Source organism: Epibacterium sp. MM17-32, from assembly GCF_022348205.1.
Classification (GTDB): Bacteria; Pseudomonadota; Alphaproteobacteria; order Rhodobacterales; family Rhodobacteraceae; genus Epibacterium.
On record NZ_JAKRFC010000002.1, the window covers coordinates 339825 to 394456 of the forward strand.

At 64.9% G+C, this 54632-nt stretch carries 58 protein-coding genes and 1 pseudogene (2 of these 59 cut by a window edge); 20 read left to right on the plus strand and 39 right to left on the minus strand.

The window, feature by feature from the left end; translation table 11 throughout:
- From MHM88_RS04610 to MHM88_RS04640, 7 genes are all read left to right on the plus strand, one after another.
- On the plus strand, positions 1-556 hold the 3' portion of the coding sequence (locus tag MHM88_RS04610; RefSeq protein ID WP_239360555.1) for an aspartate carbamoyltransferase catalytic subunit. It extends 404 nt beyond the left edge of the window; only the last 556 of its 960 coding nucleotides appear in the window; the start codon falls outside the window, past its left edge; its stop codon occupies positions 554-556.
- 5 nt (positions 557-561) lie between these two features.
- Positions 562-1095, plus strand: coding sequence for a hypothetical protein (locus tag MHM88_RS04615; protein WP_239360557.1), 534 nt, complete (start codon positions 562-564; stop codon positions 1093-1095).
- Positions 1092-1268, plus strand: coding sequence for a hypothetical protein (locus MHM88_RS04620; protein ID WP_239360559.1), 177 nt, complete (start codon positions 1092-1094; stop codon positions 1266-1268). The genes MHM88_RS04615 and MHM88_RS04620 overlap by 4 nt, the downstream gene beginning before the upstream one ends.
- Entirely contained in the window at positions 1268-1816 is a 549-nt protein-coding gene (locus tag MHM88_RS04625) for an aspartate carbamoyltransferase catalytic subunit (RefSeq protein ID WP_239360561.1), read from the plus strand. Before MHM88_RS04620 ends, MHM88_RS04625 begins: the two co-directional genes overlap by 1 nt.
- Positions 1813-3123, plus strand: coding sequence for a dihydroorotase (gene pyrC, locus MHM88_RS04630; protein WP_239360563.1), 1311 nt, complete (start codon positions 1813-1815; stop codon positions 3121-3123). The genes MHM88_RS04625 and pyrC overlap by 4 nt, the downstream gene beginning before the upstream one ends.
- Entirely contained in the window at positions 3123-3731 is a 609-nt protein-coding gene (plsY, locus tag MHM88_RS04635) for a glycerol-3-phosphate 1-O-acyltransferase PlsY (protein ID WP_239360565.1), read from the plus strand. The genes pyrC and plsY overlap by 1 nt, the downstream gene beginning before the upstream one ends.
- 280 nt (positions 3732-4011) lie before the next feature.
- A complete protein-coding gene (locus MHM88_RS04640) occupies positions 4012-4497 on the plus strand; it encodes a YHS domain-containing (seleno)protein (protein ID WP_239360567.1) in 486 nt (161 codons plus the stop codon).
- A gap of 115 nt (positions 4498-4612) precedes the next feature.
- On the opposite strand, the gene MHM88_RS04645 is transcribed toward MHM88_RS04640, so the two are convergent.
- The 5 genes from MHM88_RS04645 to MHM88_RS04665 form a co-directional block, all read right to left on the minus strand.
- On the minus strand, positions 4613-4867 hold the full coding sequence (locus tag MHM88_RS04645; protein WP_239360569.1) for a hypothetical protein: 255 nt from the start codon (positions 4865-4867) through the stop codon (positions 4613-4615).
- A gap of 210 nt (positions 4868-5077) precedes the next feature.
- On the minus strand, positions 5078-6448 hold the full coding sequence (locus MHM88_RS04650; protein ID WP_239360571.1) for a glutamate--cysteine ligase: 1371 nt from the start codon (positions 6446-6448) through the stop codon (positions 5078-5080).
- 102 nt (positions 6449-6550) lie between these two features.
- Entirely contained in the window at positions 6551-7078 is a 528-nt protein-coding gene (locus tag MHM88_RS04655) for a hypothetical protein (RefSeq protein WP_239318671.1), read from the minus strand.
- Positions 7075-7944 (minus strand): GNAT family N-acetyltransferase, encoded by an 870-nt coding sequence (locus tag MHM88_RS04660; protein WP_239360575.1) that lies wholly within the window; start codon positions 7942-7944, stop codon positions 7075-7077. Before MHM88_RS04660 ends, MHM88_RS04655 begins: the two co-directional genes overlap by 4 nt.
- Complete coding sequence (locus MHM88_RS04665; protein WP_239360578.1) at positions 7944-8675, minus strand: 16S rRNA (uracil(1498)-N(3))-methyltransferase; 732 nt, start codon at positions 8673-8675, stop codon at positions 7944-7946. The genes MHM88_RS04660 and MHM88_RS04665 overlap by 1 nt, the downstream gene beginning before the upstream one ends.
- 12 nt (positions 8676-8687) lie before the next feature.
- Here MHM88_RS04665 and ubiA point away from each other — a divergent pair, with 12 nt between their 5' ends.
- The 4 genes from ubiA to MHM88_RS04685 all read left to right on the plus strand — a co-directional run bounded on the left by ubiA (position 8688) and on the right by MHM88_RS04685 (position 12418).
- Positions 8688-9650 (plus strand): 4-hydroxybenzoate octaprenyltransferase, encoded by a 963-nt coding sequence (gene ubiA, locus MHM88_RS04670; protein ID WP_239360581.1) that lies wholly within the window; start codon positions 8688-8690, stop codon positions 9648-9650.
- Between the two features lie 81 nt (positions 9651-9731).
- Positions 9732-11702: an OmpA family protein gene (locus MHM88_RS04675; RefSeq protein ID WP_239361161.1), complete on the plus strand. Its 1971-nt coding sequence runs from the start codon at positions 9732-9734 to the stop codon at positions 11700-11702.
- Positions 11699-12019 (plus strand): hypothetical protein, encoded by a 321-nt coding sequence (locus MHM88_RS04680; RefSeq protein ID WP_239318664.1) that lies wholly within the window; start codon positions 11699-11701, stop codon positions 12017-12019. The genes MHM88_RS04675 and MHM88_RS04680 overlap by 4 nt, the downstream gene beginning before the upstream one ends.
- The gene (locus tag MHM88_RS04685) at positions 12020-12418 is read left to right on the plus strand and encodes a nuclear transport factor 2 family protein (RefSeq protein WP_239360584.1); all 399 of its coding nucleotides are present in this window, start codon (positions 12020-12022) and stop codon (positions 12416-12418) included. It begins immediately after the preceding gene.
- A gap of 42 nt (positions 12419-12460) precedes the next feature.
- On the opposite strand, the gene fdhA is transcribed toward MHM88_RS04685, so the two are convergent.
- The 11 genes and pseudogenes from fdhA to MHM88_RS04740 all read right to left on the minus strand — a co-directional run bounded on the left by fdhA (position 12461) and on the right by MHM88_RS04740 (position 23064).
- Positions 12461-13645, minus strand: a complete 1185-nt coding sequence (fdhA, locus tag MHM88_RS04690) for a formaldehyde dehydrogenase, glutathione-independent (protein ID WP_239360587.1) — start codon at positions 13643-13645, stop codon at positions 12461-12463.
- 191 nt (positions 13646-13836) lie between these two features.
- Entirely contained in the window at positions 13837-14283 is a 447-nt protein-coding gene (locus tag MHM88_RS04695) for a molybdenum cofactor biosynthesis protein MoaE (protein ID WP_239360589.1), read from the minus strand.
- A 4-nt stretch (positions 14284-14287) separates the two neighbouring features.
- On the minus strand, positions 14288-14533 hold the full coding sequence (gene moaD, locus MHM88_RS04700; protein WP_239318656.1) for a molybdopterin converting factor subunit 1: 246 nt from the start codon (positions 14531-14533) through the stop codon (positions 14288-14290).
- On the minus strand, positions 14533-15204 hold the full coding sequence (gene pgsA / locus MHM88_RS04705) for a CDP-diacylglycerol--glycerol-3-phosphate 3-phosphatidyltransferase (protein ID WP_239318655.1): 672 nt from the start codon (positions 15202-15204) through the stop codon (positions 14533-14535). Before pgsA ends, moaD begins: the two co-directional genes overlap by 1 nt.
- Before the next feature lie 134 nt (positions 15205-15338).
- Positions 15339-17219 carry an excinuclease ABC subunit UvrC gene (uvrC, locus tag MHM88_RS04710; protein ID WP_370687458.1) on the minus strand — a complete coding sequence of 627 codons (1881 nt, stop codon included), beginning with the start codon at positions 17217-17219 and terminating at the stop codon, positions 15339-15341.
- A gap of 334 nt (positions 17220-17553) precedes the next feature.
- A pseudogene (locus tag MHM88_RS04715) lies at positions 17554-18339 on the minus strand (SDR family oxidoreductase); the annotation flags it as partial.
- A 28-nt stretch (positions 18340-18367) separates the two neighbouring features.
- Entirely contained in the window at positions 18368-19312 is a 945-nt protein-coding gene (locus tag MHM88_RS04720; RefSeq protein WP_239360595.1) for a calcium/sodium antiporter, read from the minus strand.
- Positions 19313-19483: 171 nt separating this feature from the next.
- Entirely contained in the window at positions 19484-20281 is a 798-nt protein-coding gene (locus tag MHM88_RS04725; protein WP_239360597.1) for a S49 family peptidase, read from the minus strand.
- A gap of 276 nt (positions 20282-20557) precedes the next feature.
- Positions 20558-21319: an ABC transporter permease gene (locus tag MHM88_RS04730; protein WP_239318650.1), complete on the minus strand. Its 762-nt coding sequence runs from the start codon at positions 21317-21319 to the stop codon at positions 20558-20560.
- Entirely contained in the window at positions 21316-22245 is a 930-nt protein-coding gene (locus tag MHM88_RS04735; RefSeq protein WP_239360599.1) for an ABC transporter ATP-binding protein, read from the minus strand. The genes MHM88_RS04730 and MHM88_RS04735 overlap by 4 nt, the downstream gene beginning before the upstream one ends.
- Before the next feature lie 273 nt (positions 22246-22518).
- Positions 22519-23064, minus strand: a complete 546-nt coding sequence (locus MHM88_RS04740) for a CoxG family protein (protein WP_239360601.1) — start codon at positions 23062-23064, stop codon at positions 22519-22521.
- A 216-nt stretch (positions 23065-23280) separates the two neighbouring features.
- On the opposite strand from MHM88_RS04740, the gene MHM88_RS04745 reads away from it, so the two are divergent.
- Positions 23281-24393, plus strand: coding sequence for a CaiB/BaiF CoA-transferase family protein (locus tag MHM88_RS04745; RefSeq protein ID WP_239360602.1), 1113 nt, complete (start codon positions 23281-23283; stop codon positions 24391-24393).
- A 39-nt stretch (positions 24394-24432) separates the two neighbouring features.
- Here MHM88_RS04745 and hemE read toward each other — a convergent pair whose 3' ends face one another.
- Positions 24433-25476 (minus strand): uroporphyrinogen decarboxylase, encoded by a 1044-nt coding sequence (gene hemE, locus MHM88_RS04750; protein WP_239360603.1) that lies wholly within the window; start codon positions 25474-25476, stop codon positions 24433-24435.
- A gap of 121 nt (positions 25477-25597) precedes the next feature.
- Here hemE and hemC point away from each other — a divergent pair, with 121 nt between their 5' ends.
- Positions 25598-26554: a hydroxymethylbilane synthase gene (hemC, locus tag MHM88_RS04755; protein ID WP_239360606.1), complete on the plus strand. Its 957-nt coding sequence runs from the start codon at positions 25598-25600 to the stop codon at positions 26552-26554.
- Positions 26555-26689: 135 nt separating this feature from the next.
- Positions 26690-27640, plus strand: a complete 951-nt coding sequence (locus MHM88_RS04760; protein ID WP_239360608.1) for a fatty acid desaturase family protein — start codon at positions 26690-26692, stop codon at positions 27638-27640.
- 171 nt (positions 27641-27811) lie between these two features.
- Here MHM88_RS04760 and MHM88_RS04765 read toward each other — a convergent pair whose 3' ends face one another.
- The 5 genes from MHM88_RS04765 to clpS form a co-directional block, all read right to left on the minus strand.
- On the minus strand, positions 27812-28690 hold the full coding sequence (locus MHM88_RS04765; RefSeq protein WP_239360610.1) for a glycoside hydrolase family 25 protein: 879 nt from the start codon (positions 28688-28690) through the stop codon (positions 27812-27814).
- A gap of 122 nt (positions 28691-28812) precedes the next feature.
- Positions 28813-29715: an oxygen-dependent coproporphyrinogen oxidase gene (gene hemF / locus MHM88_RS04770; protein WP_239360612.1), complete on the minus strand. Its 903-nt coding sequence runs from the start codon at positions 29713-29715 to the stop codon at positions 28813-28815.
- Between the two features lie 40 nt (positions 29716-29755).
- Complete coding sequence (locus MHM88_RS04775) at positions 29756-30559, minus strand: SDR family NAD(P)-dependent oxidoreductase (RefSeq protein ID WP_239318637.1); 804 nt, start codon at positions 30557-30559, stop codon at positions 29756-29758.
- Positions 30560-30711: 152 nt separating this feature from the next.
- Positions 30712-31698 (minus strand): class I SAM-dependent methyltransferase, encoded by a 987-nt coding sequence (locus MHM88_RS04780; protein ID WP_239360614.1) that lies wholly within the window; start codon positions 31696-31698, stop codon positions 30712-30714.
- 39 nt (positions 31699-31737) lie between these two features.
- Entirely contained in the window at positions 31738-32079 is a 342-nt protein-coding gene (gene clpS / locus MHM88_RS04785) for an ATP-dependent Clp protease adapter ClpS (protein ID WP_239360616.1), read from the minus strand.
- Between the two features lie 90 nt (positions 32080-32169).
- Here clpS and MHM88_RS04790 point away from each other — a divergent pair, with 90 nt between their 5' ends.
- Together MHM88_RS04790 and MHM88_RS04795 are read left to right on the plus strand one after the other, a co-directional pair.
- Entirely contained in the window at positions 32170-32883 is a 714-nt protein-coding gene (locus tag MHM88_RS04790) for an HAD family hydrolase (protein WP_239360628.1), read from the plus strand.
- A gap of 406 nt (positions 32884-33289) precedes the next feature.
- The gene (locus MHM88_RS04795) at positions 33290-34888 is read left to right on the plus strand and encodes a D-alanyl-D-alanine carboxypeptidase family protein (RefSeq protein ID WP_370687461.1); all 1599 of its coding nucleotides are present in this window, start codon (positions 33290-33292) and stop codon (positions 34886-34888) included.
- A 209-nt stretch (positions 34889-35097) separates the two neighbouring features.
- On the opposite strand, the gene ccoS is transcribed toward MHM88_RS04795, so the two are convergent.
- The 5 genes from ccoS to MHM88_RS04820 all read right to left on the minus strand — a co-directional run bounded on the left by ccoS (position 35098) and on the right by MHM88_RS04820 (position 40528).
- Positions 35098-35256: a cbb3-type cytochrome oxidase assembly protein CcoS gene (ccoS, locus tag MHM88_RS04800; RefSeq protein ID WP_239318628.1), complete on the minus strand. Its 159-nt coding sequence runs from the start codon at positions 35254-35256 to the stop codon at positions 35098-35100.
- Positions 35257-35276: 20 nt separating this feature from the next.
- Entirely contained in the window at positions 35277-37460 is a 2184-nt protein-coding gene (locus MHM88_RS04805; RefSeq protein WP_239360632.1) for a heavy metal translocating P-type ATPase, read from the minus strand.
- Between the two features lie 126 nt (positions 37461-37586).
- Entirely contained in the window at positions 37587-38063 is a 477-nt protein-coding gene (locus MHM88_RS04810; RefSeq protein WP_239360635.1) for a FixH family protein, read from the minus strand.
- 3 nt (positions 38064-38066) lie between these two features.
- On the minus strand, positions 38067-39497 hold the full coding sequence (ccoG, locus tag MHM88_RS04815) for a cytochrome c oxidase accessory protein CcoG (RefSeq protein ID WP_239360638.1): 1431 nt from the start codon (positions 39495-39497) through the stop codon (positions 38067-38069).
- A 146-nt stretch (positions 39498-39643) separates the two neighbouring features.
- On the minus strand, positions 39644-40528 hold the full coding sequence (locus tag MHM88_RS04820; RefSeq protein ID WP_239360641.1) for a LysR substrate-binding domain-containing protein: 885 nt from the start codon (positions 40526-40528) through the stop codon (positions 39644-39646).
- A gap of 110 nt (positions 40529-40638) precedes the next feature.
- On the opposite strand from MHM88_RS04820, the gene MHM88_RS04825 reads away from it, so the two are divergent.
- Positions 40639-40842, plus strand: coding sequence for a hypothetical protein (locus tag MHM88_RS04825; protein WP_239360643.1), 204 nt, complete (start codon positions 40639-40641; stop codon positions 40840-40842).
- A 590-nt stretch (positions 40843-41432) separates the two neighbouring features.
- On the opposite strand, the gene ccoP is transcribed toward MHM88_RS04825, so the two are convergent.
- Genes ccoP through ccoN form a run of 4 tightly spaced genes read right to left on the minus strand, consistent with a single transcriptional unit; the run spans position 41433 to position 44876 of the window.
- Complete coding sequence (ccoP, locus tag MHM88_RS04830) at positions 41433-42317, minus strand: cytochrome-c oxidase, cbb3-type subunit III (RefSeq protein WP_239360645.1); 885 nt, start codon at positions 42315-42317, stop codon at positions 41433-41435.
- The gene (locus tag MHM88_RS04835; RefSeq protein WP_239318619.1) at positions 42314-42511 is read right to left on the minus strand and encodes a cbb3-type cytochrome c oxidase subunit 3; all 198 of its coding nucleotides are present in this window, start codon (positions 42509-42511) and stop codon (positions 42314-42316) included. The genes ccoP and MHM88_RS04835 overlap by 4 nt, the downstream gene beginning before the upstream one ends.
- A gap of 14 nt (positions 42512-42525) precedes the next feature.
- Positions 42526-43257 carry a cytochrome-c oxidase, cbb3-type subunit II gene (ccoO, locus tag MHM88_RS04840; RefSeq protein WP_239318617.1) on the minus strand — a complete coding sequence of 244 codons (732 nt, stop codon included), beginning with the start codon at positions 43255-43257 and terminating at the stop codon, positions 42526-42528.
- 14 nt (positions 43258-43271) lie between these two features.
- Positions 43272-44876 carry a cytochrome-c oxidase, cbb3-type subunit I gene (ccoN, locus tag MHM88_RS04845; protein ID WP_239318616.1) on the minus strand — a complete coding sequence of 535 codons (1605 nt, stop codon included), beginning with the start codon at positions 44874-44876 and terminating at the stop codon, positions 43272-43274.
- Between the two features lie 225 nt (positions 44877-45101).
- Between ccoN and MHM88_RS04850 the strand changes: the two genes are divergently transcribed.
- A complete protein-coding gene (locus MHM88_RS04850) occupies positions 45102-45941 on the plus strand; it encodes a universal stress protein (RefSeq protein ID WP_239318615.1) in 840 nt (279 codons plus the stop codon).
- Positions 45942-46363: 422 nt separating this feature from the next.
- On the opposite strand, the gene fnrL is transcribed toward MHM88_RS04850, so the two are convergent.
- A complete protein-coding gene (gene fnrL, locus MHM88_RS04855) occupies positions 46364-47104 on the minus strand; it encodes a transcriptional regulator FnrL (RefSeq protein WP_239318610.1) in 741 nt (246 codons plus the stop codon).
- A 60-nt stretch (positions 47105-47164) separates the two neighbouring features.
- Here fnrL and hemN point away from each other — a divergent pair, with 60 nt between their 5' ends.
- A complete protein-coding gene (hemN, locus tag MHM88_RS04860; protein ID WP_239360654.1) occupies positions 47165-48520 on the plus strand; it encodes an oxygen-independent coproporphyrinogen III oxidase in 1356 nt (451 codons plus the stop codon).
- 116 nt (positions 48521-48636) lie between these two features.
- Here the strand turns inward: hemN and MHM88_RS04865 are convergent, their stop codons facing one another.
- From MHM88_RS04865 to napF, 6 genes are all read right to left on the minus strand, one after another.
- Positions 48637-48909, minus strand: coding sequence for a hypothetical protein (locus tag MHM88_RS04865; protein WP_239360657.1), 273 nt, complete (start codon positions 48907-48909; stop codon positions 48637-48639).
- Positions 48910-48945: 36 nt separating this feature from the next.
- Positions 48946-49653, minus strand: coding sequence for a NapC/NirT family cytochrome c (locus MHM88_RS04870; protein WP_239360670.1), 708 nt, complete (start codon positions 49651-49653; stop codon positions 48946-48948).
- A gap of 23 nt (positions 49654-49676) precedes the next feature.
- On the minus strand, positions 49677-50117 hold the full coding sequence (locus tag MHM88_RS04875) for a nitrate reductase cytochrome c-type subunit (RefSeq protein ID WP_239360672.1): 441 nt from the start codon (positions 50115-50117) through the stop codon (positions 49677-49679).
- A 76-nt stretch (positions 50118-50193) separates the two neighbouring features.
- Positions 50194-52689 (minus strand): nitrate reductase catalytic subunit NapA, encoded by a 2496-nt coding sequence (napA, locus tag MHM88_RS04880; RefSeq protein WP_239360673.1) that lies wholly within the window; start codon positions 52687-52689, stop codon positions 50194-50196.
- A 3-nt stretch (positions 52690-52692) separates the two neighbouring features.
- A complete protein-coding gene (locus tag MHM88_RS04885) occupies positions 52693-52965 on the minus strand; it encodes a chaperone NapD (protein ID WP_239318604.1) in 273 nt (90 codons plus the stop codon).
- Positions 52962-53468, minus strand: coding sequence for a ferredoxin-type protein NapF (gene napF / locus MHM88_RS04890; RefSeq protein ID WP_239360675.1), 507 nt, complete (start codon positions 53466-53468; stop codon positions 52962-52964). The genes MHM88_RS04885 and napF overlap by 4 nt, the downstream gene beginning before the upstream one ends.
- 409 nt (positions 53469-53877) lie before the next feature.
- Between napF and MHM88_RS04895 the strand changes: the two genes are divergently transcribed.
- Positions 53878-54114, plus strand: coding sequence for a hypothetical protein (locus tag MHM88_RS04895; protein ID WP_239360678.1), 237 nt, complete (start codon positions 53878-53880; stop codon positions 54112-54114).
- 175 nt (positions 54115-54289) lie between these two features.
- Here the strand turns inward: MHM88_RS04895 and MHM88_RS04900 are convergent, their stop codons facing one another.
- Positions 54290-54632: the final stretch of an acetyl-CoA carboxylase carboxyltransferase subunit alpha gene (locus MHM88_RS04900; RefSeq protein WP_239360681.1), read on the minus strand. It continues 620 nt past the right edge of the window; only the last 343 of its 963 coding nucleotides appear in the window; the start codon falls outside the window, past its right edge; the stop codon is at positions 54290-54292.

Here is a 54632-nt window from a genome sequence, read left to right on the forward strand (position 1 = left end):
CCGCCACGAGCACCCGACCCAGGCCCTGCTGGACGCGCTGACGATCCGGCGCGCCAAAGGGCGGCTGCACCGGCTCAACATCGCCATCTGCGGCGACATCGCGCACAGCCGCGTGGCCCGGTCGAACCTGATCCTGCTGGGCAAGATGGAGAACCGCATCCGCCTGATCGGCCCGCCCACATTGGTGCCGCAGCAATTCGCGGAGTTTGGCGCCGAAATCTATGACGACATGCGCGAAGGGCTGAAGGACGTCGATGTGGTCATGATGCTGCGCCTGCAAAAGGAGCGTATGGACGGCGGTTTCATCCCCTCGGAACGCGAATATTTCTACCGCTACGGGCTGGATGCCGAAAAGCTGGCGCTGGCCAAGCCCGACGCCATCGTCATGCACCCCGGCCCGATGAATCGCGGTGTGGAGATCGACGGCACCATCGCCGATGACATCAAACGCTCCGTCATTCAGGAGCAGGTGGAGATGGGTGTGGCCGTGCGCATGGCTGCGATGGATCTGCTGGCGCGCAACCTGCGCAGCGCCCGGCAGGCCGAGGCATCCTGAGCGCGATGAGTGATGTGATCGAAATCCCCAAGGGTGCCCGCGATCAGGTGCTGGTCTTTGCCCTCGACATGCCGGTGGAGCAGGCAAAATTCCTGCGCGATGAGGATGGCGCGCTGGCGCAAGTGTTGGGACTGCCCGCACTGGACATGACGCAAGCGGAGATCTTCCCCGTCGAGGACCTCGAAGGTCTGGGGCTGCTGGGATATCTGCGCGAAGGCATGGGGGTCTCCGAGGCCGATCTTTCCCAGCACGGCATGGCGCTGGATGGCCTCGACGGCTGGGTCCTGGTGCTGCGCGCCCGCGCTTTTGATGGGGCGGAGACCCGGCTGACCCCGGCCAGCAGCCTCCTGTTGGTGGCGCGTCTCGGCGAGGTCAAAACCGACTGGTCCGCCCCCGGCGCGATCCGCAGCGACGCGGCCCAGCCGTCCCTGCGCACATCGCCCCGCGACGCCCGCAACCGCGCCCGACGCATCGGGGCGAGCTTGTTTGCGGTGGTGATGCTGCTCATCGGCCTGCTGATCTGGGGTCTTGCCACATGAACGCACCCTGCCGCTCTGACATGTGCAACAGCCCCGGCCTGCTGACGACGCTTTTCCGCAACGCCCGCCTTATCGCCCCCGCAGCGGGCCGTGGTTTTGCCGGCAACACGCAGCTGACCGGACAGCAGGCCGATCCGGGCCACACCCTCGCCACCGTCAGGGGCGCACTGTGATGACGGATGCGCGCGGCTGGGAGGGTCTTCTGGATGCGGAGGAGCACGTCCTGTGGCAGGGGCGCCCCGATCCCGGCTTCGTGGTGAGCGGGAGCATGATTCCCTTTACCATTTTCGGGCTGATCGTCACCTGCTTCGGAGCCTTCTGGACAGTGGGCGCGATGTCCTTTGGGGTGTTGCTGGGGATCACCGGCCTGTTCCCGCTTGGGGTCGGTTTGTACCTGCTTGGCGCCGGCCTGTTCTGGCCGTCCTTTTCGCGGCGGCGCACCTGGTACAGCCTGACCAACCGCCGCGCATTTATTGCCACGGACCTGCCTTTTGTCGGTCGGAGCTTGCGCTTCTGGGACATCGACAGCGATACCGTGATCGAGTTCGAGGAAGGCAGATACTCTACAATATGGTTCCACGAGGAAACAATTGGTGAGGGCGCAAATGCATATCCCAAACGAACGGGCTTTGAACGGATCAGCAACGGGCGCGAGGTGCTCCGCCTGATGCGACAGGTCCAGGCCGGAGCGGACAGCACCATGGAGACACCGGAAACATGACCACTCTTTTCATCAACGCCCGCCTGATCGATCCCGAGGCCGGAAGCGATGCGCCCGGCAGCCTTCTGGTGCACCGCGGCACGATCCTCGCCCGCTCCGATCAGAGCGACACGGCCGCGCTTCTTGCGGATCACAATCTGCGCGCCGACGACGTGCAGGTGATCGACTGCGGCGGCAAATGCCTTGCGCCGGGGATCGTCGACATTGGCGTCAAGGTCTGCGAGCCGGGCGAGCGTCACAAGGAAAGCTATAAATCCGCAGGGCTTGCGGCGGCGGCAGGCGGCGTGACCACCATCGTGACCCGCCCGGACACCTCGCCCTGTATCGACAATCCGGAGACGCTGGAATTCGTCACCCGCCGTGCACAGGCCGACGCCCCCGTCAACGTGTTGCCCATGGCCGCGCTCACCAAGGGGCGCGAGGGGCGCGAGATGACCGAGATCGGCTTTTTGCTGGACGCAGGCGCCGTGGCCTTTACCGACTGCGACCATGTGGTCACCAGCACCAAGGTGCTGTCACGCGCGCTGACCTACGCCAGGAGTTGCGGCGCGCTGGTGATCGCCCACCCGCAAGAGCCGGGCCTGTCGGCGGGCGCGGCTGCAACCTCTGGCAAATTCGCAGCGCTCCGCGGGCTGCCGTCGGTCTCTCCCATGGCGGAGCGGATGGGCCTCGACCGCGACATTGCGCTGCTGGAAATGACCGGTGCCAAATACCACGCGGATCAGATCACCACGGCGCGCGCGCTGCCTGCGCTGGAGCGCGCCAAGGCCAACGGGATCGACATCACGGCGGGCACCTCGATCCACCACCTGACGCTGAATGAGCTGGACGTGGCCGATTATCGCACCTTCTTCAAGGTGAAGCCGCCGCTGCGCTCCGAAGAGGATCGCCTCGCCGTGGTCGAGGCCGTGCGCACGGGTCTGATTGACGTGATCTCGTCGATGCACACGCCGCAGGACGAAGAGAGCAAGCGCCTGCCGTTTGAAGAGGCCGCCGCCGGGGCGGTGGCGCTGGAAACACTGCTGCCGGCGGCGATGCGCCTCTATCATGCGGAGCTTTTGGACCTGCCGACGCTGTTTCGGGCGATGTCGCTGAACCCCGCAACACGGCTTGGCCTTGCGTCTGGCCGCCTGAGCGCAGGCGCGCCAGCGGATCTGGTGCTGTTCGACCCGGACGCACCGTTGGTTTTGGACCGTTTCAAACTACAGTCCAAATCCAAGAACACGCCGTTTGACACCCAGCAGATGCAGGGCCGCGTATTGGCCACTTATGTGGCGGGTGACCCCGTCTATCGGAAGGAAGCCTGATGTTGCCTGCGTTTGAGACTGCCGTGCCGATGCTCCTGATGTGGGGATTGATCGGCTATCTTCTGGGCTCGATTCCCTTTGGCATGGTGATCACGCGGGCCTTTGGTCTGGGGAACCTGCGCGAAATCGGATCTGGCAATATCGGCACCACCAATGTGCTGCGCACCGGGAGCAAAGCCGCCGCGGCAGCGACGCTCCTGCTGGATGGCGGCAAGGGCGCGGCGGCGGTGCTGCTGGCGCGAGCTCTGGCGGGCGAGGATGCGGCGCAGCTGGCGGGGCTGTTGGCCTTTGTCGGGCATTGCTTCCCGGTCTGGCTGGGGTTCAAGGGCGGCAAGGGTGTTGCAACGTTCCTCGGCCTCCTGCTGGCGATCGCCTGGCCGGTGGGCATCGCCTGTTGCCTGACATGGCTTGCACTGGCGCTGCTGCGGCGGATTTCGTCGCTGGCGGCGCTCTGTGCGGCGGTAGCGGCCCCGATCTGGTGTCTGGTCCTGGGCTACCCGTCGACCGTTGCGCTCTCGATCATCCTCACCCTGGTGATCCTGTGGCGGCACAAGGACAACATCGCGCGACTGCTGGCGGGGACCGAGCCAAAGATCGGTCAGAAGTAACCACGCCCTGCATATACACCGATGATTTCCAAAGCCCCGCCCTCATCGGCGGGGCTTTTCACATTGCACTCACGGGATTGTATTGCCGCGGATGCGCAGGCTCTGTTTGCGCCTGTGCACACACAAATTGAGTTGTTTTGCATGTGATCAGACCGCTCCCCAGATCGTCGGTGTGGCGGCACTGACCCGTCCAACTCACGCAGGATTTCGAGCACCTGTCACATTCACCCCCTCCCCCCGGGCGCAGCGTGGCCCCGGACAGATCAAAAGGTTCAAACCGATGACCAAGACACCATCCCTGACCAAATCCCTCTTCGGCGGTCTCGCCTTCTCCGTGGCGCTGGCAACCTCCGCCTTTGCGGCGGGCGTCGATGTAAACGCCTCCTCCACCGGCCTTGCGATGCAGGGTTTCGACCCGGTTGCCTATTTCACCGAAGGTGAGGCCAACAAGGGCAGCTACAAGCTGACCGCGACGCATGACGAAGCGACCTACTGGTTCGCATCCGAGGAAAACAAAGCCCTGTTCGAAGCCAATCCGGAGGCCTATGTGCCGGCCTATGGCGGCTACTGCGCGTTCGGCGCGGCGATGGGCTTCAAATTCGATGGCGACCCGCATCAGTGGAAGATCGTTGACGACGTGCTGTACCTGAACCTCTCCAAGGACATTCAGGAACGCTGGGCCACCGACATCCCGGGCTACATCGAAAAAGCGGACGTGAACTGGGAAGATATCGAAGACGCGGATCCGGCGGAGCTGCTTCAGTAAGGCTGCCCGCGCCACACACGGCACCATCACAACGGACAACGCAAAACGGGCGGCAGGTGTATCCTGCCGCCCGTTCTTTGCACGCTGACACCGGAGGGAACGGTGAACAGGGTGCTTATTTCGCGACGAGGCGCTCCACCGCTTCGGCGGTGCGCTTGGTGTTGTTGTAGATCCCCAGCGCCAGATAGAGCGAGCCGCCGATCAGGATCACGTAGAGCGAGCCGCCAATCAGCACCAGAAGCGCCGGCAGAAGACCGCCACCCATCGGTTCCACCAACGCAAAGACCGCGCCGATGGCCACGCCGATCAGCAGCAGCACCACAACGACGCCAACAAGTTTTTCGAATGCAGAGATAAAGAAATTGCCCATATGAACACCTTTTGGGAACGAGAGATCGAGCGCTCTCTTAAGGGGCTGCCTTGCGTCTCACAAGAAGCGGGTTAGGGGGAAAAACACCCCCGACACCTCACCACGCAAACCGAGGTCTCGGCGCGCCGCCAGACCACCATGGGCACAAAAAAGGGGCGTCTCGGCGGCGCCCCTTCCTTGCGTTCTTCAACCTGTGCGCAGTGCCGGGTCTCAGTAGCTGTAGTCGGCGTAGATCTGTGTCAGATCGCCATTCCAGTCGCCATTGTAGCGCTCCAGCAGTTCGTCGGCAGGCACCTTGCCGCTCTCGACGCTTTCCTTCAGCGCGTTGAGGAAATGGGTCTCGTCCGGCACCAGCCCGCCCGCGCCTTGCCGCCCGCGCGCCTGCAATCCGGCCTCGGCAATGCGCAGCACCTCCCGGGCGAGGTCATGCATCTTGATGGAGCCCACCTCGGCCTGCAATCCCTTGACCGCGGCCTCAACCCGCAGGCTCTCGCGGGTTTCCGCATCCCAGCCCTTGACCAGATCCCAAGCCGCGTCCAAGGCGGTCTGGTCATACATCAGCCCGACCCAGATCGCCGGCAAGGCGCACAGACGCCGCCACGGACCACCGTCGGCACCGCGCATTTCCATGTATTTCTTGATCCGCGCCTCTGGGAATGCGGTCGTCAGGTGATCCGCCCAGTCGCTCAGCGTCGGTGTCTCGCCCGGCAGCGCCGGCAGCTCGCCCTTGAGGAAATCACGGAAGGACTGGCCCAAAGCGTCGATATATTTGCCATCGCGGTAGACAAAATACATCGGCACATCGAGCGCATAATCCGCGTAACGCTCAAACCCCATGCCATCCTCAAACACGAAAGGCAGCATGCCGGTGCGGGCATCATCCAGGTGCCGCCAGATGTGGCTGCGCCAGGATTTCAGCCCATTGGGCTTGCCCTCAAAGAAGGGAGAGTTGGCAAAGAGCGCGGTGGCCACCGGCTGCAAGGCCAGAGCCACGCGCAGCTTCTGCACCATGTCGGCTTCGGAGGCGAAATCGAGGTTCACCTGCACGGTACAGGTGCGCCGCATCATCGCCCGCCCCATGGTGCCAACGCGCTCCATGTAGTCGTTCATCAGCGTGTAACGCCCCTTGGGCATCAGGGGCATCTCGTCATGCTGCCAGATCGGCGCCGCGCCAAGACCGATAAAGCCAACCCCGATCTCGTCGGCGATGTCTTTCACTTCGCGCAGGTGGGTGTTCACCTCGTCGCAGGTCTCGTGGATGGTCTCCAGCGGCGCCCCCGACAGCTCCAGCGCGCCGCCGGGCTCCAGGCTGACGTTCGCCATATCCTTGGTGAGGCCGATCAGCTTGCCCCCCTCGGTGACCGGGTCCCAGCCGTGGCGATCCCGCAACCCTTCAAGCACGGCCCGAATCGAGCGCGTTCCCTCATAGGGCAGCGGCTTCAGCGTATCCTTGCAGTAGCCGAACTTTTCATGCTCGGTGCCGATGCGCCAATCGTCGCGCGGCTTGCAGCCCGCCTCCATATAGGCAGCCAGCTGCGCATGGCTTTCAATCGGTCCGCCACCGGACTGGGGAATGGACATGGGTAGGCCCCCTTCGTAGGTCGCCGCCAAGGGCAGGCGTGGCATTTCTGACAAAGGGCACGGGGCCCGGGGTTAAAGTGGTGATGCGAAATCGCGCCAGTGTCAATGCAGCCGATGCAGGCTGCGCGGCTCTGGTGATCGCTGCCATATCACGACTTGATGAGGACCTTTGTGATGCAGTTCACTCAGCATGCGTTCTGTCTTCAACCCCGGCAGGCTGGCAAAGACATCAAACAGGGCCTCTGCCCCGGCGGCGGTCACCGGGATGGCCAGCGGCGGCTGGCCCGGCTGCTCCAGCACCCAATGCGAGGGCCGCGCCGTATGGTCGAGCCGCACCGTCTCGATCTCGGAACGCGCCACGGCACCGCCGGTGAGCGGCCCGAAATAGCTGATCTGGCCTTCGGTCACCTGCACCACCCCCGGCCCGTCAGAGCCACGGCGGAACCGCATTCGCTGTGCCCCGACAACCCCGAGCACCACCGCCAGTGTGACGCAGGCCCAGCCGGTGATCTGGGTGACGCCGACACCCACCAGCGCCCAGCGCAGCCCCAGCGCCAGCAACAGCAAGGCGCCCAGGATTTCGCGCCAGCGCCACAGCACGGCGCGGGCTTCGGGTCGAATAAAGCTCATTCCGTCACCTCCCTCGGCACCCCGCCGATACGCGCAGGTTGCGCAAAAAGAACCAGGGCAAACGTCCCGGCGGGACGAAAACCGATGGCGCGATAGGCCCGCGCCGCATCCGCGCTGGCGGCAAAGAGCACCGCCCGCCGCGCGCCGCGGGCGCGACATTCGGCCATGTGCCGACCGACGACGCGGCGCGCGTAGCCCCGCCCGCGCAGGTCCGGCGGCGTATAGACCCCGCCCACCTGGACCGTATCTTCATATGTGGTGTTGTAACCGCTCATCGCCACCGGAACGCCATCGACCAGAAGCACCCGGTGACTGTCGCGGGCGATGAACTGATCAATATCCTGCGGCCCCTTGATGCGCGCCGCCTCGGGCGGGGCCTGCACGGCTTCGATCTCATAGGCGATACGCCAGGCGTCCATCAGCGCACGCGGCGCATCGCGCACGGACATCAGCTCTTCCCCCGGGCGCAGCTCCACCGTCAGATCGTCAAGATCGAGCAGGAACCCCGGATCATCGCTGTCCAGCTGGCACGGATGTGCGCCAAGATCATTGGCCGCAACAAAGCCGCGCACCTGCGGTGCATCGCCGAGCACGCCGTGGATCTCGCGACCGGAAAGCAGCTCTCCCGCGGCGCGCCAATCCGCAGCGCGCGCCGCGGGCATCTGCATCAGAACGGTGCCACGATTGGTGATGCCAAAGACCCCGTTGCCCCGCGCCTGCACCCAGAGGGTCAGCCCGTTGGGGTGATCCGAACCCAGCCCATGCAGGCTGAGGTTTTCCAACAGGAACATCGAGCTCTGGATATGGGCATCCAGAAACGGCAGGACGCGCGCCACATCCGCGTCGGTTGCCGCACGCCAGACCATCACCAGTCGCCTAAGGTATGTTGCCAGAGGGTCATGGCCGCCACCGCCGCCGTATCGGCGCGCAGGATGCGCGGGCCGAGGCTCACGACATGGGCCTGCGGCATCACGTGCAGGCGTTTGCGTTCCGCATCGGAAAACCCGCCCTCCGGACCGATGAGGATCGCCCAGGGACCCGCCGCCGCGTCGCCCGCGGCGCTGTCCAGGAACAGCTGCTGTCCCACCTTGGCCTCGTCACAGAACATCAGCTTCCGCTCGGCGGGCCACTGATCCAGCAGGGCGGAGAGCTTTTGCAACTCCGTCACCTCGGGCACATAGGTGCCGCCGCATTGCTCGGCCGCCTCCACCGCATGTGCTTGCAGCCGGTCCTGGCGGATGCGCTCGGAATTGGTGAACTCCGTTCCCACCGGCAGGATACGCGCAGCCCCCATCTCGGCGGCCTTCTCGACGATGAAATCGGTACGCGCCTTCTTGATCGGGGCAAAGATCAGCCAGAGGTCGGGCGGCAGCTGCAAGGGCCTGGACTGCTCCGCACAGGCCAGCACGCCACCGCGCTTGCCGGCCTCGACCACCTCCGCCTGCCATTCCCCGTCGCGCCCGTTGAACAGTGCCACCCGCGCACCAACGGCCAGCCGCATCACCCCAAACAGGTAATGCGCCTGGTCGCGGTCCAGAGGAACCGTTTGCCCTGCCCCCAAGGGGTGATCTACATACAGTCTGACTTTAGCATTCATGGGGTCCTACATATGCAAGGCCAGTCGCCAACACCAGATGGACAAGTCGCCGATGCGGTAAAAGGCAATTGGGTGGACATCTACGCCCCCGCCTGGACCCGGCCCTACCTGCGGCTGAGCCGTGCCGACCGCCCGATCGGCACCTGGCTGTTGCTCTTGCCCTGCTGGTGGGGGCTGGCGCTGGCGATGATCGCGGGGCAGAACCCGCGCTGGGAGGATCTGTGGATCTTTGTCGGCTGCGGGCTGGGCGCCTGGCTGATGCGCGGGGCGGGGTGCACCTGGAACGACATCACCGACCGCGACATCGACGGCGGGGTGGAGCGCACACGCTCGCGCCCGATCCCCTCCGGTCAGGTCACGGTCAAGGGCGCGCTGGCATGGATGGCGCTGCAATCGCTGATCGCCTTTGGCATCCTGCTGACCTTCAATCAGGCCGCCGTCGCCATGGGCATCCTGGCGCTGTTCCCGGTGGCGATCTACCCCTTTGCCAAACGGTTCACCTGGTGGCCGCAGATCTTCCTCGGTCTGGCCTTCAACTGGGGCGCGATGCTGGCCTGGGTTGCCCATACCGGCTGGCTGGAGTGGCCGGCGATCGTTCTCTACCTCGCGGGCATGGCCTGGACGCTGTTCTACGACACCATCTACGCCCATCAGGACACCGAGGATGACGCGCTGATCGGGGTGAAATCCACCGCCCGCCTGTTTGCGGACCGCTCGCCGGTCTGGCTGCGCCGGTTCATCGTCGCCACCGTCTGCCTGATGGCGCTGGCGATCATCATGGCGGTGCAGCCGACGGCCTCGATCCTTGCCCTTGCGCTGTCACTCTGCGCGCCCTGGGCGATGGGCTGGCACATGACCTGGCAATTGCGCGCCTTTGATGCGGACAATAATGACCGGTTGCTGTCGCTGTTTCGGCTCAACCGCGACACCGGCTTGATTCCGCTCATCTTCCTCGGGCTGGCGCTGTTTGCCTGAATGTCGCGCCCCGCGTGATTGATCCGCGACGCCCCCGCTTGTAAGACCAATGACACCCAAACTGCCGGAATGCCTGACCTCATGCGTCTTTCTTCGCTCCTGATCCCCACCGCGACCTTTGCCGGGGCTGCCGGCCTCAGCCTGGTGGTGGCCGGGTTTGCGGCCACGGCACTGGAAACCAACTCCGAGATCGTGGTCCGCCGGACCCTGGACGAGGCCGGGTTTTCCTGGGCGGAAGTGGTGGCCGACGGCCTGCGGGTGGAGCTGTCGGGCGAGGCCCCGGACGAGGCCAAGCGCTTTGCCGCGATTTCGCGCGTCGGCGCCGTGGTGGATGCCGCGCGCATCATCGACCAGATGCAGGTCACCCCCTCGGAAGGGATCGCACCGCCGCGCTTTTCCACCGAAATCCTGCGCAATGACGCGGGCATTTCCATCATCGGCCTGATCCCCGCCGCCAGCGACCACGCGGCGCTGTTGCGCAAACTGGGCGCGATCCGGGGCACACCGGAGGTGACGGATTTTGTGGAAACCGCCGATCACCCCGTGCCCAAGGGCTGGTCGGATGCCATCGATTATGCACTGCGGGCCCTGGCGCTGCTGCCCCGGACCAAGATCTCCGTCGAGGCCGGCGCCGTCAGCATCACCGCGATCGCCGACAGCCCCGAGGCCAAGGAACAGCTGGAAAACCAGTTGAACCGGATGCTGCCGCCCACGGTGCATGTGAGCCTGGACATTGCAGCCCCCCGACCGGTGATCTCGCCCTTCACCCTGCGCTATGTGCTGGGCGAAGAGGGCGGCCGGTTTGATGCCTGCTCTGCCGAAAGCGAGGAGAGCCGTGCCCGCATCCTGCGCGCCGCCGAGGATGCGCAGTTGCGCAGGCAGGCGGATTGCACCATCGGTCTGGGCGTGCCCTCGGCAAACTGGGCCCGCGCGGTCGAGGTCGGGCTCGACGCGCTTCAGGAGCTGGGCAAGGGTTCGATCACCTTTTCCAACGGGGACGTGACGCTGGTGGCGGCCCAGAACACGCCGCAGGCGCGTTTTGACCATGTGGTGGGCGAACTGGAAAACGCGCTGCCGCAGGTGTTTGTCCTGCATGCGGTACTGCCGGAACCCGAAGAACAGAACCCCGATATCAGACCCGAATTCACTGCCACCCTCAGCCCCGAAGGCCAGGTACAGCTGCGCGGTCGGCTGAGTGACAACGCCCAGCGGCGCACCGTGGACAGCTACGCCAAGGCCCGCTTTGGCAGCGATGCGGTCCACCTCGCCACCCGCAATGCGCCGGACCTGCCCGGGGTCTGGCCGATCCGCGTGCTGGCGGCGCTGGATGCGCTGGCGCAGCTGGAACGCGGCTCGGTCACGGTGACGCCGGACTTGGTTTCCGTGCGCGGCATGAGCCACGTCGAAAACGCCAGCGCCGAGGTGGCGCGGATGCTGTCGGACAAGCTGGGCGAGGCCGAAGACTACGATCTGGACATCACCTATGAGGCGCCGCCCGAACCCGAAGACCAGCTGATGGCGCCAGCGCTCTGCGAGGCGGAGCTGGCCGCCATTCAGCGTGCGGACAAGATCGCCTTTGAACCCGGCTCCGCCACCGTGGCCGCCGACAGTGCCCGGGTGATCGACAAGATCGCCAAGCTGCTGCGGCAATGCGGCGAAATCCCGCTGGAGATTCAGGGACATACCGATAGCCAGGGGCGCGAGGAGATGAACCAGAACCTCAGCCAGGCGCGGGCGCAGTCGGTGCTGAATGCACTGCGGGCGCGGCGCATCCTGACCGGCAGCTTCGTCGCCAAGGGCTATGGCGAATCCAACCCCATCGCGACCAATGACACCGAAGAGGGCCGCGAGGCAAACCGCCGCATCGAATTCCGCCTGATCGAAAGCGAATTGCCGCAGGAGGACACGGACGCAGCGGACGGCGACACCGCCGAAGCGGGCACGGACACGGAGGGCGCAGCCGCCGCCCCTGATACGGATACGGACACGGAAGAGCCCGCCGCAGACGCCGCGACAGATGCGGAAACCGAAGAGGACACCGACGGACAATGAGCAGAACAGAGTTCATCCTCACCACAGCGATCATCCTCTTTGTCGCCTTTGCGATGGGATGGTTTGCCAATTGGCTGGTGCATCGCTTCACCCGCGTGCGCCAGAGCGATGTGGCCGACCTGGACCGCATGAGCCAGGAACTGCACGAGGCCGAGGAGACGCGCGATCAGGCGATCACCTACCTGCAACAGCGCGAGGCGGAACTGACCAATCAGCTCAGCCAGACCGAAGCGGAACTGCGCGCCGCCATGGATGGCCTGCGCGAAGCCCGGCATGAAACCGAAGAACTGCGCAGCCAGCTGCGCGGCATGGGCTGAGTGACCGCGCCGCCGCCTCTGCCGTCTGATGCCGATCTCCTGCAGGCGCTGACGACCTGCGAGCGTCAGGTCTGGGAGGCGCTGGTGCACGGCGACCCATCCGCGGATGCCGCGCTGTTGTGCGACAGTTTCCTCGGTGTCTATGCCGATGGCTTTGCAAACAAGGCCGACCACACCGGCCAGCTGCAACAGGGGCCAACCGTTCAGACTTACCAGCTGGATCAGATGCAGGCCCGCCCGCTTGGCCCGGAGCATGCGCTGCTCAGCTATCGCGCGACCTTTCTGCGCGTCGGGCGGGACACAAGCGACGTCATGTTCGTCAGCTCGATCTGGCAGCGCCACGGCCCGGGCTGGCGGAACATCTTCAGCCAGGACACATCCGCTCTGCCTGCGGGGTAGATCCGGCCCGACACGAGATCAGGCCGGACCGGGAGTTGGGGTTCACGCCGCCAGCATGCCGTGGGGGTCCAGCACGAATTTCTGCGCCACACCCTTGTCGAAGCTGGCGTAGCCCCTGGCCGCATCCTCCAGCGGGATGATCGTCGCATTGACGATATCCGCGATCGGCAACCGTTCATGCAGGATCGCCTGCATCAGCTGCCGGTTGTACTTCAGCACCGGCGTCTGCCCGGTGTGGAAGCTTTGCGCCTTTGCCCAACCCAGCCCGAACCGCATCGACAGGCTGCCCTGTTTGGCCGCCGCATCCACGGCGCCGGGGTCTTCGGTGACATAGAGGCCCGGAATGCCGATCGAGCCGGCCACCCGGGTGATCTCCATCATCTGGTTGAGCACGATCGCCGGTTGTTCGCCACCGGCATGGCCGCGCGCCTCGAAGCCGACCGCATCAATGGCCGCATCGACTTCGGGCGTGCCGATGATCTCGGCGATCAACTCGCCAAGGTTGTCCCCCTTGCTCAGATCCACCGGTTCGAACCCGACCCGGGCGGCATGCTCCAGACGCTCGGCGTTGAAGTCCCCGATCAGAACCACCGCCGCGCCGAGAATACGGGCCGAGGCCGCCGCCGCTAGGCCAACCGGACCGGCCCCCGCCACATAGACCACCGATCCGACACCCACACCGGCCTGCATGGCTCCGTGAAAGCCGGTGGGCAGGATGTCGGACAACATGGTGAGGTCGCGGATCTTCGACAGTGCCTGATCCTTGTCGGGGAATTTCAGTAGGTTGAAGTCAGCGTAGGGGATGGTCACGTAATGAGCCTGACCGCCGATCCAGCCGCCCATGTCGACATAGCCATAGGCCCCGCCCGCGCGCTCCGGATTGACGGTGAGGCAGACGCCAGTGTCCTGGGATCGGCAACAGCGGCACCGCCCGCAGGCCACATTGAACGGCACCGAGACCAGATCGCCGACTGCAAGCATCTCCACGTCGCGCCCGACCTCGATCACCTCGCCGGTGATCTCATGACCAAGCACCAGACCGGCCTCGGCGGTGGTACGCCCGCGCACCATGTGCTGATCCGAACCGCAGATATTGGTGGAGACCACCTTCAGGATCACCCCGTGTTCGATGCGGCGCCCGTCCGGGGCTTCGAGCTTTGCATCGGCGATATTTTGGACTTCGACCTCGTTCGGGCCGAGGTACACGACGCCTCGATTGCTGGTCATGATCTAATCTCCTCCTCAAATGTGTCGCACCGCGCGCCACCTCCCGCGTCGAGAGGTGGTCCGGCATACACGTGCACGCTAGGCAAAGATCAGGAGGTCAGGTGGCGCATATGCGACACTCTATGCGAGCGCATGGACACGCAAGAACAACTATAGGGTGCACTTCAGAAGAGGCAGCGGGGCCGATCAGGTTACCAGCGGTCGAGCGCGTCCTCATCCGCGTCCTTGGCCGCCACCCATTCCGCTGCCCCGTCCTTGAGGATTTCCTTCTTCCAGAACGGCGCGCGGGATTTGAGGTAGTCCATCAGGAATTCCGCCGCTTCGAAGGCGGCGACCCGATGGCGCGCGGCGGTGGCCACCATCATGATCTGATCCCCGGGGACAAGGCGCCCATGCCGGTGGATCACCAGAACATCGGCAAGCTCCCACCGGGACACGGCCTCGCTGGCAATCTGCGTCAGTGCCTTTTCGGTCATGCCGGGATAATGCTCGATCTCCATCACCGACATGGCGCCGCTGTCAGAGTCGCGCACCACGCCGGTAAAGGTCACAACCGCCCCCGCCCCGCTGGCCGCAGAGGCAAAGGCATCGGCCTCGGCTGCAAAGGCAAACGGCGCTTCCTGGACCAGAACCCGCATCGTTTCACCCCCCGGTCATCGGCGGGAAAAAGGCCACCTCGCGCACGCCCGCAAGCGGCGCATCGAATTCCGCCAGCTCCTGATCGAGCGCGACGCGCAGCGCCGAGAGATCGGCAAAGGCCGCCGCATAGCGCGGCTCGCGCTCCTTCAATTCCTCGACCAGCTCTGCCACCGTCACCGCCGAGGTTTCCACCTGTTCCTTGGCGACACCGATGCGTTCGCGCACCCAGGCAAAATACAGAACATCCATCAGCGCGTCTCCTTCAGGTAGGGCAGGGCCTTCTTGAGGTAGTCAAACCCGGTGATCAGCGTCAATGCCGCCGCAATCCACAGCAGCCACAGGCCGATGCGCCCGGACCAGACCATCCCCTCGAAATAGAACCGCAGCCCCTGCGTGTCCTCCACCGCCCCAGAAAGCACATCCTGCACCATCTGGCGATCCATGCCAAAGCCCCCCATGCCGAGGTGGTGCTCAAAAATGCCCTGCGAGAACAATGTCGCGATCGCGATCATCTGGGCGGTGGTCTTCCACTTCGCCAGTTTGGTGACCTTCAGCGTGCCCGCCGTATCGCCGAGAAACTCGCGCAGGCCAGAGACAAAGACCTCGCGGAACAGGATCACCGTGGCCGGCAACACCAACCAGGCGGTCCAGTGCGAGGCCGCATAGCCGACGAGGATCATCAGCGCGATCACCACCATCGCCTTGTCGGCGATCGGGTCGAGCATCGCGCCCATCTTGGTTTCCTGCTTCCAGCTGCGTGCCAGATAGCCATCGAACCAATCCGTCACCGCGGCACCAACAAACAGGATCAGCGCAAACCAATCCGCATGCGGGCGCGAAAAGAACAGGAACATCACTGCCAGCGCCGGCGCCGCCAGCAACCGCAGGACTGTGAGGACATTGGGTAAATTCCAGATCATGAGCGCATACCTACAGGCTGCCGCGCGGGTCGGGAAGGGTCAATTCGTCCCGGACCGCCACTTGGGCCTTCACCTTTTGCCAAATACCTCGGGGAGTTTGAGGGGCAGCGCCCCTCATGCCGGAACCGGTTGCCTCAGCGGTCCTGAAAATAGTTGTAGATCGTCTCGGCCAACGCATCCGAGACCCCCTCCACCGCCTTCAGATCCGACAGGTTTGCGCGGCTCACCGCCTTGGCGCTGCCGAAATGGGTCAACAGGGCTTTTTTCCGCCGCGCCCCGACGCCGGGGATGTCATCCAGCGGGTTGGCCGCCATGGATTTGGCCCGTTTGGCGCGATGGGTGCCGATGGCAAACCGGTGCGCCTCGTCCCGCATGCGCTGGATGAAATACAGCACCGGATCGTTGCGTTGCAGGGCAAAGACCGCGGCACCGGGGCGATAGAACTCCTCCTTGCCGTGGTCGCGATCAACACCCTTGGCGACGCCGACCATCGGAATATCCGCAACCCCATGCTCTTCCATGATCTCCGCCACGGCCGACACCTGCCCGGCCCCGCCGTCGATCAGCAACAGATCGGGCCACATGCCCTTGTCCCGATCCGGGTCTTCCTTGAGCAGGCGCGAGAAGCGACGGTTCAACACCTCCTTCATCATGCCGAAGTCGTCGCCCGGCACCAGGTCCTCGCCCTTGATGTTGAACTTGCGATAGGCGTTTTTCATGAACCCCTCGGGCCCCATCACGATCATGCCGCCCACCGCATTGGTGCCCTGGATGTGGGAGTTGTCATAGACCTCGATCCGCTGCGGCGGCCCCTCCAGACCAAAGGCCTCGGCGATGCCGCGCAGCAGTTTCGCCTGCGTCGCGCTCTCGGCCATGCGACGGGCGAGGCTTTCGCGGGCGTTGCGCACGGCGCTGGCCACCAGTTCCGTCTTTTCGCCGCGTTGTGGCACCAGGATCTCCACCTTGCGCCCGGCCTTGTCGCCCAGCGCCTCGCTCATCAGGTCGGCGTTCTCGATGTCATCGGACAGGATCAGCTGACGCGGCACTTCCTTGTTGTCGTAGAACTGGCCGATAAAGGCCTCCATCACCTCGGCGGGCGACATGTCTTCGGACACCCGCGGATAGAAGTCCTGGTTGCCCCAGTTCTGATTGGCGCGGATAAAGAACACCTGCACGCAGGCCTGCCCTGCCTCCAGATGCAAGCCGATCACATCCGCCTCGGTGACACCGCGCGGATTGATGCCCTGGGCCGACTGCACCTGTGTCAGCGCCTTGATCCGGTCCCGCAGCGCCGCCGCGCGTTCGAATTCCATCGCCTCCGACGCCGCCATCATCTGCGCGCCCAGCTCCTCCTGGATCTTGGTGGAGCGCCCCGACAGGAACCGTTCGGCGTCGCGCACGCTTTCGGCATAGTCCTCGCGCGAGATCAGCCCGACGCAGGGCCCCGAACAGCGTTTGATCTGATATTGCAGGCACGGACGTGAGCGGGTTTCGAACATGCTGTCAGAGCAATTCCGCAGCAAAAACGCCTTCTGCAGCTGGTTGAGCGTCCGGTTCACGGCACCGGCGCTGGCGAAGGGGCCAAAATAGCTGCCCTTCTCCTTGCGCGCGCCGCGATGTTTCTTGATCTGCGGATAGTCGTGGGTCTTGCCGACCAGAATATTGGGAAAGCTTTTGTCGTCGCGCAGCAGCACATTGTATTTCGGCTTCAGCTGCTTGATGAGGTTCTGCTCCAGCAGCAGCGCCTCGGTCTCTGTCCGCGTGGTCAGGAACATCATCGACGCGGTCTGCGAGATCATCTTCTCGATGCGCGGGGTATGGCCGGGACGGGAGTAATTCGACACCCGGGCACGCAGGTTGCGGGCCTTGCCGACGTATAGCACACGGCTCTCGGCATCCAGCATGCGATAGACCCCGGGCGAGGAATCGAGCGTCCGCAGATAAGCTTGGATCACACCATAGCCGGTGTGCGGAAGGTCGGTCCGACCGGACGATTCTGCGCTGGGATCACTCATGCTGTCTGACATATGATTCTGGCGGCTCCGCTGCAATCTTCCGGCGGTGAATTCAAGCTGTGATGAATCCACCATTCTTGTGGATAACTACGCGGGTAACTTTTGGGTAGCCGGGATTTTCCCTTTATATCTGGCGGTTTCGCTCAATTGCCTAAAATTTAAGCGAATTCTCAAGGTGTTGATTTTGAATGATATTTTTTAATCACAGGTCCAAATCCTTGATAACACTCGTGTTTTTGTAACGCTTAGGTAAACGGTTTGTGACTCGTGCATAAGTCAAGGCATCGCTGCCCGAATTGTACATTGGCGACACAGGTTTACCACAGGTGCAGGGCTACTCCGGAAGCGCGGTATCCGGGGTGTTCCAGGCCAGATGCTGCCCCCCGTCCACGCAGATCAATTGCCCGGTTACGGCCGGGGCGCTGACCAGGTATCGCAGCGCGGCGACAATCTCCTGCGTCCCGGCACCACGCTGCAACGGGGTGCTGGCGCGCTGTGCCGCAAAATCCGCTGCGGTCTGGCGCGGGCCCTGCAAGGTCGGCCCCGGCCCGATCGCATTGACACGGATCTGTGGCGCCAGCGCCTGCGCGGCGGTCTGGGTCAGGGTCCACAAGGCGGATTTCGCCAGCGTGTAGCTCATGAACTGCGGGGTCAGCTTGCGGACCCGCTGGTCAATCATGTTGATCGCCACAGCCCCGGCAAGAGGCTCTCCGGCGGTGTCCCGCCGTGGGGGCAGCTCCTGCGCCGCCAGCGCCTGCAACAACAGCACCGGCGCGCGCAGGTTGCTCTGCATGTGGCGATCCCAGCTGTCGCGCGTCACCGTTTCCAGGCTGTCCTCTTCGAATATCGAGGCATTGTTGACCAGGCAGGTGATCGGCCCGCCCAGCGCATCTGCGGCGCGTGGCAACAGCCTCGATGTCTCCGCGTCCTGCAGCAGATCCGCCTGCAGGGCAACGGCCCGACGCCCGGCGTCCCGAATGGCGGCAACCGTCTCGGCCGCCGCCGCCTCCGAGCTGGCATAGTGAACCACGACGTCATAGCCGTCTTCCGCAAGGGCCAGCGCCATTGCGCGGCCCAGGCGCTTGCCCGCTCCGGTAACCAATGCCCGCATGTTCTGCTCTCCTCGTGCCTGTGGCTTTCACCACGATCTAGAGCAGCATCCAGATGTAGGCCACATAAAGTAGCGTCAGAAGCACGCCCCACAGGCGGGTGATGTCCTGACGGAAGAACACGAAGGGAATGATGATCAGCGATGCGCCCAGCATCACCCAGAGGTCAAAGCGCAGGAACTCCGGATCGACCGAAATCGGCCCGACAAAGGTCGCCAACCCGATGATCGCCAGCAGGTTGAACATGTTCGACCCGATCACATTGCCCAGCGCCACATCCGCCTGGCGGCGCAATGCCGCCATCAACGTGGTCGCCAGTTCCGGCAGGGAGGTGCCCAGCGCCACCAGCGTCAGGCCGATCACCGTCTCGGAGAGGCCATACATGCGGGCGATGATGGTGGCGTTCTCCACCAGCAGCTCTGCCCCCAGCGGCAACCCCACGAGGCCCAGCACCAGATAGATCCCGATGCGCCAATAGGGCATGTCCGGGTCGGCTTCCTCGATTTCTTCCAGGTCATCCGCTTCGCCGGCCGCGCGGTGCGCCTTGGCCTCGCGAAAGGCGATGAACAGCACCCCGAACAGCGCCACCAGCAGCACCACGCCCGAGATCCAGGTAAAGGTGCCGCAGAAGGCAAGCGCGATGAACAGCAGCGAGGCCGCGATCATGAAGATGTAGTTCTTGCGGGTGTTGCACTCGCTCGTGTGCAGGGCCCGCAGCATGGCGGGCAGGCCGAGGACCAGCAGGATATTGGCGGTGTTGGATCCCACCACATTGCCCAGCGCGATGCCGTCGGCGTTTTCGTGCACGGCCTGCACCGCGATCAGCAGCTCCGGCGCCGAAGTGCCGAATGCAACGATGGTCAGGCTGACAATCAGGGCCGGAATGCCGATCCGCAGCGACAGGTTCACCGCCCCCCGCACCAGCGCATCCCCCGCCAGCAACAGGATCACCAGACCAAGCGCAGAAAACAGCCAGGGCATCATGTCTTGGGACCTCCTTGTCCACAGGCACAGGGCCCCTTGCCGATCCGGAAACGTCCGCAGGACCGGCAGCGGGCCGAATTGAGTTTCTTTTGTCCCGGGAAACGCAACCGTCCGAACATGGCAAGCACGGCCATGGCCACCAGAAACAGGGAGACGATCTTCAAAATCACGTCAAAGGCCAAAACGCGCGAACTGCGCACGCTCCTCGACTGCAGCCAGGGCGTCCTCGGCCAGCGACAGGCCAAACCGGCTCAGAAACGGCTTCTTGACCCCGTAGCGCCGCAGCCGGAGCTTCTTGCCAAAACGCGCTTCCAGGACCGGCCTCAGATGGCCGATCCCGTCGATGAGGCCCAGCGCCTCGGCCCGACGCGCCAGCCAGATCTCGCCGGTAAAGAGGTTCTCCTCATCCGACAGCTTCGGCCCCCGGCGCTCGGTGACGTGATCGATGAAATTGGCGTGGATGTCGTTCAGCAGCACCTTCAGGCGCGCCACATCCTCTTCGTTTTCCGGGCGGAAGGGGTCCAGCATGCTCTTGCTCTCCCCCGCCGTATGCACGCGGCGCTCCAGCCCCTGGCGCGCCAGGAACACATGCGCCCCGAACCCGGCGGAAATGACCCCGATCGAGCCCACAACGGAGCTGGCATCGGCAAAGATCTCATCCGCCGCCGCCGCCAGCCAGTAGCCTCCGGACGCGGCCACATCCTCGACAAAGGCGATGACGGGAACATCATGCTCTTCGGAGAGACGGCGAATGCGGGCGCCGATCAGCGCGCTCTGCACCGGGCTGCCGCCGGGCGAATTGATCTCCAGCGCCACCGCCTTGGGCTTGCCGCGCTTGAAGGCCCGTTCCAGCACAGGCGCCAGCGAGGAGTCGTTGAGACTGCCCCGTCCGGCCATCCCGATGGCTCCGGACAGGCGCACAACCGCCACCGTGGGTGGCCGCTTGAGAAAGGGCAATCGAACAGTCATGGCGCCGATGTAGAATGCCCACCTGCCGGAAACAAGGTATCGGCAGAGAGGAATTCCGGCGATGTTACGTTTCGCGGCCCATGCCGGGTAAAAATGCAACGTATCCCATGCGGTTCTGCCCGGCGGCGCCTTGTGCCACGGCACGCCGTGGCAGCCGGGATGAGGCCGGACGCAACCGCGCCGCCCCCTCTTTGGAGGGGGCGGCGCCGGGCCCAACGGGCGAGGGGGCATTTCAATGCAACCACGCCGGGCGGGAGCCTCCCCCGCCCTGCCGGCTCAGGACCGCAGACGCCAGCCGGTGCGGAAGATCCAGCCGATCACAAAGAGGCACAGACCGGTAAAGAGCGCGATCGCCAAAAGGCTCATCGCCACCGGCACATCCGCAGTGCCAAAGAACGACCAGCGGAACCCGGAAATGAGGTAGACCACCGGATTGAACAGGGTGATGGTCTGCCACACCGGCGGCAACATCGAGATCGAGTAGAACGAGCCCCCCAGAAAGATCAGCGGCGTCACGATCAACAGCGGCACCAGTTGCAGCTGTTCGAAATTCTTCGCCCAGATCCCGATGATGAACCCAAGGAGCGCAAAGCTCACGCAGGTCAGCACTAGGAACAGGATCATCGCCAGCGGATGCTGGATGGTGATATCGACAAACAGATGCGCCGTGGCCAGGATCACCACGCCGATGAACAGCGCCTTGGTGGCCGCCGCCCCGACATAGCCCAGCACGATCTCCAGAAAGTTCACCGGCGCCGACAGAAGCTCGTAGACGGTGCCGATGAACTTGGGAAAGTAGATCCCGAAAGACGCATTGGAGATGCCCTGCGTGATCACGCTCAGCATGATCAGCCCCGGCACGATGAAGGCGCCATAGGACACCCCCTCGACCTGATCGATCCGGCTGCCGATGGCCGCGCCGAAGACCACGAAATAGAGCGAGGTGGACAGCACCGGCGATAGGAAGCTCTGGGCCAGAGTGCGAAAGAACCGCGCCATTTCAAATTGATAGATCGCTGCAACAGCTGTCCAGTTCATGCGTTCTCTCCCGATACAAGACCGACAAAAATGTCTTCGAGGCTGGATTGCCGGGTGGCCACATCCGACAGCACCAGCCCCGCCGCCGCCACGTCGTTCAGCAATGCGGTGATGCCGGTGCGCTCGGCCTTGACGTCATAGGTGTAGACCAGCGACCGGCCATCTTCGCCCAGCCGCAGGTCATGGTCCGCCAGCGCCGCCGGCACGGCGCTGATCGGGTCGGTCAGGATCACCTGCAATTCCTTCTTGCCCATGCGGGCCATCAGATCGGCCTTTTCCTCCACCAGCAGGATTTCCCCGCCGGCGATGACACCGACGCGGTCGGCCATCGCCTCCGCTTCCTCGATGTAATGGGTGGTCAGGATGATGGTGACGCCGCTCTCGCGCAGCTCCCGCACCACATCCCACATGTCCTTGCGCAACTCCACGTCGACGCCGGCAGTGGGCTCGTCCAGGAACAGCACCCGCGGCTCGTGGCTCAGCGCCTTGGCGATCAGAACCCGGCGTTTCATCCCGCCGGAGAGCTCCTTGATCTGGCTGGTCCGCTTGTCCCAGAGCGAGAGCTTCTTGAGGATGTCTTCGATCAGCGCATCGTTGCGGGGTTTGCCAAACAGGCCGCGCGAAAACCGGACCGAGTTCATCACGGTTTCAAATGGCTCCAGGTTGATCTCCTGCGGCACCAGCCCGATCATCGCCCGCGCGGCGCGATAGTCGCGCTCGATACAGTGCCCGCCAACAGTGACCGCGCCCGACGTCGCGGTGGTAATGCCGCAGATGGTGGAAATCAGGGTGGTCTTGCCGGCGCCGTTGGGCCCCAGCAGCGCGAGGATCTCGCCCTCCTCGATTTCCAGGTTCACGCCCTTCAGCGCCTCGAAACCGCCTGCATAGGATTTGCGCAGGTCGGAAATGGACAGGATGGTGCTCATACGGCCTCCGGTTCGGATCTGGCCCGGATCAGGGCTGTCGGTGAGATGAACAGGACTGTTCAGGAATTGTGTTAGGGGTAACGGCCCCGTGAACAAACGGCCACCCCCAATCGCCGCGCAAGCGCTTGTGCATGCACGCAGCCTTGAACCGTTCCCCAAGCGTTCCTTTGGAGGTGGTGGGAGCGCCGCGGGTCTGCCCCCGGGCACGCCCCCCTTTGGCAGCGCCCTCCCCGTGCCGGTGTCACCCTTGGAAGGCGTCACCCTCTGGCGGCGTCACCCGTTGTCGGCGTCACCGCCACCCGACCCGCCGAGCATCTTGCGGAACCAGCCCTTCTGCGTGCCCTCGGCCTCCGCAGCCTCGGCATCGTCCTCGGGGGATTCCGGCGCAAGCGCATTTTGCAGATTGGTAAAGAACTGATCGGCCATCTTCTTGGCAAACCCGTCGATGATACGGCTGCCCAGCTGGGCCAGCTTGCCGCCGACCTTGGCATCCACGTCATAGGACAGGAGCGTGCCGGTCTCGCTGGCGGCGAGCGTTACCTCGGCGCCGCCCTTGGCAAAGCCCGCAGCGCCGCCCTTGCCCTCGCCGGTGATGGTCAGCTTTTCGCCCGGCACCAGATCCGAGAGCGTAACGGTTCCGGTAAAGGTCGCCTTCACCGGCCCCACCTTCTGGGTCACCTTCGCCTCGAACCCCTCCTCGGCAGAGCCGGTCACCTCCTGCGCGCCCGGCACGCAGGCTTTCAGCACCTCCGGGCTCAGCAGCGCCGCATACACAGTTGCGGGATCGGCTGCGATTTCCTTCTGGTCACTCATTTGCATGGCGTCTCTCCCCTGGCTTCGGGCCCGTGGCCCGCATGGCGTGTCCGCCTCCACCTAGCCGGAATTGCGCCCCGCTGCCAAGGAGGATGATACGCCGCGACACGCCTGCGCCCATGCAACACAACGTGGCGTCACGGATCGGCGCGCGGATTGACAGCCGCGGCGCCACCCTGCCCGAATGAGATCGACAGCCACCCGCCGCCAGAGAGGGCCGATATGCTCACCGGGATCCGCATCATCGAAATCGAAGCCCTCGGCCCCGCCCCCTTTGCCGGTATGATGCTGGCCGATCTGGGCGCCGAGGTCATTTGCATCCATCGCAAAGGCGGCACCGCGACCCCCGGCCTGCCGGAGCACTCGATCCTGGATCGCGGCAAGAAATCCATCGCCCTCGATCTGAAGGACCCTGAGGACGTCGCGATTACGCACCAGCTGATTGCAACGGCGGACGGGCTGATCGAGGGGTTTCGCCCCGGCGTGATGGAACGTCTGGGGCTTGGCCCGGACGAGATGCAGGCGCGCAACCCGGGGCTGGTCTATGGCCGCATGACGGGGTGGGGTCAGGACAGTCCCCGCGCCGCCCGGGCCGGGCATGATCTCAACTATATCGCCCTGTCGGGGGCGCTCTGGCCCGCCTCGGCGCCCGGCGATGTGCCCCTGCCGCCAGCGACGCTTGTCGGCGACATCGGGGGCGGCGCGCTCTACCTGGTCGCAGGGTTGCTGACCGGCCTCCTGCGCGCCGCACGAACCGGTGTGGGCGCCGTGGTCGATGCGGCGATCTACGATGGCTCGGCGCATATGATGAACCTGCTGATGGCGCTGCGCCAGGCCGGCGGGTTTGGCGAGACGCGCGGGCACAACCTGCTGGACGGCCCGCATTGGAGCCGGACCTACCTGTGCCGGGGCGGCGGGCATATCGCCGTACAGTGCCTGGAGCCCAAGTTCTACAGGATCTTCCTCGAGACGCTGGGTCTCTCGGAGGACCCGGAGTTCACGCGCCAGTTCGACAGATCGCTCTGGCCGGAGCTGACCGCCCGCCTCGCCGGGCGCTTTGCCGAACACAGCCGCGATCACTGGGCCGCACTGTTCGAGGACAGCGATGCCTGCGTCACGCCGGTGCTGTCCCCTGCCGAAGCCGCAGCCGCCCCCATGAACACCCGCAAGACGTGGATCAACCGGGACGGCGATCTGCAAGCCGCCCCCGCGCCCCGATTTGATGGCAAAACCCAGCCCGTGGGCGCACTTCCGCGCCGCGACGGCAACCGGGCGGAAATCCTCGCCGCCCTCGCTGCGTCAGCGACACACAAGACGGGCCCCGAAGGCGCGTGAAGCGCAAGCTCCGGGCGGGCCGAGCCGCCGCTGCCCGCCTTAGTGGCCCGCGCCCTCGCGCACCGTGTCGATCATCAGCTGCACATTGTCAGGATCGGCATCGGGCGTGATCCCATGGCCGAGGTTGAAGATATGCGGCCCCTGCGACAGGGCCTGCACGATGCGACGCGTATCCGCCACCAGCGCATCACCCCCGGTGACCATGTGCCGGGAGGCCAGATTGCCCTGCACGCAGCCGTCCACCTGCACATGCGCCGCCGCCCATTCCGGATCCACGGAATTGTCGAGCGCCACGCAATCGACGCCGGTGGCCTTGTGGAAGCCCACGTATTTCTCGCCTGCCTCACGCGGGAAGCCGATGACCGGAATGCCGGGGTGGCGCGCCTTCAGCGCCGCGGTGATTTCGCGCGCGGGCTCCAGCGCGTATTTCTCGAAGGCCGCGCCCTTCAGCGATCCGGCCCAGCTGTCAAAGATCTTCACCACCTCGGCCCCGGCTTCGATCTGGGCCGAGAGGTAGTGAATGGTCGCCTCGGTGATCCGCGCCAGCAGCGCCTCGAACAGAGCGGTGTTTTCCTGCATCAGCGCATGAGCCGGCCCCTGATCCGGGGTGCCGCGCCCGGCGATCATATAGGTGGCCACGGTCCAGGGCGCGCCGGCAAAGCCGATCAGCGTGGTGTCCGACGGCAGCTCCCGCGACAGGATGCGCACGGTTTCATATATCGGATTGAGGGTCTCATGCACGTCGCCGGCGGGGCCAAGCTTGGCAAAATCCGCCTCCGTGGTGATGGTGGACAGGCGCGGGCCTTCGCCGGTGACGAACCACAGCTCCGCCCCCAGCGCCTGCGGCACCAGAAGAATATCGGCAAACAGGATCGCGGCATCAAACCCGTAGCGGCGGATCGGTTGCAACGTCACCTCGGCGGCCAGCTCGGGATTGTAGCACAGGCTCAGGAAATCGCCGGCCTGCGCCCGGGTGGCGCGGTATTCGGGCAGGTAGCGGCCCGCCTGGCGCATCATCCAGATGGGCGGCACGGCCTGCGTTTCGCCTGCCAATGCGCGGAGGATCGTCTTTTGCTGGCCCATGCTCTGCCCCTTTCATTGCGGTCACTCTGAGGTCTAGCCTCAGCGGCAAATTGTCAAGGCTTGCCAGCCCGCACAGACTGGCGCTTGCCACGGCATAATGTCGCGACTAATCCTGTGCCCCATGACCCTGACCCTGCCCTCTCCCGCTTCGCCCCTGAAGATCGGCACCCGCGGCTCTCCGCTGGCGCTCGCTCAGGCCTATGAGACCCGCGACCGGCTGGCCCGTGCCTTTGAGCTGGAGCCCACCGCCTTTGATATCGTGGTGATCAAGACCACCGGCGACAACCGCGCCATGATCGACGCGGATCGTCCGCTGAAAGAGATCGGCAACAAGGGGCTGTTCACCAAGGAGATCGAAGAGGCACTGACCTCCGGCGGCATCGACCTCGCGGTGCATTCGATGAAGGACATGCCCACCGAACAGCCCAAAGGGCTGATGCTGGATTGCTACCTGCCGCGCGAAGATGTGCGCGACGCGTTTGTCTCCCCGCAGATCCGCGCGATTGCCGATCTGCCGGAGGGCGCGGTCGTGGGCACCTCCTCCCTGCGCCGGCGCGCGCAACTGCTGCACCGGCGCCCGGATTTGCAGGTGGTGGAGTTCCGGGGCAACGTCCAGACCCGCCTGCAGAAACTCCACGATGGCGTGGCCAGCGCCACTTTCCTCGCCATGGCCGGGCTGCGCCGCCTCAACATGGCCGAGGAGGTTCCCGCCGTGCCCATCGCGCCCGAGGACATGCTGCCTGCGGTGGCCCAGGGCGCGATCGGCATCGAACGCCGCAGCGACGACACAACCGCGGCCACCATGCTGGAGGCCATACACCACGCCGAGACCAGCCTGCGCCTCGCGGCCGAGCGCGCCTTCCTGGCCGCGCTGGATGGGTCCTGCGAAACGCCGATCGCCGCGCTGGCCGACCTCTCCGGCGGCACCTTGCAGCTGCGCGGCCAGATCCTGCGCCCCGACGGGTCAGAGGCTCTGGCGGATCAGCAAAGCTGCGCGATCGAGGATGGTGCCGAACTTGGTCGCCGCATGGGCGAGGCTCTGCGCGCGCGGGCGGGAGAAGGGTTCTTCAGCCACTGACCGCCGGGCCCGCGCTCCCGCGGTTGCGACTGTCAGAACCGGTCGCAGCCTGCGTGACGCCACGCCCTGATTGACGCAACGCCCCTTCCGCTGCCAGCCTGAGACGATAGGATCAGGCGGCGGGGAGGGCGCAGGATGACACCGGGCAAGGCCTATCTCAGCAGCGACGACATTCGCCCGCTTGCTGCGCGATCAGACCTGATGGGCGCGTGGCTGGTGCTGCATTGCTGGAGCGTGATTGCGGCGGCGGTGGCGCTGTTTGCGCTCTGGCCCAACCTCCTGACGGCGCTTGTTGCAGTAATGCTCATCGGCTCGCGCCAATTGGGACTGGCCATCCTGATGCATGAGGCCGCGCATAATGCGCTGTTCAAATCCCGCAGGCTGAATGATCGCATCGGCCAATGGCTCTGCGCGCGTCCGATCCTGGCCGACCTGCCGGCCTATCGCCACTACCACCTGACCCATCACCGCCACACCCAGACCGACAAGGACCCGGACCTGGCGCTGTCGCTGGCCTTCCCGACCACACGCGCCTCCCTCAAGCGCAAGTTCACCCGCGACCTCACGGGACAAACCGGTCTCAAGCAACTCTTTGGCCAGATCCGCATGTCCCTCGTTCTGGCCGGTGATCACGAGGCGATGGAGGCCGCCTCGGGCGATTTTGCGCAGACGTTCAAGAGCCCGCGCCTGCTGCCCGCCCTGCCAATGTTCCTGCTACCGATGCTGGTCATGAGCCTGCTGGGCAGCTGGTGGTGGGGGCTGGCCTTCTGGCTCCTGCCCTATCTGACATGGTTCCAGTTCGTCGTGCGCCTGCGCAATATCGCCGAACATGGCGCGGTAGAGCGCTCGGAAAACCCGTTCCAGAACGTGCGCACCACTTATGCCGGCCCCCTGGCCCGCGCCCTGGTCGCACCCTATTGGGTCAACTACCACCTCGAACACCACATGGTCATGCATGTCCCCTGCTGGCAGCTCCCAAAGATGCACGCTCTCTTGCTGGCGAAAGGATACGGCGCGCGCATGCGGGTGGCAAAAAGCTACGGACAGGCCCTGATCGAAGCGGGCTGGCATCGCCGAAGCGCCTGACCACACCGTCGCTGTTGCCGCGCCCGGCAAGGGGGCACTCCCGCCCCTTTGTGGGTGAGACACGTCTCCCCCAAAAGCGTTGGGCCCGGCAGGGGCAGCGCCGAAGGCGCTGCCCCTGCCCCCCGGCGATCCGCGCAAGCGGAGCGCAAAACCTCTTGCACCGCGCCCGGATCAGCCCTCCGCCTCTGTCGCGGGCACCTCCACCGGCAGGTATTTCCGATATCCCAGCCATTGGAGCCAGTTCTCCGCGCTCCCCGCAAAGGCGTTCAGGTCGACATTCCCCTCGATGCCGGGCACGGAGCCTGTGCCCGTGTATTGCCAGAACACCCAATGTGCGCCGGGATAGACCTGTTCCGGATGCCCGGCGACCGACCGCAGCCAGAAATCCACACCCTGAAGCTGTCCAATTCCAGTATCTCGATAGAAATCCACCGTGGTATACACCACCGGCCTGCGACCATAGTGCTGCTCAATCTTCTGGATGAAGCGTTCCGCCTCATGCCGCGCCTCGGCCCCGGACGGGCGGCGTTTACAGCTCGGCGAGGCATGGTTCCACTCGATGTCCAGCACCGGTGGCAGGCTGCCCGCCTCCTTGGGGACATTGCGGATGAACCAGCGCGCCTGCTCTTCCGGGCTGCGACAGAAATAGTAGAAATGATAGGCCCCGCGTCGCAGACCTGCACGTCGCGCCGCGCGCCAGTTGGACTTGAACTCCGGGTCCAGGTGATCGCCCCCTTCTGTGGCCTTGATCCACGCAAAGGACACCCCCGCCGCACCCACCTGACGCCAGTCGATATCGCCTTGATAGCGCGCCACATCGATGCCATGGATCGGGTAGCCCCATGGCGTGCCCCCCTCCCAGTCGTGAGGGTCATTGTCGCCGTATTTCGGATAGGTCGCGAGCGCCGCATAGGCACGCGCAAACGCGGGATCTATCACCCGCTCGACCTCTCCCTCCAGAGGCGGCGGCGGCACCGGCTCCCGCGTTGCACTGCCGCAGGCGGCCAGCGCCGCGAGCATCCCCAAACCAATCAGTTGATGAAATGTCATATCTACCTGCCAAAGAAATCTGCCTGCCTCCATAGAGCCGGAGACAGGCAGATCCTTCAATGCAGAATGCCGAATAGGGTCCGCTTTCCCGCGCGCTGAGCGGGTTTACACCGATGCGACAGTCAGACCCATTTCGCGAGCGGCGGCAGGCTCATCAACACCGCATTGGCGTCATGCCCGGTCTCCAGACCGAACTTGGTGCCGCGATCATAAACGAGGTTGTATTCCGCATAGAGCCCGCGGTGAATGAGCTGCGCGTCTTTGTCCGCCTCAGAACAAGTCTGCACGCGGCGTTTTTCCACCAGCGGCACAAAGGCCGGCAGGAAGGCGCGGCCAATGTCCTGAACCAGCGCAAAATCCGCCGCCCAGTCGCCAGTGTTGTGATCGTCCAGAAAAATGCCGCCAACCCCGCGCGCGCGACCGCGATGCGGGATGAAGAAATACTCATCCGCCCAGGCCTTCAGCCGGGGATAGAGGTCGCCGCCATGCGGGTCGAGATGCGCTTGCTGCACGCCGTGGAAATGCGCCGTGTCCTCGTCATACTCGAGACAGGGGTTGAGATCAGACCCGCCCCCGAACCACCAGCCATGCGGCGTCCAGAACATGCGCGTGTTCATATGCACCGCTGGCACATGCGGGTTGCGCATATGCGCCACCAGCGAAATGCCCGAAGCCCAGAACCGTGGATCTTCCTTCATGCCCGGCAGCCCCTTGCGGGCCGCCATCGCGTTTTGTGCGCGTTCGCCAAGTGTGCCGTAAACCTCGGAAATATTGACCCCGACCTTTTCAAACACGCGGCCGCCACGCATGACGCTCATCAGGCCACCGCCCGCGTCAGAGCCATCGTCCGCCGTGCGCTTGGTCTCGCTCACGTCAAACCGACCCGCCTCCATCTCGGCAAAGGGGCCGTCTGTATGGCTGTCCTCCAGCCCCTCAAAAGCTGCAACGATCTGATCGCGCAGCTCCCGGAACCATGCTGCCGCGCGCGCTTTTTCTGCGCGCATCTCTGTCGCGTTCTCTGCCATCCGGGCCTCCTGGGTCAGATCGTACTTCGGGCGTGCCGCCTCAATGCACCGGCGCGGTGACGGGATCAAGCAGCGTGCGCCCACCATCCAGCGTCAGCACCTGCCCGGTCATAAATCCCGAGGCCTCGGAGGCCAGAAACTGCGCCGTCTCGGTCAGTTCGGTGGGCGGCGCGATCCGGTTCAGGGGCGTGTGCTCCTCGATGTCCTGCCGCAGGGAGCGGTTGTCCTTGAGCGTGGCCTGCATCGACGCACTCATCACAGAGCCGAAGGCGATGGAATTCACCCGAATCTTATGCGGCGCCAGCGACACCGCCAGCGAGCGTGTCATCTGGTCCAGCGCGGCCGAGGTCACGGAGTACCCCATCAGATCCGGGTGGGTGCGCCGCGCGGCAATGGACGACAGGTTGATGATGGCGCCGTTTGCGCCGTCGTCGTCGCGTTCCTCACCCTGGCGGATCATCCGCTTGGCCACATGCTGCGACAGGCGCAGGGTGGACATCAGGTTCTGCCGCAACAGGAACTCGACGCTTTCGTCATCGGGGTTCAGCGGCTCGCTCGGCACGACCTTGCGGGCGCCATTGACCAGGATGTCGATCTTGTCAAACGCGTCGATTGTGGCCGACAACAGGTTGGCGATGGTCAGCCGCTCGCGCAGGTCGCCGGCAAAATGGCGGATATTGCTGTCCTCGACGTCGCTGCCCAGCTCTTGCAGCAGCGCCGATTCATCCTGGTCCACGAACATCACATTTGCGCCTTCGCGGGCAAATTGCCGCCCGATCGCCAAACCGATGCCATTGGCAGCGCCGGTCACGATCGCGGTCTTGCCGGAGATTGAAAAACTCATGGGATAAAGATCCTTGCTTGGTCAGGCGATGCGCCTGTTCCTTGGGCCAGGTTGCAGATCAGAAGTCCCGCAGGGGACCGCATGTCGCCGCGACGATACCCCGAAGGTTTGCAGATTTGAACAGGTTTTGCAGCCGCATCCGCAGACCGGGGTCAGCGCGTCCGGCGCGGACGTGAGGCATGCAGGATCTTGAAGCGATTGTCGCCCGCGACCTCGCTGTGAGAGGCAAACACCGCCCCCAGCGGGGTCTCATACGGCAGGTGCCGGTTTGCCACCAGCCAGAGCTGGCCCGCCGGTTTCAACAGCCGCGCGGCATTGGCGATAAACGCCTGCCCCAGCGCCGGCTCCGCGCTGCGCCCGCTGTGAAACGGCGGGTTCATCACGATCGCATCCAGACTGCCCTTGGCACCCCAGTCGCGCGCATCCGCCCAGTGAAACTGCGCCCGCGCATCCGTCACATTGCGGCGCGCAGAGCCCAGGGCACCATGGTCCGCCTCCACCAGATGCAGCACCTCGACACCAGCGCGGCTCAGAACCTGAGCCGAGAGATAGCCCCATCCGGCCCCAAGATCGGCCACCTCCTTGCCGAGTTTTTCCGGCAGCGCCGCGGCCAACAAGGCAGAGGCAGGATCAATGCCATCCGCAGAAAACACGCCCGGCGCCGTCTCATAGCCACCGGCGACCACCTGCGGCGCCGCGATCCAGTCGGACAGATCCAGCCCCCCGCCGATGCAAAAGGCTTTGCCATGCGCCTTGGACATGGCGGCAGAGGGGTCGGTGCGTGTCTTCAACGCCTTCAACAGGGAATCGATGCCATCGGTCTTGGCGCCATCAATCAGCACCGGGCCCGTCGTCGTCGCTGCCGCCTGCGCCACCAGATGCCGCGCCAGGGATTTTGCCCGCGGCAGGAACACCACCGCAGCAGCATAGGTCGCCCCCGGCTGGACCTCGGCCAGGCAGGACAGCCCCCGCGCGGCCCAATCGTCATGATCGGGCTTCAGCGGCTGGATCACCTCCAGCCGGTCCTGCGGCAATGCGGAGAGATCGTGCCCCTCGCGCGGATGGAACACGGCGATTCGCCCCGTTTCAGGAACGGCGAACGCGCCCGATTGAACCGCGAGGCTCAGGCGTTGGGACATCTTGAAAGACCTTTCCGGGACCAACCGCGCAGGGGCGGATCAGTCGTCTTTTTCCATGGTGCATTGCAGCGGATGCTGGTGGCGACGGGCGTAATCCATCACCTGCGCAACCTTGGTTTCGGCGACCTCATGGCTGAAAACGCCAACGACGGCGACGCCTTTTTTGTGCACTGTGAGCATGATTTCAAAGGCTTGCGCATGATTGAGCCCAAAGAACCGCTCCAGCACGATCACCACGAATTCCATCGGCGTGTAGTCGTCATTCAACAGCAGCACCTTGTAGCGCGGCGGCCGTTGCGTCCGCGGGCGCGTCTTGGTCAGGACACCAAGGTCGCTGTCGTCTTCCGGAGTCTCCGACATCATAACGGGGTGCTTTAGCATGGGATCAAAAGTTTCCAGTCGTGCATCTGCGTTCGTCACCGGCTTATATAGGGGAAGACCCAATAAGGAAAAGAGATTGAGATCGGGATAATGCCTAGAACGCTGACGACCATCGGTTTTGACGCAGATGACACGCTCTGGCACAACGAGCGCTTCTTTCGGGTCACCCAGGACCGCTTTGCCGAACTGCTGATGGATCACACCCCCGACGACATGGGGCCGGAGGAACTGGACCGCAAACTGCTGGACGCCGAGAAACGCAATCTGGGCGCCTATGGCTACGGCGTCAAAGGCTTCACCCTGTCGATGATCGAAACCGCGATCGACGTGACGGAGGGGCGCGTGCCCTCCGCCGTCATCAAGGAATTGCTGGAAGCGGGACAGATGATGCTGTCCTTCCCGATCGAGCTGCTGCCCCATGCCCGCAACACCGTCGAGGCCGTGGCCGAGGACTACAAGCTGGTGCTGATCACCAAGGGCGACCTGCTGGATCAGGAACGCAAACTGGCGCAATCCGGCCTGGGCGATCTGTTCGACGCCGTCGAAGTGGTGTCGGAGAAGACACCGCAGGTCTATGTCGACATCTTCGACCGCCATGGCTCCGGGGTGGAGCATGCGCTGATGGCGGGCAACTCGATGCGATCTGATGTGGTCCCGGTGGTGGAGGCCGGCGGCTTTGGCGTCTATGTGCCCCACGGTCTGGTCTGGGAGGTCGAACACGCCGAGGCCCCCGCCGACAGCCCCCGGTTTCACGAGATCCGCGACCTCGGTGATCTGCCGACCCTGATCGCCCGCATCGGCTGAGTCCTGCCGAGCAGCGGAGGTTATGTTAACCCTTTGTTTACTGCTGTGACCCCAAGGCCGCATTTGCTCAGGAAATGCGCGGTTTCCAGACCCGCCGCCGCAAAGCGAACACCAGAAAATCGCAGGGGGTGCAGGCGCCCCGCCCACCCGATCTAGCGGTGCCATTTCGACAGGACACCACATGTCGAAACGGCTCGCAAATTGCGCTGTGCAGACGCTTCGATGTTCCTTCACAACTGGTTTATTCGACCCACCGGCTATGATACGCTGATCGCAGCAGACAAAACGTCAGCCGGAAAACCGGCGACACGAGGCAGACATGGCAGTGATTTCTAAGGTCGATGGCGGTCGTCCCTTCTCTATTTGGGCGGGATTGGTCCGTGAAACGGAACGCACTCCGGGGCAGATGAGCCTCCGCAGACTTGCACGGCGATGCAGGCTGGCCACGATGGGGCTGATGCTGATCGCGGGACTGGTGGTTGCGGCGCAGGCGTCCCGGGTGGAAGCCGCGCCTTATGCGGCGATGGTTATGGATGCGCGCACCGGCGAGGTGCTGCATTCCCGCAATGCCGACACCCGATTGCACCCGGCGTCGCTGACCAAGATGATGACGCTCTACATCGCCTTTGAGGCGGTGCGGAACGGCGAGATCGACCTCGACACCCGAATCACGGTGTCGCGCAACGCCGAAGCCGAACCCCCGTCGGAACTGGGCCTGCGTCGCGGGCAGAAGATCGCCCTGCGCTATCTGATCCGGGCGGCGGCGGTGAAATCCGCCAATGACGCGGCCACCGCCATCGGCGAGGCGATCTCCGGGTCGGAAGCGGCCTTTGCCCGGCGCATGAACCGCACCGCCAAGGCCCTTGGCATGACCCGCACCACGTTCAAGAACGCCCACGGCCTGACCGCCAGCGGGCATCTGTCGACCGCGCGCGACATGACCACGCTGGGGCGGCACATCCTCTATGATTACCCGGAATACTATAACCTGTTTTCCCGGACCTCGACCGATGCCGGGATGAAGGTGGTCTATAACACCAACCGCCGCCTGCTGGCCGCCTATCGCGGGGCCGACGGCATCAAGACCGGCTATACCCGCGCCGCGGGCTTCAACCTCGTGTCCTCTGCCAAACGCGGCGATGAGCGGATCATCGCAACCGTCTTTGGCGGCAAATCCACCGCGTCGCGCAATGCCAAGATCGCAGAGCTCCTGGACCTCGGTTTCCGCCGCGCGCCGGCCTATGCCAAGCTGCAGAAACCGGCGCTGCCGCCCTATGTCGGCAACAGCGGCGTGCAGCTGGCCGAAGACGACTCCCATGGCCTGGCGGGCAAGACCATCCGGGTGAGCGGTGTCATCTCTGAAACCCTGCGCCCGCGCGCCCGCCCCGCCCCCGAGGTCGATCCGGCCGCCCTGGTCGCCGCTGCCGAGATCCCCGAAGAGGCGACCCCGGACACCGGCGAGGAGGTCCAGGTCGCCGCACTTGATTCCGATGCGCTTCAGTCCGGCATCAACAGCGCCATTCTGGAAGTCACCGAAGTCTCCGCCCTGCAACCGGTGGCCCGTCCCGAGAGCCTGCAAGCGCAGACCGACGGCGATGCGGAGCTGAAAGCGGAGATCAGCACCGCCGTGGCCAAGGCGGTCTCCGCCCCCACCCAGCGCCGCTATACCGGTCCGCGCCCGCAGGCCCGCCCGGCCACCTTTGACACCCGCGTCGCCTCCGTCGAGGAGGAACCGGTGGTGGTGACCCGTCTCTCCACATCGGGGGGGCGCTACTGGGGCATCAACGTCGGGCGCTACACGACGCGGTTCCAGGCCGAAAAGGTCCTGTTGCGCACGGCGCTGGCCGAGATGGAGACCCTCGACGGGTCCCTGCGCAAGGTGGTGCGGAGCCCGCGCGGGTTTGACGCCCATTTCCTCGGCATGACCAAGGACGGCGCGGAACTCGCCTGTCGCCGCCTCAATTCGCGCAATGTGACCTGCGAAACCCTCGGGCCGGCCTCCTGACACCTCGGTTCATGCGGGACCTCCCCACCGAGCCAAAACCGGGGCGGGGCGGCTCCCGCCTGTCAAACGCGCATTGACATGCGCGATGCCAGTTGGGCCCGGCACCGCTGACGCGGTGCGGGCCCGTTTTCCATCGGCCAGATCACAATCAGATGCGGATGCGCCCCAAGAATGCGCCCCCGCGCCCCCCGGGGGCTGTCCGGCACGTGTCAGGGTTTGGGGTGGTCGTCCCACTCATCACTGAGAATGCGCCGCGCGTCCCCTTCCGGATCATCATACTGATCCGAGCGCACGGTGTAGATGAAGCCGATCAGCCCCGCCCCGCCAAGGATCAGGGAAATCGGAATCAGATAGGACAAGACAGTCATACGTGCTCTCCTTCACCCGCTCAGCGCAACCGCAGCGCATTGAGCGATACGGTAATCGAGGAGGTGGACATGGCCAGCGCCGCGATCAAGGGGGTGGCAAGACCGGCAATCGCCAACGGCACCGCAATGATATTGTAGATCGTGGCGATGCGAAAGTTCTCGCGGATGCGGCGGGTGGCCCGGCGCGCCACGCCACAGGCTTCGGCAATCGGCGCAAGGTCCTGCCCCAGCAGCACGATGTCCGACGCCACGCGGGCGGCATCCAGCGCCGAGGCCGGCGAGATCGACACATGCGCCCCGGCCAGGGCGGCGGTATCGTTCAGACCATCGCCGACCATCAGCACCTTGTGACCGGCCTGGGTCAGATCCCGCACATAGGTCGCCTTCTGCTCTGGCAGTGCTTCGGCCACCCAGGTCCGGATGCCGAGCCGCTGCGCCAGATCCTCCACCGCTGCCGGGGCATCGCCCGAAACCAGCCGCACGTCCTTGCCGGCGTCGCGCAGGGCGGAGACCGCCGCCGCCGCACCGGGGCGCAGGCTGTCGGCAAAGCGGATCGCAACGGGCGCGCCCTCCCCCGGGTCCAGCCATGTGGTGGTTTGCGTCGTCGACGCCGTGGCGCCGACCCAGGCCCCACGGCCCAGCCGGACCTGTCGCCCCGCGAGGCGGGCTTCGGTCCCATACCCCGGCACCTCGCGCAGATCGGTGACAGCCACAGGCGTGCCCCCGGCGGCGCGTGCGGCGCGGCTCAGCGATTGCGCCAGGGGGTGCGCGGACCCCTCTGCCAGCGCCAGCGCCAGTGACAGCTGCTCGCGGCTCAGATCCTCCAGGTTCACCACCTCCGGCGTCCCCGCCGTCAGCGTCCCGGTCTTGTCAAAAACCACCGTGTCCACCTCCGCCAGCCGCTCCAGCGCGGTGGCATGTTTGACCAGCAGGCCGGCCCGGAACAGCCGGCCGGAGGCCGCGGTCGTCACCGCCGGCACCGCCAGCCCCAGCGCACAGGGGCAGGTGATAATCAGCACCGCGGCGGCGATATTCAGCGCCGTGCGCAGGTCAAACGTGTAGAGATACCAGCCCACGAAGGCGAGCGCCGAGAGGATATGCACCCCCGGCGCGTAGAGCTTTGCCGCACTGTCGGCGAGCGAGGTATAGCGCGACCGCCCCGACTCGGCGATGGCGACCAGATCGGCCATGCGGTGCAGCGAGGTTTCCTCTCCGACCGCGGTTGCCCGCAGGGTCAGCGGGCCGGTCAGATTGACCTCGCCTGCGGACACCTGCCGCCCGGGTTCGGCCAGCACCGGCAGGGTTTCCCCGGTCAGGAGCGAGCGATCCAGTTCCGACCGCCCCTCGACGATTTCGCCATCCACCGGCATGCGGCCGCCCGGCCGGACCCGGATCAGATCGCCGATCTTCAGATCCGCGACAGAGACCTCCACCTCCTGGCCCTGCGCATCCAGCCGCCAGGCGCGCGGCACTTCCAGGGCTGCCAGCTCCTCGGCGGCGGATCGGGCCGCGGCACGGGTGCGATGGTCGAGGTAGCGCCCCGCCAGCAGAAAGAAGGTCAGCGTCAGGGCCGCATCGAAATAGGCATGCTCACCGGACAGCGAGGTCTCCCACAGGGAGGTCACCAGCGCCAGCAGCAGCGCCAGCACGATCGGCACATCCATGTTGAGGCGCCCGGCCTTCAGCGCCGCCCAGGCATTGCGATAGAACGGCTGGCCCGCATAGATCACCGCCGGAAAGGTGATCGCGGCAGAGATCCAGTGGAACATGTCACGGGTGGCGTCGGAGGCCCCGGACCAGACCGAAATCGACAGGAGCATCACGTTCATCGAGGCAAAGCCCGCCACCGCCAGCCGCAGCAGCAGGTCCCGGCCCGCCCGATCCGTCGCCGTGGCCGAGAGGGCGGCGGCGTCCAGCTCGTGCGCCTCGTAGCCCAGCGCCTCGCACACCGGCACCAGATCCGCCGCCCGCAGATCCGGGTCGGCCTCGACCAAGGCGCGTTTCAGCGTCAGGTTGACCCGCGCATCCCGCACTCCCGGCACCGCATTCAGGCCGCGCTCGACAGCGGAAATACAGGCCTGACAATGGATCGTCGGCAGCGAAATCGCCAGCCGGGCCTCGGTGGGGGCAGTGTCGACCGCCTCGCTCGGGGCGGCAACGCAGCCCGGGCACACGGCCGTCTGATGGCGCAGGGGAGCGGTCATTGCGGTCTCTCTTCCAAACCTCTGACAGCGGATGCCACGGGGCGCAGGCGCCGCCGGGATGACTGCGATGCGCCCGCCGCCGGCCCAGAGACCGGTCTCCCTGTCGGGCATACGCGGGTCATGCGCTCAGCGCTGCACATGCAGGATCACCCGCTGCATGAACTCGGTGCCGTCCTCGGCCCGCGCGATCATGCGAATGTTCCAGTTGCCGGGGGCCAGTTCCGCCGAGGCTACATAGGCGCTGCCGTCGAATGTGAACTGCGGCTTCTGGTCGTCTTTCACATGGGTGGCACGCCCCAGCGTCGCCGTGAGCGAGGCAACCTCCACCGGCTGCCCGTCGCGATCCGTGATCTCCAGCTTGACCTGATCGCCGACCGCAGAGGCATAGACCGACCAGCCCAGCGCCTCCTGCGCGGCGCGGCGGGTGTCGAACTGCTGGCTGGCCACATAGGAGTTCTTCACCTCCAGCCCCGGAAAGGTGCGCACCGCGCTGACCGCCATGTAGATGTTCACGGCAATGATGATGCCAAAGGCGGTGACGCAGATCGCCAGCATGTGCTTGCCGGTGAATTCCCGTGGCTTTGCATCGGTCTTGCTGGTCATGGATCAGTTCCCCCGTCCATTGAAGGTGGTATCGCGATAGGCGCGCTCGCCCGAGGTCACATCCTCGACCCAGAGCCGCAGCCCGGTGCTTTCCGCCTCTGCCGGGCCGGTGCCGCGCGGGGCGGTGATATAGACCCGTTGCAGGCTGGCGGTGTCCGCGGGCACATCGACGGTAACACCCTCCTCGCCCTCAAGCGAGACCTGCAACGCCGGATCGCCCACCACCGACAGGGCAAATTCCCGGGTCTCGCCATGTTTGTTCGACAGGCGCACGTCATAGGTGTTGCGAATGGTGCCATCGGACAGGGTCACGAAGGTCGGATTGCGCACCGGCGCCACCGTCATGTTGATGTCGGCGCGAATGAACAAGGCAAACACCAGCCCCAGGCCGACCCCGCCCCAGAGCGTGGTGTACATGATCGTGCGGGGGCGCAGGATGTGTTTCCAGACCGGGCGCGGCGGCTTGCCCGCGCGTTCGTTGGTCTCATCCGACAGCGCCATATAGTCGATCAGCCCGCGCGGTTTGCCCACTTTGGCCATGATATCGTCGCAGGCATCGATGCAGAGCGCGCAGGTGATGCACTCCATCTGCTGACCGTCGCGGATGTCGATCCCCATCGGGCAGACGTTGACGCAGGCCATGCAGTCGATGCAGTCGCCCAGTTTGTCGGCCTCGGCGGATTTGCGATGCTTGCCGCGCGGCTCTCCGCGCCAGTCGCGATAGCCCACGGTCAGCGTGTCCTCATCCATCATCGCTGCCTGGATGCGAGGCCAGGGGCAGGCGTAGATGCAGATCTGTTCACGGGCAAAGCCGCCAAAGAAGAAGGTGGTGAAGGTCAGGATCGCCATCGTGGTATAGGCCACGGGATGCGCCTGTCCGGTCACCAGATCCTGCGCCAGCGTCGGCGCATCGGCAAAATAGAACACCCAGGCGCCGCCGGTCGCCAGACCGATCAGGAGCCAGGCAATCCACTTGGTGACCCGCAGGCGGGCCTTGCGGATGTCCCATTTCTTCTGCCGGTGCAGGCGCAGGCGGGCGTTACGATCCCCCTCGATCCAGCGCTCCACCAGGATGAAAAGGTCGGTCCAGACCGTCTGCGGGCAGGCATAGCCACACCAGACCCGCCCCAGCGCCGAGGTGAACAGGAACAGGCCGAGGCCCGCCATGATCAGCAGACCGGCGACAAAATAGAACTCATGCGGCCAGATCTCGATCCAGAAGAAATAGAACCGCCGCCCGGCCAGATCCAGCAGCACCGCCTGATCCGGCAGTTCCGGACCACGGTCCCAGCGGATCCATGGCAGCAGGTAATAAATGCCCAAGGTGATCGCCATGATCACCCATTTGAGGGTGCGGAACTTGCCCGATACACGGCGCGGAAAAATGGGTTCCCGTGCGGCATAGAGGCCGGGGGCTTGGCTCGAATCGCTCAACGTCTGGCTCCGATCCTGTGACAGGTCTGATGGTGTTCTCCCAGAGGCCGGCCGGCGAGACTTTGACGTGGATCAAAATTTGCATTTTACATGTGCGTTTTGCGCAAATGTCGCAGCCTTCAGGAGCCCGCAGCAAATTTCTGCGGTCACCTCAAGGAGGTAGAAGCGCGCTCGCGCCGCAACCAGTTGACGAAATGACGCGCACCCGGACGCAGGAGGCCCGGGCGGTGCACGATATGGTAGCCACGGCCCTGTTCTTCGCAGAAAAGCTCGGTCAGGCGCCCGGCGGCCACATCCGGCGCGACGAAATCGCGCACCGACACCGCCACCCCCTGCCCGGCGCGCAGGGCCTCCATCAGCAGGTTGCCGGGCAGGACAACCCGGCCGGCCTTCAGACTGTCCTCAACCCCGCGCGACCGCAGCCAGACCGAGGCCTCGTTGGTGCCGATTTCCTCAAGCCAGGGCAGGTCGAGCAGATCCTCGGGTTGTTCCACCCGGCGCTGGTCCAGCAAGCCGGGCGCTGCCACGACGACCATGGGCGAGGGCAGCAGCATCTCGGCCTCCAGCCCGGGCCAGGCGCCGTGCCCGTAGCGCAACGCAACATCGATGCCGCCCGGGGTCATCTGCACCACCTCGCCCGTGGGGTCGATGACCAGATCCACCTCCGGATAGGCCTGCCGGAACCCGGCCAGGCGGGGCATCAACCAGTGGGTGGCGAACATCGGCGTGCAGGTCACATGCAGGGGCTGCCCGGCGCCCCGTCTGGTCAGGTCCTGCACCGCGGCGCGAATGGCGCCGAAGCCCAGCGTCAGGGCCTGCGCCAGATGTTCGCCTTCGGCTGTCAGCTTCAGGGCACGGCCAGACCGGTCCAGCAGCGGCACCCCCATATGGGCCTCCAACTGGCGCAGCTGCTGGCTGATGGCGGCATGGCTGACATTCACCAGCGCACCGGCCTGTTGCAGATTGCCGGTTTCGGCAAAGACGGCAAAGGCGCGCAAGGCGGCGAGCGGAGGCATGTCACGCCAGTTCATATGTAATACCTGCTTACATGTCGGATTTCTTCCTGACTCGCATAGATGGGTGAGTCGGGCAAGTATGAGCACAGATCCAGCGTGTGGATCACATGCCAAGGAGATGTGCCATGTTAGTCGATATTTACGCCCGCACCCTGCTGAACGCGACCCGTCACGGTGATCTGCCGCAACGCCCATTGCCGCAGCCGTATCGCGCGCCCCGGCGTCGCCTGGGAGCTCTGCGCCGCCTGATCTCGGCGCTCTGGGCGCGGCGTCCGCAGCCCGCGGCCACCGGCACCCCGCGCTGCGATGTCCCGGTCGCCTGCAAGTAATGGCCCGCACTTAAAAGCGACGCGATCACGGGTTTCGCTTCGGGCTTTGCCCGAAGCGACCAGCGCGGCGCGGGCCCTGCGGGCCCGCGCCGCGCTGCCCCCCTTCAAACCTGTGCGCATCAGGACACCCGTTGCAGGAGGCACCACGCCGTCATCCCGCCCCCGAGTCGCCCAGATGACAAACAGGAGACAAACAGGGGACGCGGGCCAAACGGCGCTATTGCAGGGCGTATAAGAAGAAAAAGCGCCGGCTCCCCAGGAAACGCGCGAACAAGCAGGGAACCGGCGCTGGAAACACCCGCCGGGAGATCCTGGCGGGGTACGGCGGAACCCGGGGCCTGACACGATGGCCTTCCCAACCATGGCCCAGAATTCCGTCTTGCCCCCAGAGTGCCCCGCCACCCCCCGCACAGCCTTGATGCAGATCAACTGCACCCGGATTTTTTACAAAAACGCCGCAATCGGGGCTGATTGCCGCGGGCGGTGCGGGCGGGCGGCAAGAAGCCACCCCGCCGGCAACGCAAAGGGCCGCCCCATTGGGGCGGCCCGGTCGTGTTCAGCGATCCGTTTGTCAGGGACCGGCGCGCGATTTACTCGCCACCGCCCAGCTGGTGCACATAGGCGCTGACGGCGCGGATCTCGGCCTCGCTCAGACGGCTGTCCCAGTTCGGCATGACCCCAAACCGCGAGTTCCAGACGGTCTCGTAAAGGGTGTCGTAGTCGCCGCCATAGAGCCAGATCGCGTCCTTGAGGTTCGGCGCGCCCTGATAGATGTCGCCCGAGGCGTCCTCGCCATGGCAGGAGGCGCAGTTTTCCTCAAACACCACGGCCCCCTCGGCCACTTCGGTGGCATCCTCGGGCGTGCCGGACAGGGACATCACATAGTTGACCACCTGGCTGACCTGCGTCTTGTCCAGCAGTTCGTCCCGCCCGAAGGCCGGCATCGCGGAATAGCGCGCATCGTCGCTGTCCTCGTTGCGGATCCCGTAGGCGACGGTGGTGTAGATGTCCTCCATGGTGCCGCCCCAGAGCCAATCGTCATCCAGAAGGTTGGGATAGCCCTTGGCCCCTGCCGCGCCGGAACCGTGACACTGGGCGCACCAGGTCTTGAACACCGCAGAGCCGGCGGAGACCGCATAGCCCTCAAGCTCGGGGTGGTTAGGAATCGCCGCCAGCTCCAGTGCTTCCAGTTCGGCATTGATCGGCGCATTGGCGGTCTCGACCGCGGCAATCTCGGCCTCCACCTTGGCGCGCGAGGACCAGCCCAGCATGCCGGAGGTCGCCTCGCTCACCAGCGGCCAGGCGGGATAGGCGATGGTGTATCCGATCCCCCAGACGATGGTGGCGTAGAACACCCACAGCCACCAGCGCGGCATCGGGTTGTCGAATTCCATGATCCCGTCCCACTCGTGGCCGGTGGTCTTGGGATCGCCATCGTGGATCTTGACCTTGTTGGTGTTGCCCGTGTCACTCATTGCTGGGCCTCCGATTGAGTGGCGCTCTCGGGCGCCGGCTTGTCCGCATTGCGGAAGGGGATATTGGCTGTGTCCTCATAGGTCTTGGTCGAACCGGGGCGAAACGCCCAGATCACCACACCGATGAAAAAGAGGAACAGAAAGAGAAGCATCCAACTGTCCGCGAACTGTCGCAGCAGGGAATAGGTTTCCATGGCTCGATCCTCCCTTACCGGCTTGCGTCAGGTGTGAAGGTCGAGAAATCGACCAGCGTGCCGAGCATCTGCAGATAGGCGATCAAGGCATCCGCCTCGGAAACACCGGGCTGGCCATCGAAGTTGCGCACGTTGACGCTGTCCTCGCCATACCGTTCCAAGAGCCCGTCGTAATCGCTGTCGGGATCGGCCTGGGCGCGGAAATCACGCTGAGCCTGTTCGATCATCTCCTCGGTGTAGGGCACGCCGACGATGGCATTGGTGGCCATCAGATCGCCGATATACTCGCCGTCGATGCGGGTGCGTTCGAGGAAGTCATACTTCGGCATCACCGATTCCGGCACCACCGCCTGCGGGTCGCGCAGGTGATCGACGTGCCACTCGTCCGAGTAACGTCCCCCGACCCGGGCCAGGTCCGGCCCGGTGCGTTTGGAGCCCCACTGGAACGGGTGGTCGTACATCGACTCCGCCGCCAGCGAGTAGTGGCCGTAGCGTTCGACCTCGTCCCGCATCGGGCGGATCATCTGGCTGTGACAGACGTAGCAGCCTTCGCGGATGTAGATGTCGCGCCCCGCCAGTTCGAGGGGGGTGTAGGGACGCATGCCCTCCACCTCCTCGATGGTGTTCTCCAGGTAGAACAGCGGGGTGATCTGCACCAGGCCACCGATGGTGACGACGAGAAAGGAACAGATCAGCAGAAGCGTCGCGTTCGTCTCGAGGATTTTATGCTTGTCGAGAATTGCCATCTCTCCGGCCCTCCTTATTCAGCCGGGACCGCGACGGACAGGCTGGCCTCTTTGGCCGGCGCCCGACGAACGGTCATCCAGAGGTTGTAGCACATGACCAGCGACCCGGTGAGGAACAGAACCCCGCCCAAACCACGCATCACATACATCGGAAGCTTCGCAGCCACGGTGTCGGCAAAGGACCACACGAGGAAGCCGTTTGCGTCCACTTCACGCCACATCAGGCCTTCCATGATACCGGTCACCCACATGGACGCCGCGTAGAGCACGATGCCGATGGTGGCGAGCCAGAAGTGCCAGCTGACCAGGCTCAGCGAGTAGAGCCGCTCGCGCTTCCACAGAACCGGCGTCAGATAGTAGAGACAGCCGAAGGTGATCATGCCGTTCCAGCCGAGCGCACCGGAGTGCACGTGACCAATGGTCCAGTCGGTGTAATGCGACAGCGAGTTCACCGCGCGGATCGACATCATCGGACCCTCAAACGTGGACATGCCGTAGAACCCGACAGAGATCACCAGCATCCGCAGCACCGGGTCGGTGCGCAGCTTGTCCCAGGCGCCCGAGAGCGTCATCAGACCGTTGATCATACCACCCCAGGACGGCATCCACAGCACGACCGAGAACACCATGCCCAGCGTCGAGGCCCAGTCGGGCAGCGCGGTATAGTGCAGGTGGTGCGGACCGGCCCAGATGTAGATGAAGATCAGCGCCCAGAAGTGGATGATCGACAGTTTGTAGCTGTAGACCGGACGATCCGCCTGTTTCGGAATGAAGTAGTACATCATGCCGAGGAAGCCCGCGGTCAGGAAGAAGCCCACGGCGTTGTGGCCATACCACCATTGCACCATGGCATCCTGCACCCCCGGCCAGACGATCACCGACTTGGAGCCCCAGATCGACACCGGAATGGTCAGGTTGTTGACCACATGCAGCATGGCAACGGTCACGATGAAGGCGAGGAAGAACCAGTTTGCCACGTAGATGTGGCGCTCCTTGCGGCGGATGATGGTGCCCAGGAACACGGCCAGATAGGCGACCCAGACGATGGTCAGCCACAGGTCGATATACCATTCAGGCTCGGCGTATTCCTTGGACTGGGTGCCGCCCAGCAGATAGCCCGTCGCCGCCAGCACGATGAACAGCTGGTAGCCCCAGAACACGAACCACGCCAGATTGCCGCCCCAGAGGCGGGCCGCCGAGGTCCGTTGCACAACGTAGAAGGAGGTCGCGATCAATGCGTTGCCCCCAAACGCAAAAATCACCGCCGAGGTGTGCAGCGGCCGCAACCGGCCAAAGTTGGCAAAGCCCTCGGACCAGTCGAAGTTCAGCACCGGAAAGGCGAGCTGGAAGGCGATGAAGGTGCCCACCAGGAACCCCGCCACGCCCCAGAACGCGGTTGCAATGACGCCGGCTCGCACCACACCATCGAGGTATTCTCCGGTCACCGGAGCCGGCACCGGCTCGTCGGTGTTGCGCAATGTGGCCAGGAACAGGCCACCCGCGACGAGCATCAGGATCACCGCATGCACCTGATAGGCCAGATCCCTGGCGTAGCCGGCGGCGATCATGAAGAAGACCGTCAACACGCCAAGCACGATCAGCTTGAGATAATTAGACATTTCATGCCCCTTTGAATGGTTCACCCGAATCGTATCCCTCGCAGACACAGCACGGGCGTCGTTTTCCCAACCCTGATGCCAGAGCGGGGTTTTGCAAACATTGATCTGCATCAAGATACTCTCGCATGGGATGTGTCATGTCACCTCACGGGATACGGGTGGCACACAGGCCAGCCGGGCGCGTTATCCTTTCTGGGACCACTCGATTTGGGAAAGGGCCAACTCATGACCTACAAGACGATTCTCACGGTGCGTTCGACACCGGACGGCAATGCAACCGCACTGGAGCAGGCCGAGGCGATGGTGCGCCGGGCGGACGGGCATCTGGATGTGCTGTGCCTGGGCGTGGATCGCACCCGCGTCGGCTATTACGATGGGGGCGCCAATGCGATCGCCATCAACACCATGCTGGAGCGCGCGCGCGACGAGGTCAAAGCCACCGAAACCGCGGTCGCGGCGCGGCTGAAATCCAGTGATGTGGCGCATGCGATCTTTACCGCGATCGCGCCACTTGGCGATATTTCCCGGGTCACCGCCCACCATGCGCGGTTCAGCGACCTGGTGGTGATGCAGTTGCCCTATGGCGACGGTCAGGGCCCGGAGGTGGAACCGATCGTCGAGGCGGCGCTGTTTGATGCCCGCACCCCGGTTCTGGTGGTGCCCGACGGCGGCGAGATCGCCCCCGCCCCCAAGACCGTGCTTGTCGCCTGGGACGAAAGCATCGAGGCTCTGGTCGCGGTGCGCAAGGCGCTGCCCTTCCTGCAAGCGGCTGATACGGTGCGGATCGCGGTGATCGACCCGCCCAAACACGGGATCGAACGCTCCGACCCGGGCGGGATGCTGTGCCAGATGCTGGCGCGGCATGGGGTGGCCTGTGAGATCGACGTGCTGAGCAAGACGCTGCCGCGCGTGTCCGATGTGCTCAGCCGCCACGCCACCGACACCGGTGCGGAGATGATCGTGATGGGCGCCTATGGCCACTCCCGGTTCCGCGAATCGATCCTTGGCGGCACCACCCGCAACATGCTGGAACATGCCGAGGTGCCGGTGCTGATGGCGCATTGACCGGCGCCGACACCCGCCCGCAGCGCAGGTCAGATCACGGGTCAGTGTCGCGGGCCAGCCCCCCGGCGAACCGCTCCCCGTGCGCAGGGGCGCAGCCGGGGGCGCTCCCGCGCCCGCGCAGACCCTGACCGGAGGTCAGGCCCCTACAGACGGTCTTGGGCCCGGCAGCCAGCCCCCACCGGGGGCTGGCTGCGCGCCGCGTGGCCCTTGGCCACGCGGCGCCCCCGCCTCCGAGGCAGGCACACCCTGTCAGGGGGATGCTCCAGCGGGCAGGTCACCGATCATCAAATGCAAAAATCAGACAGGACGATCCGGGAAGGGCACAGGTCTGACTGCACACTGACTCTGACGGCACATTGACCGCGCCATGCCCGAACCGTGCCCGCACCGTGCCCGGTTCTCGCACCCAAACCCTCCGCGGCCTAGTCGACAAACCCGCCGTCGCTGTCATCGCCAGCCTCTTCGATCAGGCGGCGCATGTCGGGCACGGTCACATGCCGCTTGCCCTCCAGCACGATCACGCCGGATTTCTTCAGCGCAGAGATCTGGCGGCTCACCGTTTCCAGGGTCAGGCCGAGGTAGTCCGCCATCGCCTCCCGCGTCAGCTTGAGATCGAAGCTCACCGCCCCCGTCGCCGCATCGGTGCTGAGCGAGGCATCCCGGCGCGCGATAATGGCAAGCAGGCTGGCGATCTTCTCGCGCGCGGTCTTGCGGCCCAGGACCAGCATCCATTCCCGCGCCGCGTCCAGCTCATCCAGCGTCATCTCCAGCAGCCGGTGGGCAATATGCGGCGTGCGCGCCATCAGCTCCTCAAAGGGTTTCTTGCGAAAACAGCACATGACCACATCCGTCGTGGCCACCACATTATAGGCCGCGCCCTGGCGCCCCGGACGCCCGACAAAATCGCTGGGCAGCAACAGGCCCACCATCTGGGTGCGCCCGTCTTCCATGGTCTGGGTCAGCGTCGCGATGCCGGACACCACCGAGCCGACAAAATTCATCTGATCGCCGGACCAGATGATGGGCTGGCCCGCCTCGTAGCTGCGGTAGTATTTGATCGCATCCAGCGCCTCCAGCTCGTCACCATCGCAACGGGCGCAGACAGCGCGGTGCCGGATCGGACAATCCGCGCACTGGATCGACTGGAATTGAGCAACGGTCATGCACGCCTCTGGTTGATCTGTATCAAGGCCGACCTGGCCGAGTGCCCCTACCCTACGCGTATGACACAGGAATCTCAATTGGCACGGCTCGGACTATTCGACGCAAAAGTGCCCCGGTACACCAGCTATCCGACCGCGCCTCATTTCAACAATGACGTGAGTCCGGACCGCTTTGCGACCTGGATCCGGTCGGTCAAACCGGGTGCGGAGGTCTCTCTCTACGTGCATGTGCCTTTCTGTCGCAGACTGTGCTGGTTCTGCGCCTGCCGCACCCAGGGCACGCAGACGGAGTCGCCGGTCAGAGCCTATGTGGACGTGCTCAAACAGGAGATCGCCCAGCTGGCGCGGCACCTGCCGGAGGGCGTGCAGCTGTCGCGCTTGCATTGGGGCGGCGGCACGCCGACGCTGCTGCCACCCGACATGATCACGGAGCTCGCGGCCGAGATCTTTGCCGTCACGCCCCTGGCGCGGGGCGGAGAGTTCTCGGTCGAGATCGATCCGAACGAAATCGACGCCGCGCGGCTGGATGCGCTGGCTGCGGCGGGCATGACCCGGGCCTCGATCGGGGTGCAGGATTTCGATCCCGAAATCCAACAGACCATCGGCCGCATCCAGCCCTTCGACGTCACCCGCGACGCGGTGGAGATGATTCGCGCCCGTGGCATCGTCAGCCTCAACGCCGACATCCTCTTTGGGCTACCGCATCAGACCCGGCTGCGCATGACCGAAAGCGTGCAAAAGCTGCTGTCGCTGTCGCCGGACCGGGTGGCGCTCTATGGCTATGCCCATGTGCCCTGGATGGCACGGCGCCAGAACATGATCCCGACCGACAGCCTGCCAACGCCCGAAGCCCGCCTGCATCTGTTCGAAACCGCCCAGAGGCTGTTTCGCTGGGATGGCTACCGCGAGATTGGCATCGACCATTTTGCCACCCCGCACGACGGGCTGGCGGTTGCCGAACGCACCGGCAATCTGCGGCGCAATTTCCAGGGCTATACCGATGACCGCTCCGACGTGCTGATCGGCCTCGGGGCGTCCTCCATCTCGCGCTTTCCGCAGGGCTATGCGCAGAACGCGCCCTCCACCTCCGCCTATACAAAGGCGGTCCGAGAGGGGCGCTTTGCCACCGAACGCGGACATGTCTTTGCCGGCGACGACCTGCTGCGCGGACGCATGATCGAATCGCTGATGTGTGATTTCTCGATCTTCGCCAAGGACATCCTGCCGGTCTTCGACATTTCGCCGGCCGCATTGGAGGCCATGTTTCGCGCCGCCGCCGCAGCCTTTCCCGGCATGCTGGATGTGAGTGCGGACGGCTTGCACATCCGTCCCGAGGGCAAGCCGCTGACGCGCATCATCGCGCGCCATTTCGATGCCTATGACCTCAGCAAGGCGGGCCACAGCTCCGCGATCTGAGCGGCGGATCCCTGGCAGGCCCGCCGCTGGCGCGGGCGCACGGGCCGGGTCGGGCGTGACCGCCCGGCGACACGCGGGCCTGATACAGTCTTAATCCGGAAAAGGGCAAAGCCGCCTCAGACAGAGGCGCCCTTGTGACGGATGGCGCAGCCCACCAGCCCCGCCAACAGGCCGATCCCAATGGAAATCGCGTATTCCATCGGCGTGATCGCCACATGGGTCGAATGCGACCCGCCCAGGATCATCGGCGCCAGCAGGCCGACCAGACCTCCAAGCGCGGCCGCCACAAACCAGTTGCGCGTCGCCATCCCGACCGCAACGCCAATGATGCCCGGCAGGCCGATGATGCTGGCCCCGATGGTTCCAAGTAGATCCAGAAAGCTGATCATGGCTGGGTGCTCCCCTGTCGGCCTGTACTTATCGCGTCAATGCGCGGCATCGCTCTGCCCCCCGATCCAGGCGCGGACGTCGGACACATCGGTGCCCTGTCCGATCGGCGTCGTACCGGCGAGCATATCGACCACATGTTCGTATTCCTCGAGGTAGCCGGGCGGCAGGTCATGGGCGATCCCCTGATGGCAGTCGATACAGGTCATGCCGTCGTCGATGGCGCGCTGGTGATTGTCGGCGGCGCGGGTTTCCTGGATCGTGAAGTCCATATATTCAAAGGCGTGGCAGTTGCGGCATTCCCGACTGTCGCTCGCCTTCATCTTGGCCCAGACCGCCGCGGCCATCTCCAGCCGGCGCTCTTCGTATTTTTCCTCCGTCGAGATGGTGCCGAGCACCTCGTGGTAGACATCCTTCACCGCCATGATCTTGGCCTTGATCTTGTACTGCCATTCATGCGGGACGTGGCAATCGGAACAGATCGCGCGCACGCCGGAGTGATTGTTGTAGTGCACGGTCTCGCGGTATTCGCCGAGGTTGGTTTCCATCGTGTGGCAGGACACGCAGAATTCTTCGGTGTTGGTCAGTTCAAGCGACCAGTGGAAGCCGCCCCAGAACAGGATGCCGGCAATGAACCCGGCAATCAGCAGGAAACCGACACTCAGGACACCGGTGGGGCTCCAGAACCCATCCCACAGACGCCGCAACAGGGACCGGCGCCGGGGGTTTGTGTCATTGTCCGCCATAACTTGTCCTTCCGATACCTGCGTCAGCGAGAATGGCTGGGGAGAAACGTATTGCCGACCAGCGCCGGAGTGTCGGCCTGCGGAACATGGCATTGGTTGCAGAACCAGCGGGTGCCGGCGACGGTATCAAGCTGCCTTCCGTCCCGGTCGAGGTAATGCGTCATCGACAGCGTCGGCGCGCCGCGCTCGCCGGCATTGGACCAGTCATGACAAGCCAGACACTGGTTGGTGCGCTTGTCGATCTGATACTGATGCATCGAGTGCGGGATCACCGGGGGCTGCTGGCGGTAGTTCCGCACCTCTCGCCCCTCCTGCTGCTGATAGAGCTCGGGCGCCGGAAGCGTCAGGTCGACATCCGCGCCGCGCAGGGCCTGAACATGGCCGCCGGACTGCGCCACGCCCCATCCGGACAGCGCCAGGGTGGTGGCGATGGCGGCAATCCCCGCTTTGACTGTCAGTTTCATGTCACCTCTCCATCTGTCTGTCCCAAGCGCCCCCGCGACGCGGCCATGCCGCAGTCCGCGGAGGCCGATGCCGGGGCTAGGCGCGCTCCACCTTGCAGGCGCATTTCTTGAAATCGGTCTGCTTTGACAGCGGGCAGGTCGCATCCAGCGTCAGTTTGTTGATCAGCTGGTGCTCATCAAACCACGGCACAAAAACCAGCCCCTTGGGCGGCTTGTTGCGCCCCCGGGTTTCGACCCGGCTGAGCATGCGGCCCCGGCGGGTGGAAATCTCGATCTCCTGGCCCCGGCGCAGGCCCCGGTCGCGGGCATCGTCGGGATGCATGAACACCACCGCCGAGGGCACCGCGCGGTGCAATTCCGGCACCCGCCGGGTCATCGAACCGGAGTGCCAATGCTCCAGCACCCGCCCCGTCGACAGCCACAGGTCATATTCCTCATCCGGCACCTCGGGCGGGGCCTCGTAAGGGGCGAAGATGATCCTGGCCTTGCCGTCCTCATGGCCGTAGAACGCCACATCCGCGCCCTCGGGCACATAGGGGTCATAGCCTGCGCGATAGCGATAGAGGGTCTCCTTGCCATCGACGACGGGCCAGCGCAGCCCGCGCACCTGATGATACATGTCGTAGGGGGCCAGATCGTGACCGTGATCGCGGCCAAAGGCGGCGTATTCCTCAAACAGCCCCTTCTGGACATAGAAACCGACGTGGTGCGATTCCACGTTGGCAAACCCCTCGGCGGTCTCGCTCAGCGGGAATTTGTTGACGGTGCCGTTCTCGAACAGAACCTGGTAGAGCGTCTTGCCGGCGACCTCTGGCTGCCTGGCGATCAGCTCCGCGCCCCAGACCTCCTCCACGGTGAACCGCTTGGCGAATTCCATCAGCTGCCAGAGGTCGGATTGCGCCTCGCCGGGGGCCATGACCTGCTGCCGCCACACCTGCGTGCGGCGTTCCGCGTTGCCATAGGCGCCCTCCTTCTCGACCCACATCGCCGCCGGCAGGATCAGGTCCGCCGTCATCGCCGTCACCGTGGGATAGGCGTCCGAGACGGTGACGAAATTCTCCGGGTTCCGGTATCCGGGCAGCCCCTCCTCGTTGATGTTGGCGGCGGCCTGCATGTTGTTGTTGCACTGCACCCAATAGACATTGAGCGTGCCATCCTTCAGCGCCCGGTTCTGCGCCACCGCATGCAGACCGGGCTGTGCCGGGATGGTGCCGTCGGGCAGGCGCCAGATCTTTTCCGCATAGGCCCGGTGCTCGGGGTTTGTCACCACCATGTCCGCGGGCAACCGATGCGCAAAGGTGCCCACCTCGCGCGCCGTACCACAGGCGGAGGGCTGACCGGTCAGGGAAAACGGCGAATTGCCCGGTTCGGAGATCTTTCCGGTCAGCAGGTGAATGTTGTAGACCGAGCCATTGGCCCAGGATCCCCGGGTGTGCTGGTTGAACCCCATGGTCCAGAGCGACATGACCTTGCGATCCGGATCGGCATATTGTTGCGCCAGTTTCTCAAGCTGATGCACCGGCACGCCGGAGAGCTCCGATACATATTCAGCCGTATAGGGCGCAACGGCCCGGGCGTATTCGTCGAAGTCGATCGGTGTCAGCTTGCCCGAATTCGGGTGCGCCGCCGCCTCCTGACGCGGGTCCGTGTCCCGGAGGCCAAAGCCGATGTCGGTTTCGGTCCTGGTGATATTGACGTGTTTTTCCAGGAACGCCCAGTTCACCGCATCATTCTGGATAATGTAGTTGGCCACATAGTTCAGGATCGCCAGATCGGTCTGCGGCTTGAACACGATGCCATTGTCGGCCAGCTCGAACGAACGGTGCTCAAAGGTCGACAGCACATGCACCTGCGAGTCCGGTTTTGTCAGCCGCGTGTCGGTCAGGCGCGACCACAGGATCGGGTGCATCTCCGCCATGTTGGAACCCCAGAGCACAAAGGTATCGGCGGCCTCCAGGTCATCATAGCAGCCCATCGGCTCGTCGATGCCAAAGGCGCGCATGAAGCCCACAACCGCCGAGGCCATGCAGTGGCGCGCATTCGGGTCGATGTTGTTGGTGCGGAACCCCGCCTTCATCAGCTTGGAGGCCGCATAGCCCTCCATGATGGTCCACTGGCCCGATCCGAACATGCCCAGGGCGCCGGGCCCTTTCTGCGCCAGCGCCTCCTTCCACTTTGCCGCCATGACATCGAAGGCCTCGTCCCAGCTGACCGGTTCGAATGCGCCGTTCTTGTCATAGACCCCGTTGGACTTGCGCAGCAACGGCGTGGTCAGCCGGTCGGCGCCATACATGATCTTGGACAGGAAATAGCCCTTGATACAGTTCAGCCCCCGGTTCACCGGCGCCTCGGGGTCGCCCTGCGTCGCCACCACCCGCCCGGCCTTGGTGCCGACCAGGACCGAACACCCGGTCCCGCAGAACCGGCAGGGGGCCTTGTCCCAGCGGATGTCGGCATTGCCGGGGGTTTGCGCCATGGCCTCCTCGGGCGCGAGCGGAATGCCCGCGGCGGCGGCCGTGCTGGCCGCTGCGGTGGCCTTCAGGAAGGTGCGACGGGATTCCGATAGGGTCATGCGTCAGGTCTCCGGCTGGGGGGCGGCAAGGGGGACCCGCGGCGCGGGCTCCTCGAAATGGTGATAGTTGAGCGTCAGGGAAATCACGCCCGGCACATGATGCAGCGCCATGATCGTGTCCGAGGCAAAGGCGGCCTCGGTATCCTCGACCACCACGACAAGGCGGCCATCCTCGGCTTCGGCATGGACCTCGACGCCGGACATGGCCTCCATCGCCGCGCGCGCCGGGCGCAGCCGCTCGGGGGTGACATGGACAAGGCAGCCACAGATGTTCATGCGACCTCCTCCTCCGCGTCAGAGGGAACCTCAAAGCGGATCGCCGCCGCCGGGCAACTCGACACGCAGGCGCCACAGCCCGTACAGAGGTCGCTGTCCAGCATCGGGGCGGCGCGCCCGCCGGTCATCAGGCGAAACCGGATCGCCCGCGGCGCGCAGGCGTCCTCGCAGGCGCGGCAGGTGATGCCCGTCAGCGAAAAGCAATGCGCCGCAATTGTGGCCCGCCACGGCCAGTGCGGCGGCTCGGCGGGCACCAGCGCCCCGGTGTCACAGGCCTCGGCGCAGGCGTTGCAAAAGGTGCAGGCCCCGCGGGAAAAATCGACGATAGGCGCGCTGGCGTCTTGCGGGATGAGAATGGCCTCGGGGCAGGCATCGACGCAGGCCCCGCATTGGGTACACAGCTGCGCCACATCCGGTTGCGCGCCGGGCGGATGCATCCGGGACACCTCGGTCTGCGAGAATTGTCCGCGCAAGAAATTGCGTCTGCTGTGCTCGGTCGTCATAGACTTCCTGGCCCCAAGACTGAAACTCTCGGCCCTCACGACATGCCAACGGAATGCGCGTGCGCCGATCACGTTTGCGTGAATCCACCCTAGGTAGAAAATAGATTCGCCTCAACCGCCTTGACCCAAATCAAACCAGCCCTGTTCGTTTTCACGCTACCTTCGCGCACCCGAAGCGCCCGCCGCGCCCCTGCCCGAAGCCTGTGCGACGCCTGTGCGGGTCGCGGCAATCGGTTCCCCGCTGGGGATGTACAGCCCGGACATTCTTGGATAGGGGTCACATACAAGAGGTTCACCCCGCTTGGAGGTGCGGCGTCATGACAACGGCGCGGATCCGAGTGCAATTCACGCACGCGGCGCGCCCTTCGAGGCCGTGACAGGCGCGCCCAGACGTCAGGAGCGCGTCCAGATGAGCAAAATTACCACCGAAGAACTTGACCGCGCCGGCCAGCAGCCGCGCCGCGAAACCGCATTGGAAAAGACCGCCCGCACCGCGCGCGAGATCATGGAGGACGAAGCCGAGACCCGCCGCGAAAAGACCGAAAAGCTGCGCAAGGCACGCCTGCAACACAAGGGCCGCGCCCCGACCCCTGCCGAGGTTGAAGAGGCGCAGACACCAGAACAGGCGCTGCAGGAACAGGACTGACCGCCCTCCTCCGCCGCCCCCGCCGGACCCGTCACCAGGGACACGCGCGCTGCGGGACCCCGACATGAAAAAGCCCTCGCATCTTGCGAGGGCTTTCTTGATTCAGCGGGCCGGTTGCGGCCTCTTCAGGTCAGGCGGCCCCTCTCACAGACAGGCCGTCACGTCAGTCGGCCAATCAGGCCGCCAGCCCCTTGGACCCCATATCGAGGAACTTCTTGCGCCGGTCCGCAATCAGCGCCTTGGCGTCCATCGGCTTCAATTCACCGAGCATTTCACCGATCGCGGCTGCCACCGCGCTATAGCTCGCCTCCGGGTCGCGATGGGCGCCGCCCAGCGGCTCGGCGATGATCCGGTCCACCACGTCCAGCGCCTTCAGATCCTGCGCGGTCAGGCGCAGCGCCTCGGCGGCCTCGCGCATTTTCTCGGCATCCTTCCACAGGATCGATGCACAGCCCTCAGGCGAAATCACCGAATAGACCGAATGCTCCAGCATCGCGACGCGGTTGGCGGTGGCAAAG

What these genes read in the sequence shown, in the direction of transcription:
- MHM88_RS04615 (WP_239360557.1), top strand. Translation starts at nt 562, where the DNA reads ATGAGTGATGTGATCGAAATCCCCAAGGGTGCCCGCGATCAGGTGCTG.
- MHM88_RS04620 (WP_239360559.1), top strand. Translation starts at nt 1,092, where the DNA reads ATGAACGCACCCTGCCGCTCTGACATGTGCAACAGCCCCGGCCTGCTG.
- MHM88_RS04625 (WP_239360561.1), top strand. Translation starts at nt 1,268, where the DNA reads ATGACGGATGCGCGCGGCTGGGAGGGTCTTCTGGATGCGGAGGAGCAC.
- pyrC (WP_239360563.1), top strand. Translation starts at nt 1,813, where the DNA reads ATGACCACTCTTTTCATCAACGCCCGCCTGATCGATCCCGAGGCCGGA.
- plsY (WP_239360565.1), top strand. Translation starts at nt 3,123, where the DNA reads ATGTTGCCTGCGTTTGAGACTGCCGTGCCGATGCTCCTGATGTGGGGA.
- MHM88_RS04640 (WP_239360567.1), top strand. Translation starts at nt 4,012, where the DNA reads ATGACCAAGACACCATCCCTGACCAAATCCCTCTTCGGCGGTCTCGCC.
- MHM88_RS04645 (WP_239360569.1), bottom strand. Translation starts at nt 4,867, where the DNA reads ATGGGCAATTTCTTTATCTCTGCATTCGAAAAACTTGTTGGCGTCGTT.
- MHM88_RS04650 (WP_239360571.1), bottom strand. Translation starts at nt 6,448, where the DNA reads ATGTCCATTCCCCAGTCCGGTGGCGGACCGATTGAAAGCCATGCGCAG.
- MHM88_RS04655 (WP_239318671.1), bottom strand. Translation starts at nt 7,078, where the DNA reads ATGAGCTTTATTCGACCCGAAGCCCGCGCCGTGCTGTGGCGCTGGCGC.
- MHM88_RS04660 (WP_239360575.1), bottom strand. Translation starts at nt 7,944, where the DNA reads ATGGTCTGGCGTGCGGCAACCGACGCGGATGTGGCGCGCGTCCTGCCG.
- MHM88_RS04665 (WP_239360578.1), bottom strand. Translation starts at nt 8,675, where the DNA reads ATGAATGCTAAAGTCAGACTGTATGTAGATCACCCCTTGGGGGCAGGG.
- ubiA (WP_239360581.1), top strand. Translation starts at nt 8,688, where the DNA reads ATGCAAGGCCAGTCGCCAACACCAGATGGACAAGTCGCCGATGCGGTA.
- MHM88_RS04675 (WP_239361161.1), top strand. Translation starts at nt 9,732, where the DNA reads ATGCGTCTTTCTTCGCTCCTGATCCCCACCGCGACCTTTGCCGGGGCT.
- MHM88_RS04680 (WP_239318664.1), top strand. Translation starts at nt 11,699, where the DNA reads ATGAGCAGAACAGAGTTCATCCTCACCACAGCGATCATCCTCTTTGTC.
- fdhA (WP_239360587.1), bottom strand. Translation starts at nt 13,645, where the DNA reads ATGACCAGCAATCGAGGCGTCGTGTACCTCGGCCCGAACGAGGTCGAA.
- MHM88_RS04695 (WP_239360589.1), bottom strand. Translation starts at nt 14,283, where the DNA reads ATGCGGGTTCTGGTCCAGGAAGCGCCGTTTGCCTTTGCAGCCGAGGCC.
- moaD (WP_239318656.1), bottom strand. Translation starts at nt 14,533, where the DNA reads ATGGATGTTCTGTATTTTGCCTGGGTGCGCGAACGCATCGGTGTCGCC.
- pgsA (WP_239318655.1), bottom strand. Translation starts at nt 15,204, where the DNA reads ATGATCTGGAATTTACCCAATGTCCTCACAGTCCTGCGGTTGCTGGCG.
- uvrC (WP_370687458.1), bottom strand. Translation starts at nt 17,219, where the DNA reads ATGAGTGATCCCAGCGCAGAATCGTCCGGTCGGACCGACCTTCCGCAC.
- MHM88_RS04720 (WP_239360595.1), bottom strand. Translation starts at nt 19,312, where the DNA reads ATGATGCCCTGGCTGTTTTCTGCGCTTGGTCTGGTGATCCTGTTGCTG.
- MHM88_RS04725 (WP_239360597.1), bottom strand. Translation starts at nt 20,281, where the DNA reads ATGACTGTTCGATTGCCCTTTCTCAAGCGGCCACCCACGGTGGCGGTT.
- MHM88_RS04730 (WP_239318650.1), bottom strand. Translation starts at nt 21,319, where the DNA reads ATGAACTGGACAGCTGTTGCAGCGATCTATCAATTTGAAATGGCGCGG.
- MHM88_RS04735 (WP_239360599.1), bottom strand. Translation starts at nt 22,245, where the DNA reads ATGAGCACCATCCTGTCCATTTCCGACCTGCGCAAATCCTATGCAGGC.
- MHM88_RS04740 (WP_239360601.1), bottom strand. Translation starts at nt 23,064, where the DNA reads ATGCAAATGAGTGACCAGAAGGAAATCGCAGCCGATCCCGCAACTGTG.
- MHM88_RS04745 (WP_239360602.1), top strand. Translation starts at nt 23,281, where the DNA reads ATGCTCACCGGGATCCGCATCATCGAAATCGAAGCCCTCGGCCCCGCC.
- hemE (WP_239360603.1), bottom strand. Translation starts at nt 25,476, where the DNA reads ATGGGCCAGCAAAAGACGATCCTCCGCGCATTGGCAGGCGAAACGCAG.
- hemC (WP_239360606.1), top strand. Translation starts at nt 25,598, where the DNA reads ATGACCCTGACCCTGCCCTCTCCCGCTTCGCCCCTGAAGATCGGCACC.
- MHM88_RS04760 (WP_239360608.1), top strand. Translation starts at nt 26,690, where the DNA reads ATGACACCGGGCAAGGCCTATCTCAGCAGCGACGACATTCGCCCGCTT.
- MHM88_RS04765 (WP_239360610.1), bottom strand. Translation starts at nt 28,690, where the DNA reads ATGACATTTCATCAACTGATTGGTTTGGGGATGCTCGCGGCGCTGGCC.
- hemF (WP_239360612.1), bottom strand. Translation starts at nt 29,715, where the DNA reads ATGGCAGAGAACGCGACAGAGATGCGCGCAGAAAAAGCGCGCGCGGCA.
- MHM88_RS04775 (WP_239318637.1), bottom strand. Translation starts at nt 30,559, where the DNA reads ATGAGTTTTTCAATCTCCGGCAAGACCGCGATCGTGACCGGCGCTGCC.
- MHM88_RS04780 (WP_239360614.1), bottom strand. Translation starts at nt 31,698, where the DNA reads ATGTCCCAACGCCTGAGCCTCGCGGTTCAATCGGGCGCGTTCGCCGTT.
- clpS (WP_239360616.1), bottom strand. Translation starts at nt 32,079, where the DNA reads ATGCTAAAGCACCCCGTTATGATGTCGGAGACTCCGGAAGACGACAGC.
- MHM88_RS04790 (WP_239360628.1), top strand. Translation starts at nt 32,170, where the DNA reads ATGCCTAGAACGCTGACGACCATCGGTTTTGACGCAGATGACACGCTC.
- MHM88_RS04795 (WP_370687461.1), top strand. Translation starts at nt 33,290, where the DNA reads ATGAGCCTCCGCAGACTTGCACGGCGATGCAGGCTGGCCACGATGGGG.
- ccoS (WP_239318628.1), bottom strand. Translation starts at nt 35,256, where the DNA reads ATGACTGTCTTGTCCTATCTGATTCCGATTTCCCTGATCCTTGGCGGG.
- MHM88_RS04805 (WP_239360632.1), bottom strand. Translation starts at nt 37,460, where the DNA reads ATGACCGCTCCCCTGCGCCATCAGACGGCCGTGTGCCCGGGCTGCGTT.
- MHM88_RS04810 (WP_239360635.1), bottom strand. Translation starts at nt 38,063, where the DNA reads ATGACCAGCAAGACCGATGCAAAGCCACGGGAATTCACCGGCAAGCAC.
- MHM88_RS04820 (WP_239360641.1), bottom strand. Translation starts at nt 40,528, where the DNA reads ATGAACTGGCGTGACATGCCTCCGCTCGCCGCCTTGCGCGCCTTTGCC.
- MHM88_RS04825 (WP_239360643.1), top strand. Translation starts at nt 40,639, where the DNA reads ATGTTAGTCGATATTTACGCCCGCACCCTGCTGAACGCGACCCGTCAC.
- ccoP (WP_239360645.1), bottom strand. Translation starts at nt 42,317, where the DNA reads ATGAGTGACACGGGCAACACCAACAAGGTCAAGATCCACGATGGCGAT.
- MHM88_RS04835 (WP_239318619.1), bottom strand. Translation starts at nt 42,511, where the DNA reads ATGGAAACCTATTCCCTGCTGCGACAGTTCGCGGACAGTTGGATGCTT.
- ccoO (WP_239318617.1), bottom strand. Translation starts at nt 43,257, where the DNA reads ATGGCAATTCTCGACAAGCATAAAATCCTCGAGACGAACGCGACGCTT.
- ccoN (WP_239318616.1), bottom strand. Translation starts at nt 44,876, where the DNA reads ATGTCTAATTATCTCAAGCTGATCGTGCTTGGCGTGTTGACGGTCTTC.
- MHM88_RS04850 (WP_239318615.1), top strand. Translation starts at nt 45,102, where the DNA reads ATGACCTACAAGACGATTCTCACGGTGCGTTCGACACCGGACGGCAAT.
- fnrL (WP_239318610.1), bottom strand. Translation starts at nt 47,104, where the DNA reads ATGACCGTTGCTCAATTCCAGTCGATCCAGTGCGCGGATTGTCCGATC.
- hemN (WP_239360654.1), top strand. Translation starts at nt 47,165, where the DNA reads ATGACACAGGAATCTCAATTGGCACGGCTCGGACTATTCGACGCAAAA.
- MHM88_RS04865 (WP_239360657.1), bottom strand. Translation starts at nt 48,909, where the DNA reads ATGATCAGCTTTCTGGATCTACTTGGAACCATCGGGGCCAGCATCATC.
- MHM88_RS04870 (WP_239360670.1), bottom strand. Translation starts at nt 49,653, where the DNA reads ATGGCGGACAATGACACAAACCCCCGGCGCCGGTCCCTGTTGCGGCGT.
- MHM88_RS04875 (WP_239360672.1), bottom strand. Translation starts at nt 50,117, where the DNA reads ATGAAACTGACAGTCAAAGCGGGGATTGCCGCCATCGCCACCACCCTG.
- napA (WP_239360673.1), bottom strand. Translation starts at nt 52,689, where the DNA reads ATGACCCTATCGGAATCCCGTCGCACCTTCCTGAAGGCCACCGCAGCG.
- MHM88_RS04885 (WP_239318604.1), bottom strand. Translation starts at nt 52,965, where the DNA reads ATGAACATCTGTGGCTGCCTTGTCCATGTCACCCCCGAGCGGCTGCGC.
- napF (WP_239360675.1), bottom strand. Translation starts at nt 53,468, where the DNA reads ATGACGACCGAGCACAGCAGACGCAATTTCTTGCGCGGACAATTCTCG.
- MHM88_RS04895 (WP_239360678.1), top strand. Translation starts at nt 53,878, where the DNA reads ATGAGCAAAATTACCACCGAAGAACTTGACCGCGCCGGCCAGCAGCCG.